This window comes from Streptosporangium sp. NPDC023825 (assembly GCF_040639575.1).
Classification (GTDB): domain Bacteria; phylum Actinomycetota; class Actinomycetes; order Streptosporangiales; family Streptosporangiaceae; genus Streptosporangium.
Genome location: NZ_JBFAAE010000069.1, coordinates 1 through 48,899, shown reverse-complemented (window position 1 = coordinate 48,899; position 48,899 = coordinate 1). Strand labels below are relative to the sequence as shown.

Below are 48,899 nucleotides of genomic sequence, written 5' to 3'. Positions count from 1 at the left end.
GTACCGTGGAGATCTGACCTAAGGGGAAGGTTGGGTCATGGGGGAGACCAGACGTAGTTTCGATCCGGAGTTTCGGGCGGGTGCGGTGCGCATCGAGATGTTCACGGGGCTGAATCGATGAACACCTGTCCCGATAGGGCCTACTTGGCTGGAGGGTCGTTCTCGGCGGTTGCCTCCTGGACCGCGAACGCCTTGTAGGTCCTGGGACAGAGGGGCGGGAACGATCGCGGCCGTACTGGTCTGAGGTAGGAGAAGTCGAAGCCGTCGGGCCACACGGTGGTCTCGTCGAACACCACGTGTTTCAGCGAGGCGCCCGTCAGAACGGCTTCGGTCAGTGTGGCTCCTCGGAGGTCGCCGTAGTCCAGGCGGGCGCCGCGCAGGTTGGCGTTCCGTAGCTCGGCCTTGGTCAGGTCGGTGCCCCGGAGGTCGACGCCCTCGGCGATGGCCCGGGTCAGGACGGCATCGCGCAGGTCGGCCTGGTAGAGGACCGCGTCGACAAGGATCGCCCCCGCGAGTCGGGACTGGGGCGATCAGGGCGTGATGGTGATGGGTGCCATCCGAGGCGCGGCCAGGCGCACGTAGTCGTCGGTGGCCAGGGCGATCGAGCGATCCAGCCGGGCGGCGTTGAAGAACAGCTCCGGCGAGTCCAGCAGTGCCGGATCGGCGATGAGTTCCAGCCGGGGATGGTAGCTGAACGGCAACACGGTGCCGCTCACGCTGCCGGCCAGTTCCTCGGCCTTGTCCCTGCCCGCGAAGGCCACGTAGGTCCCCTCCAGCAGCGTCTTGACCGCCTGCAGGTCCAAACGGGCATCGCCGGGCACCACGGCCAGCACGTGCCGGGTCTGCTTCTTGCCGACCTTGACCATGACGATCAGGCATTTGGCGGCCTGGGCGACGTCGTGCCCGCGTAGGGCGCTGACCAGGTCGGTGCGCCCTTCGGGCGGGTGCTCGATCAACCGGTAGCGCGTCCCGGCGGCTTCCAGGTCCGACATCAGGCGCTCATGGAGGTCCAGGGTCGGCACGGCAGCGCCGACCACATCACCAGTCACTGCTCAACAACCCCTTCGCCTCCGCGATGCGGTCCTCGTCACGCTGGTAGAACACCCACTGCTTGATCTTCTTGCCGCGGACCAGCCCCGCCTGGCTGAGTATCTTCAGATGTTCACCGCAGGTCGGCTGGCTCACCTCGAGCTTTTCGGCGATGAACAGCGAGCAGACCCCGTCACGGACCAGGTCGCCGTCGCGCTGCGGCGGGAAATGCCGCTCGGGATCGCGCAACCACTCCAGGATCAGCAGCCGCTTGTCGTTGGCCATCGCCTTGATCAGATTGACGTCTAACACAAAGGCATTATGGCAATTAGCTATCTCCCTGTCTACGGCGGGATCGTTCTCATGAGGGGCCGAGGAGCGGCGGCACGGCCGCCGCCGTCCAGCCGTCACCCGGCTGGGCCTCAACGCGTTTCCCGCGTTGCACACGCATGAGACCGAGACCTGATGCGGACCGTCTCCCGGCTGTTCGGCTACCGGCGCCGCCGTGCCCGTCCGGCCGAAGCCCGCGCCGATCACCTTCACATCGTGCTCCCCGCGGTGTTCCGGTGGTACGTCCATGCTCGCTCTCCGGAGCCCGGACGGCCTTCCCGCGGTCGTCCCCATGCCGGGCGGGAGCTCTGATGATTCTCTGATCCGCGCTGTCTAGCTTCGTGGTGAGCGACATGCCGGTTATACGACGGCACACCGCTTCAGGCGAGTCCGGAAGCCCGCCGCAGGGACCCGGAAACGCCTCGGAAGAGACCGGGGAAAGACCCCGAAGAGATCCGGAACCGCGAAGACGCCGCGCCGACCCGCGTGAAACCAGAGGAGCCGACCATGAGTGGTCCCGCCGAACCGCCGTTCCCGCACCCCCTTCTCGAGGCGCTGCGGAGCTCGCCCGGCGACCCGGCCTTCGAGCAGGGGGAAAGGATCGTCTCACGGGGCGAGCTGCTGGAGACCATCCGGCGGCTGGCGGGGGCGATGCGCGACGCCGGGCTGGGACCCGGCCGGGCCGTCGCCGTCCGCACGGCCGTCTCCCCCGAGGCGTTCGCCGCCCACATGGCCGCCCACGCGCTGGGCTGCCGGGTCGTGGGCGTCCGGCCCGGCTACCCGGAGGGGCACCTCGCCCACGTGCTCGGCATGGGGATCGACGCCCTCCTCGTCGACCGGTCCACCGTGACGCCGGAACTGCTCCGGGCCGCCGGGCCTGTCACGCTGCTGTCGCTCGGACCGTGTCCCTCGCCGATGCCGGTGCCGGCGATCGACCTGCTCGCCCACACCGGCGAGGGGCGGCCCCTCGTCCTCGCGGCCCGCCCGGACGACGTGGCCGCCCTGACCTTCACCAGCGGCAGCACCGGCCGCCCCAAGGGCTGCGCGATCACCTACCGCGCGCTCGGCGAGCACTGGTCGTGGCAGCCCCGCCTGTGGTCCCCGGTCGCCGACGAGCTCGCCGCGGGCTTCGGGCGCTACATGCTGTTCGGCACCCTGGCCAGCATGGTGGTCATAGAGTTCCTGGGATTGTGCCTGCTGGGCGGCGGCACCGCGGTGATCCCCGAGGACGACGGGCGGCCCCTGTTCCCGTACGCGATCGAACGTCACCGGATCACCGGCTCCATCGTGACCGTGCCGCGGTTGTGTCAGATGCTCGACCTGCTCAGGAACGAGCCGGTCGACGTCGGCTGCCTGCGCGCGCTGATGGTCTCCGGATCGCCGCTCGGCCCCGGGCGTCTGGCGGAGGCGGTGGACCGGCTCGGCCCCGTGGTCTACCAGGGGTACGGGCAGACCGAGGTGGGCCTGATCTCGGTGCTCACTCCCGGGGACATCACCGCGTTCCCGGACAACGCCCTGCCTTCGGTCGGGCGGCCGAACTCGGGTGTCGAGATCAGCGTGCGCGACGAGGAGGGCCGCGAGGTGGCCGAGGGGGACACCGGCGAGATCCACGTGCGCAGCCCGTACCTGATGTCAGGGTACTGGGGGGATCCGGAGGAGACCCGCGACACCCTGCGGGACGGCCGGCTGCGCACCCGGGATCTCGGGTACCTGGACGAGAAGGGGTTCCTGCACCTCGTCGGCCGCACCCGTGACGTGATCATCGTCAACGCGATGGTGGTGTACGCCGGAGCCGTCGAGCGGGTGCTGAGCGGCCATCCCGACGTCGCCGAGGCGTACGTGGCCGGGGCCCCGGACGAGCTGACGGGAGAGGCCGTCCACGCGTTCGTCGTACCGGCCGAGGGAGCGGACCCGGACTGCGAAGCGCTGGCCGCGCTGGTGGGCACCGAACTCGGCGAGGGCAGCGTCCCCTGGACGATCACGGTGCTGCCCTCCGTCCCGGTCGCCGCGAGCGGCAAGCCCGACAAGCGCGCGCTGCTGGACCTGCTCGACCCGCGGCCTCTCTGATCGTTCTCTGAGAATTCCCCGCCAACACTGGGGGCGTCCGTTCGACCAGATCGCTGTGACGGAGGTGTACGTGCCGGAAAACGCCCTGGACTACGTGGTGATCGGTGCCGGCCCCGCGGGCCTGCAGCTGGGGTACTTCCTCGGCAAGGCGGGACGGAACTACCTGATCCTGGAGGCGGGCCCCGCGCCGGGCACCTTCTTCCGGACCTTCCCGCGCCACCGGCAGCTCATCTCGATCAACAAGAGGTACACCGGGTCGGACGACCCGGAGCTCAACCTCCGGATGGACTGGAACTCGCTGCTGTCGGACGATCCCGGCCTGCTGTTCACCCGCTACAGCGACCGCTACTTCCCCGAGGCCGACGACATGGTCCGCTATCTCGCCGACTTCGCCGCGGCCTGCGACCTGCGCGTCGCCTACGACGCCCGCGTCTCCCAGGTCACCCGCGCCCCCGGCACGGGCCACTTCCTGGTGACCGACGAGCGCGGCCGGACCCACGAGGCCAGGCGGCTGGTCGTCGCGACCGGGGTCAGCCGGCCCAACGTCCCGCCGATACCGGGCATCGAGACGGCCGAACCCTACGGCACCTTCGCCACCGACCCGTCCGGATTCGTGAACCAGCGGGTGCTCGTCATCGGCAAGGGCAACTCGGCGTTCGAGACGGCCGACAGCCTGGTCGAGACGGCCGCGGTGATCCACGTCGCCGGGCCGAACTCCGTCCGGCTGGCGTGGCGCACCCACTTCGTCGGTCATCTGCGCGCGGTCAACAACAACTTCCTCGACACCTACCAGCTCAAGTCCCAGAACGCGGTGCTGGACGGCGACGTCAAGCGGATCGAGCGCCAGGCCGACGGCTCGTACCTGGTGACGGTGAGCTTCGTCCGCGCGGACGAGGTCACCAAGGACATTCCCTACGACAGGGTCATCGTCTGCACCGGCTTCCGGATCGACGCCTCGATCTTCTCCGACGAGTGCCGCCCGGAGCTGACGATCCGCGACAGGTTCCCCGCACTCACCCCCGCCTACGAGTCGGTCAACGTGCCCGACCTCTACTTCGCCGGGACCGTGACGCAGTCCCGCGACTTCAAGCGCGGCACCAGCGGGTTCATCCACGGCTTCCGGTACGGCACCCGGGCGCTGCACCGCGTCCTGGAGAACAGGTACCACGGCGCCCGGTGGCCAGGCCGCGAGCTCCCGGCCGATCCGGAGGCGCTCGCGGCGGCGGTGCTCGAACGGGTCAACCGCAGTTCGGCGCTGTGGCAGCAGTTCGGGCTGCTGGGCGACGTCGTCGTCCTCGACGGCCACGGCGGGGCGCGCTATCTGGAGGAGCTGCCGGTCGACCTGGAGGGCCCGCCGATCGGCGACGGCGGCCACTTCACGATCACATTGGAGTACGGGCCGGAGCACGACAAGGTCGATCCCTTCGACGTCGGGGTGGGCCGGATCCGGCAGAACGACGCCGAGCGCGCCGCCGAGGGCCACTACCTGCACCCGGTGGTGCGGCACCACCGGGCCGGCGCGCCACCGGCCGTCCACCACGTCACCGAGAACCTGGAGAACGAGTGGACCTCCCCGGAGACCCACGTCGAACCGCTCCGCGCGTTCTTCGCCCGCCAGGTCGCCTCGGTCCCGGCGTGACGGACGCGAGGACGCCGCGGGTGGCGGGCGAACGCCACCCGCACGTGGCGGGCACGAGGACGCCGCGGGTGGCGGATGAGCGCTCCCCGCACGTAGCGGACGCGAGGACCTCGGTGGCTCCGGTGGCTCCGGCGACCTCGGCGGCTCCGCGGACCCCGCGCGAGTTCGAGGCCGCGGCCCGCGCGCGCCTCGCCCCGGAGTACTACGACTACTTCGCCGGCGGGGCCGGGGACGAGGTCACCGTACGGGCCAACGAGACCGCGTTCGGGAAGCTCTCCCTGCTGCCGCGAGTGCTGCGCGGCGCCGGGAGACCCCGGACCGACGTCGACCTGCCCGGAGGCCGGGCGGCCATGCCCGTGCTGGTGGCGCCGACCGCGTTCCACCGGCTCGCCGACCCCGAGGGCGAGCGGGCCACCGCGCGGGCGGCGGCCGCCGCCGGGACGATCATGATCGTGAGCATGGCCTCCACCGTCGCCGTCGGGGACGTGGCCGAGGCGGCGCCCGGGGCCACCCTGTGGTTCCAGCTCTACGTCCAGCCGGACATGGCCTTCACCGAGACACTCGTGCGGCGCGCCGAGGCGGCCGGCTGCCGGGCGCTGGTCGTCACGGTGGACTCGCCGGCCCGCGGCCTGCGGGACCGGGAGCGCCACCACGGCCTCCGGGACCTGCCCGAGGGGATGGCCTGCGAGAACCTGCGCGACGGCGGGCGGGTACGGCCGATCGTCATGTCGCCGGAGATCTCCTGGGAGCACATCGGCCTGCTCAGGGAGATGACGGCGCTCCCGATCGTCCTCAAGGGCGTCGCGCATCCCGCCGACGCGCTCCTGGCGCTCGGCCACGGCGTCTCGGGATTGCTGGTCTCCAACCACGGCGGCCGCCAGCTCGACACGGTCCCGGCCGCCGTCGACCTGCTGCCGGAGATCGTGGCCGCCGTCGGCGGGGCCGTCCCGGTGCTGATGGACGGAGGCGTCCGGCGCGGCACCGACGTCCTGAAGGCGATGGCGCTGGGAGCCCGCGCGGTCGCGGTCGGCCGCCCGGTGATCTGGGGGCTGGCCGCGGACGGCGAGCGCGGCGTGACCCGCGTGCTCGACCTGCTCCGCTCGGAGGTCGAGCACGCGCTCACCCTGTGCGGCTGCGCGTCGGTCCACGACCTCGATCCGGGCATGGTGCGACGGTCATGCCGGTGACCGCGCCGGTCAGGGCCGTGGCGGTGGCGGTCGCCGCCGCCACCGTGCTGAGCCTGCCCCGATGGCTCCCCGCCAGGGTCGTGGCGCTGCGGACGCGGGTCTTTGCCCGGGTCAACGGGGAGGAGGGGATCACCGTCCCCGGAGACCTGGTCGGCGTCGAGAGGTTCAGGGAGATCTACTCCCACCCGGCGGCCGGCGGCCGGAGCAGGGGAGCCGCGCTGTCGGACCTGTTCTGGTACTGGCTGTCGCCCGGCCCCGAGATGCACCAGGAACACCTTGAGGCGGGAGAGCGGTACGACGCGGTCGCCCGCGCCACGCGCGGCTTCCTCTCCGTGCCGCGCGTGGAGGCCGAGGAGCTCACCCGCCGCTGCGTCGCCCGGACGCTGCGGGACAAGGTGGGAGACAAGGGGGGGCCGGTCCGGCTGCGTGACCTGATGATGCCGGTCTGGGCGGAGTTCTACTACGAACTCGTCTTCGGCGAGCCGTGCCCGCCGGTGGCGCGCGACCTGATCGTGGGCAACGCGGACGACGTCGTCACCGCGCTCAAGTGCTGCGGGCTGCGGCACATGGACCGGCGCGACCGGCTGACCCGGCATCTCGCCGGCCTGCTGCCCAAGGTGCGGGACCGGCTCCCGGCGGGGTTGTCGGCCCGGGAGCAGGCCCTCTATCTGCAGGGAACCTTCTTCAACACCGCGGTCGTCCAGATGTCGGAGGCCATGGCCCACCTGCTGATGGTCCTCGCCCAGCACCCGGACGCCCAGGCCGGGGTGCTCGCGGGCGACGAGCGGGGTGACGAGCAGGGTGACGAGCGCCACCTCGACCGCGTCATCTCCGAGACGCTGCGCCTCTACCCGCTCTTCGGCATCGCCCACCGCGTCACCACCGGCGACATCCCCCTCGACGAGCACACGACGATCCCGGCCGGCTCGGTGCTGTGCTTCGACTACCCCGCCTTCCACCGCGAGGGCTTCCCCGACCCCGGCCGTTTCGACCCCGGCCGTTTCGGCACGGACCGCTCGCACTCGGACTACTCGCATCTGGACCGTTCGGGCCAGGTCCGTCCGGAGCCGGACCTTTCCGGACGGGGCGACGCCGGCAGGGACGGCCTCGCCCCGGATCGCCCGGCCCCCGGCTGTCCCGCCTCAGGCCGTCCCCGACCGGGCCGGCCCGCGGTCCGGGAGCTCAACCACATCCCGTTCGGCGTCGCCGCCAACCGCCCCTGTCCCGCCTGGCGGCTGGCGCCGATCACCATGCGGGTCGCGGCGCGGGAGGTCCTGCGCGCGTACGCCCTCGACTCCTCCGCCTCCCACACCCGGTCGATGCCCAACCGGGGACCGTGCCTGCTCGTTCCGCGGGGTGCCCCCAGGGGGGCGGCCCATCGGGCGACACTGCGGTTCATGCGGTTCCGCGACCGCTGGGAGGACGTCTGGCGCAGCCTCGTACAGCTCGTCCTCGGCACCTACATGGTCTGGGACGCGCGCAGGCAGCGGTTGTGTGAGCGCCACTTCGCGGAGGCCGACCGTACGGCCGCCGCGGAGAGCAGATGATCGTCCGGACCACGAGCGGAGAAACGGTTATGCCCACCCTGGCACAGGTCACCGCCGGTGACCCGAACCTCGCACTGATCCTCAAGGTCCTGCCCGCCCTGGTCGTCATCCTGCTGGCCGCGGCGATATGCGGCCGTCTGGCGATCATGATGATGCAACCGCGCGTCCTCGGCGAGATGGTCGCCGGCGTCCTCCTCGGCCCGACGCTGTTCGGCCAGTTGTTCCCCGAGGCCCAGGCGGCCGTGTTCCCCGCCGAGGTCAGGCCCGTCCTGTACGTGTTGAGCACCATCGGGCTGACGCTGTACATGTTCCTGGTCGGCGCCGGGCTGGACCACGGCGCGTCGCCGCCGGGCGAGGGCCGCCGGGCGGCGACGCTGGCGTTCTCCGGTATCGTCCCCTCTCTGATCCTCGGCTCCTGCGTCGGCCTGCTCCTGTGGGACATGCTCTCGCGCCCCGACGTCAGCCGGTGGGAGTTCGCCCTGTTCGTCGGGGGAGCGCTGTCGCTGACCGCCTTCCCCATGCTGGCCAGGATCCTGTACGAGCGGGGGCTGGAGAACTCCCCCCTCGGGAAGCTGACCCTGGTGGCGGCCGCCATCGACGACGCGCTCGCCTGGTGCATCCTCGCCGTGCTGTCGGCGATGCACCTCGACGCGGGTCCCGGCGACGCGGTGCGCACCATCGCCCTGACGGTGCTGTTCGCGGTGGTGATGCTGAAGGTGGTCGCGCCGCTGCTGCGGCCCCTGGGCGAGGGCGTCGCGCGGACCGGCCGCCTCGGCCCCGGCGCCATGTACGCCGTCGTCCTCGTCCCCCTCACGGCGGGCTGGCTCACCGACTGGATCGGGGTCTACGCGGTCTTCGGCGGTTTCATCGCCGGGCTGGCGATGCCCCGGAACCCGGCGTTCCGCCAGGCGCTGCACGGCCGCATGATGGACGTCGTCTCGACGCTGCTGCTGCCGATCTTCTTCACCTTCTCCGGGCTGAACACCCATCTCGACGGCATCGCCGGCGGTCCCATGCTCCTGGCGTTCGCCGCGATCCTGGCCGCGGGTTTCTGCGGGAAGTACTTCGGCTGCTCGCTGTCGATGCGGGCCCTGGGATTCGGCTGGCGCGAGTCCTACGCGGTGGGGGCGCTCATGAACGCGCGGGGGCTGATGATCCTCATCTTCATCAACATCGGCCTGGCGCAGGGCATGATCACGCAGGAGCTCTTCGCCATCCTCGTGCTCGTGGCCATCATCACCACCGCGGGAGCCCTGCCGCTGTACAAACTGGCGCTGCCGGAGCGTTACGAACGTGCCCACGAATCCGGGCCCGCCGGCCCGGACACACGCTCCCTGGAGGAACAGGCCGAGAAATCCCATTCCTCGTGACCGCTCGAATACGCTGACCGCCCCAATGCAGCGCGGACGCCGTTTTGTGATCATCCGAATACGCTGCGAGCATTGCCGTGTAAATTTCAATTATTCTGGGAAAGCTGGTAATTCGGCGGGAGGAATGCCACGGTTGTTCCGTGGCTGCGACTTCGGGGACATCCGGCCCGCCCGCTCGCCGGCTGCTCCTCGTCGAGGACGACCGCGAGCTCGGGCACATGCTGGTCGGGTTGTTCACCGAGCAGGGATACACGGTCGATCTGGCCCCGGAGGGGCAGCGCGGCCTGCACCTGGGCCTGAGCCGCCCGTACGACGTGATGATCGTCGACCGGGGCCTCCCGGCGGTCGACGGCATCGAGTTGCTGACACGGCTGCGCCGGCGGGCCGTCACCGTGCCGGTGCTCGTGCTGACCGCCTTCGGCACGGTCGCCGACCGGGTCACCGGGCTCGACGCGGGCGCGGAGGACTATCTGGTGAAGCCGTTCGAGATCGACGAGCTGCTGGCCAGGGTGCGGGCGCTGCACCGCAGGAACCTCGACCACGCCAGGCTGCTGCCGCTCGGCGCGGGCTGGCTGGACTCCGATTCCCACATCGTGGGGCTGCCGACCGGTGAGCAGGTGACGCTCTCGGGGCAGGAGTGCCGGCTGCTGAGCGCGCTGGCGACCCGTCCACGGCAGGTGCACACGCGCGCCTCGCTGCGCCAGCGCGTCTTCGACGGCGCCCGGACGGAGTCGATTGTGGACACCTACGTCTACTACCTGCGCAACAAGCTGGGGGCGGACGTCGTACGCACCGTGCGGGGTGTGGGATACCGCCTGGGCGGATTGTGAGGAGGCGCCCACCCCACGAGCCGGAGCGGTACCTGCTGATCCGGGCCCGCCGCCGGGTCACCATGCAGGTGGCGGGCGCGATCTCGGTGATGCTCGCGCTCGTCGGGGTGATGGTGTACTGCGTCATCACCAGCGACCAGGACACCTCGGCGCGGCGCGACCTGGCCGTCGCGGCCCGGCACGCGTACCTCTCGCGGCCCCCGCCCTGCGTCTGGCTGTTCGAACTGCACGGTGGCGCCGTGCTGAGGTCTCCCGGCGCGCCGGCGGTGCTGCCGGTGCGCGCCGCGCTGCACCGGGCCGCCGCCGGACGCGAGCCCTGGGTCGGCCGGATCGAGATCTCCGGGCAGTCCTATCTCGTACACACCCAGTGGCGCAGTGGCGTGGCGGTCCAGGCGGTCATGGACCTGCGCTACCAGGCCGCGGAGCGGCACCGGCTGCTGCGCTCGCTCGCCACCGCGGAGATCGCCGGCCTGATGGCCGCGCTGATGATCGGCCAGCTCGTCGCCCGAGGGGCGATCGCGCCGCTGGGCGAGGCCCTGGCCCGCCAGCGCCGGTTCGCCGCGGACGTGAGCCACGAGCTGCGCACCCCGCTGACCCGCCTGCACATCCGCGCCCAGATCGTCGCCCGCGGGCTGCGGCGGGGGAACGACCCACTTCTCGCCGCGGCCGAGGTCGACCGGCTGGTGAACGGCACCCGGCAGCTGGGCGACGTGGTCGAGGACCTGCTGCTGTCGGCCCAGTTCGGTCAGCTGCGCCGGCCGTTCGGCCCGGTCGACCTGGCCGCGCTGGCCGAGGAGCTCGCCATGGCCGAGGCGGCCCGCGCCGAGGCGCACGGCGTGACGATCGGGGTACGGCGCCAGGCGCCGGGTGCCCACATGGTGCGCGGGGCGCAGTCCGCGCTGCGCAGGGTGATCTCCGCGCTCCTCGACAACGCGCTCGCCCACACCGGCGTGGGCGGCCACATCTGGGTCGTCCTCTCCAGCGGCCCGGAGACGGTCCGGCTCGAGGTCCGCGACGACGGCGTGGGCTTCGACCCCCGCGACGCCGAACGCCTCTTCACCCGGTTCGTCGGCGGGTCCCGCAGCGGGGGCCTGGGCCTCGGTCTCGCCCTCGTCCGGGAGGTGGTGGACGCCCACGGCGGGACCGTCACCGCGGACGGGCGCCCGGGAGCCGGGGCGGTGTTCACCGTCCTGCTCCCCGCGGACCCCGCCGGGGCGGCGCGCCCCCCGTACCTCCCGTACCTTCCGGAGCCCGCGGACCACCCGGCCACGCCGCCGGAGGACCTGGGCGGCGAACCTCACCTGGAGGGCCGAGGCGTGCCCGGCCGGTCGGAAGCCCGCTCCGGCCCCGGGCCGGAGCCGTGACCCCGTACCGGTCCTCGGGCTCGGCTGTTTCCGGGAGGGACGCGGACGGGGACGGTCAGATCCACTTCGAGGTCTCGATCCTTCACTCTCAGGTCACGACCTCCGCCGGGTCCGGACCGGAGCCGGCGAGCGCCCGTACCGGCCGGCTCCCGGAAAAGCGATCGACTTCTTCGCCGCGATCTCCGCATACTCGTGTTCCTGCCCGGAACGTTCGCTCGGTCGCCGTCTGAAGGACGAGAACATGCCGACACCACATCTTCCCGACGGCCTGCTCGCCGAGCTGCTCGACTGGGACGACGACTCCTCCGACGAGCATTTCGACGCGATGGACCGGCTGTTCGAGTCCCTATCCGCACCCGAGAAGATCATGGCCCTGGCCCGGAGCTGGTGGTCCGACGCGGATCCCGAGGTGCGGGCACTCGGATTCGACCTGCTCGCGGTGCGAGCGGAGGACTTCTCCTGGCACGTCCCACCCCTGATCGAGGCGGCGGACGCCCTCGTTCTGGACACGACCCATCTGGACCTGCGGTGGGCCGCCGCCCACGCGCTCCGCGTGACCTGCGACGAGCGCGTGCTGTACCCGCTGCTTCGATTCGCCGACGACCCCCGCGTCGAGGTCCGCTGGCAGGTGGTGCGCGGGATTCCGACCGGGATCGAGGTGCTTCCCGAGGAGGCGGTCCAGGCGCTGCTGAAGCTGATGCGCGACCCGGACGCCCAGACACGGGACTGGGCCACCTTCACCCTGGGTTTTCACGGGAAGAACGACACACCGGAGATCCGGGACGCCTTCGTCGAGCGGCTGGACGATCCGGAGGAGGACACGGCGGGCGAGGCCGCGGTGGCCCTGGCGATCCGGCGCGACCCTCGGATCGTGCCCGTCCTGGAACGCCTGCTCGCCACCCCGGACGTGGGCAACCTCTACGTCCAGGCCGCCGGGGAGCTGACCGACCCGCGGCTCCTGCCGCTGTTGCGGAAGCTCAAGGCCGACGGCTGGCGAGATCACGATGACAGCGACCGTGATCTCGTCAGCGCGTTGAAGTACTACACGTCGCCCCTGCCCCCGTTCACCTGACCTCTCCGCCCCGGAGCGTCCCCTCCGGGGCGGTGCCGCGCGGCGCGGGGGCGTGTGATTGGCTGGGCCCCCGTGGACGTCGCTGAGATGCTGGGACTGCTCGGGGCCGGGACGCTGGCCGGGGTGGTCGGCACGGTGGTGAGCCTGGCGTCGATCGTCTCCTACCCGGCACTGCTCGCGTTCGGCCTGCCCCCGCTGGCCGCGAACGTCACCAACACGGTGGCGCTGACGTTCCACGGGGTGGGCGCGACGCTCGGGTCGCGGCCCGAGCTCACCGGGCAGGGCGGCAGGGTCCTGCGGCTCGGCGTGATGACGCTGATCGGCGGGGCGGTGGGATCGGCGCTGCTGCTGATGACCCCTTCCGACACGTTCGAGGCGATAGCGCCCTGGCTGATCGCCGTCGCCGCGCTGCTGCTGATCCGCCCGCCCAAGGTCGGGGGAGGGTTCGGCGGCGAGGACGGCTGGGCGGCGCGCGCCGCGCTGTTCGGCGTCGCCGTCTACATCGGCTACTTCGGGGCCGCGGGCGGGATCCTCATGTTCGCGGTGCTCTCGGCCGTGCTCGACCAGGCGCCGGTCAGGGTCAACGCGATCAAGTCCGTGGTGTCCTCGCTGGCGAACGCGGCGTCCACGGTCGCCTTCGCCCTCTTCGGCCCGGTGCAGTGGTCGGCGGTGGCGCCGCTCGCGCTGGGATTCTTCCTCGGCGGCCTGCTCGGGCCGCCGATCGCCCGCCGCCTGCCCGGCCGCGCACTCCGGCTCGGCGCCGCCGCCTGCGGGCTGCTCGTCGCGATCAAACTCGGCGCCGACGCCTACATGTGAGCCGCCCGAGGGGACATCCCGTCGTGGAGACCACACCCCGCGTGACCATGGGATAGGCCTCGGTGCCGACTCTTGACATCGGGATTTCCCGGGGTCACGCTGTTGCGTATAGCGCTGTCTGTTCCGCCTTACGAAACTGGGGTTTGTTGCGATGATCCCTGCCTGCCCCCTCGCGGCCCTGCCACCAGGTGAGGCCCGCCGGCTCGACGTCGACCCGCCCATCGCCGTCTTCCACACCGAGGACGGCGAGATCTACGCCGTGGACGACACCTGCACCCATCAGGACGCCTCCCTTTCCGACGGGTGGCTGGAGGGCTGCGAGATCGAGTGCCCGCTGCACGCGTCGAGCTTCGACCTGCGGACGGGACGGCCGAGCTCTCCTCCCGCCAAGCTGCCGCTGCGCACCCACCGGGTGGTGGTCGAGGACGGCACCGTCTACGTCGTCCCCTCCGAGGAGCCCCCGAACCTGCCGCCCGGCGTCCGCACGGGCACCGCGTAGGACGCAGGACGCGAGCACTGCGTGAAGATTCCAGCACCGTGTGAAGAGGAGCGATCATGACCGCGAGAAGCCTGCCCCCCAGCGTGATCGCCACCCTGCCCGGCGGCTACTACACCGACGAGAACGTCTTCGCCCTGGAGCAGGCCCGCGTCTTCGAGACGATGTGGTTCTGCGTCGCCCGCGCGTCCGACCTCGGCAGGCCGGGGGCCTTCAGGACCGTCCAGGTGGGCCGCGAGAGCGTCCTCGTCACCCGGGCCAGGGACAACTCGATCCGCGCCTTTCTCAACGTGTGCCGCCACCGGGGCGCCCGGATCCGCACCGAGGAGTCCGGCGAGGTCAAACGGTCCTTCCAGTGCCCGTACCACGCGTGGACCTACGATCTCGAGGGCAAGCTGATCGCCGCGCCGAACCTCACCAAGATGCCCGACATCGACCGGGTGGAGTACGGGCTGATCAACGTGCACGTGCGCGAGTGGATCGGGTACGTGTGGGTGTGCCTGGCCGACGAGCCGCCGTCGTTCGAGGCGGACGTGGTCGCCGAGGCGACGCACCGGCTGGGCGACGAGAGGTCCATCGAGAACTACGACATCGCCAACCTCCGGGTGGGCCGCAGGATCGTCTACGACGTGAAGGCGAACTGGAAGCTCATCGTCGAGAACTTCATGGAGTGCTACCACTGTGCCACCATCCACCCCGAGCTCACCGAGGTGCTGCCGGAGTTCGCCGACGGGTACGCGGCGCAGTCCTTCGTCGGGCACGGCGCGGAGTTCGGCGAGGAGATCCGGGGGTTCACCGTCGACGGCTCCGAGGGGGTGGACCGCATCCCCGGGGTGGGCGAGGACCAGGACCGCCGCTACTACGCGATCACCATCAAGCCGCAGGTCTTCGTCAACCTGGTGCCCGACCACGTGATCCTGCACCGGATGTTCCCGCTGGCGGCCGACCGGACGATCGTGGAGTGCGACTGGCTCTTCCTCGGCGACGTCGTGGACTCGGGCAGGGACCTCGGCCCGTCCGTCGAGCTCTTCCACCGCGTCAACGTTCAGGACTTCGAGGCCTGCGAGCGCTGCCAGCCCGCGATGAACTCCCGGGCGTACGCTCAAGGGGGGGTCCTGGTGCCCAGCGAGCACCACATCGGGGCCTTCCACGACTGGGTGCTCGACAGGCTGGGGACCGGCCCCGGCTGAGCGCCTGTAGGGTGCGCTTTCAAGGGTGATCGGCCGGAAGGAGGCGCGAGAATGGCCAGGAAGGCCCCGCGCGACGACGTCAACGAGGACGGCCTCGAGGTCGGCCCGCCCAAGGAGTGGGCCGCCGGCATCCCGGGGGTGACCCGGTCGCTGGTGGCCGCGAACGCCCAGATGGGCGTCGGGCGCACCCTGCGCACCCTGGCCGTGGTCAACCAGAAGGAGGGCTTCGACTGCCCCGGCTGCGCCTGGCCCGAGGGCGGGCACCGCAGCCCGGCCGAGTTCTGCGAGAACGGAGCCAAGGCGGTGGCCGAGGAGGCCACCGTCCGCAGGGTCACCCGCGACTTCTTCGCCCGGCACACCGTGGACGACCTCGCCCGGCACACCGACTACTGGCTCGGCCAGCAGGGACGCCTCACCGAGCCGATGCACCGGGCCGAGGGCTCCGACCACTACGTGCCGGTGAGCTGGGACGACGCGTTCGCGATCATCGCCCGTGAGCTGCGCGCCCTCGGCAGCCCCGACGAGGCGCTGTTCTACACCTCGGGCCGCACCTCCAACGAGGCCGCGTTCGCGTACCAGCTCCTGGTGCGCAGGTTCGGCACCAACAATCTGCCCGACTGCTCCAACATGTGCCACGAGTCCAGCGGCTCGGCGCTCAACGAGACGCTCGGCATCGGCAAGGGAACGGTCTCGCTGGAGGACCTTTACCAGGCCGACCTCGTCTTCGTGGTCGGCCAGAACCCCGGCACCAACCACCCCCGCATGCTGTCGGCGCTGGAGCGGGCCAAGCGCGGCGGCGCCCGGATCATCGCGGTCAACCCGCTGCCCGAGGCCGGGCTGCTCCGCTTCAAGAACCCGCAGAAGGCCTCCGGCCTGGTGGGCAAGGGCACCACGCTGGCCGACCGGTTCCTGCAGATCCGCCTCAACGGCGACCTCGCGCTCTTCCAGGCCATGTCGCTGCTCCTGCTCGAAGCCGAGGACGCCGCCCCCGGCACCGTGGTCGACCGCGCCTTCGTCGAGACCCACACCCACGGCTTCGACAAGTGGGCCGAGGACCTGCGCTCCCTGGACTGGGCGGAGGTCGAGGAGGCGACCGGCCTGGACCGCCCGGCCGTCGAGGACGCCGTACGGGAGGTGCTCGGCGCGAAGTCGGTCGTCGTGTGCTGGGCGATGGGGCTCACCCAGCACAAGAACTCCGTCGCCACCATCAGGGAGGTCGTCAACTTCCTGCTGCTGCGCGGCAACGTGGGCCGTCCGGGGGCCGGGGTGTGCCCGGTCCGCGGCCACTCCAACGTCCAGGGCGACCGCACCATGGGCATCAACGAGAGGCCGCCGGCCTGGTTCCTCGACGCGCTGCGCGACGAGTTCGGCTTCGAGCCGCCCCGCGAGCACGGCTTCGACACCGTGGAGGCGATCCGCGCGCTGCGGTCGGAGCGGGCGAAGGTCTTCGTCGCGATGGGCGGCAACTTCGTGGCCGCGACCCCCGACACGGCGGTGACCGAGGAGGCGATGCGCCGGGCCCGGCTGACGGTGCAGGTGTCGACCAAGCTCAACCGCTCCCACGCCGTGTGCGGGCGCGAGGCGCTCATCCTCCCCACGCTGGGACGCACCGAACGCGACGTCGCGCCCGGTGACCGCGCGGGCCGCTTCGTCACGGTCGAGGACTCCATGGGCATGGTCCACGCCTCGCGGGGCAACCTGCCGCCCGCCTCCGGCGACCTGCTCTCCGAGGTGGACATCGTCCGCCGCCTGGCGACGGAGCTGTTCGGCGCCGACCCGCACGTGCCCTGGGAACAGTTCGCCGACTACGACGTGATCCGCCACCGCATCTCCCGGGTGGTCCCCGGGTTCGAGGACTTCAACCTGCGCGCCCGCCTCTCGGGCGGTTTCACGCTGCCCAACGCGCCCCGCGACGAGCGCCGCTTCCCGACCGCGACGGGAAAGGCCAACTTCACCGTCAACCACCTGGAGGTGCTGCGGGTCCCGCCGGGGCGGCTGCTGCTCCAGACGGTCCGCAGCCACGACCAGTACAACACCACGATCTACGGCATGGACGACCGCTACCGGGGCATCCGCAACGGCCGCCGGGTGGTCTTCGTGCACGCCGACGACCTGGCCGAGCGGGGTCTGGCCGACGGCGACATGGTGGACCTGGTCAGCGAGTGGCCGGACGGGGAGCGCAGGGCGGAGTCCTTCCGCGCGGTCGCCTACCCGACCGCGCGCGGCTGCTGCGCCGCGTACTTCCCGGAGACCAACGTGCTGGTGCCGCTGGACTCGGTCGCGGAGACCTCCAACACGCCCACGTCCAAGAGCGTCGTGGTCAGGCTCGTCAAGCGCGCCGCGAAAGCCGACCGGTAGGCCCGGCTCCCTGGCTCAGGCGCGGAGCCGGGCCGTCCGCCTTCCGCTCCACTCGGCCCGCGGCGCCGGTCGGCGGGCAGTTGGCGGGCAGTTGGCGGGCAGGGCCTGGGAACGCCTGCCGTGCCGGATCCGTCAGGACGCCGGGGCGAGCATGGCGCGGGCGGCCCGCTCCGCCTCGGGGGGCGCGGTGGCGATGACCGCCTCCAGTGTGGTGCGCGCGGTCTCCAACTCGTGGATGGCGGCCTGGATGCGGGCGCGTTCGCGGTGGAGGTCGAGCAGGAGTTCGGGGCAGTCGGCGATGAGAGCGTCGCCGTCCTTGCCCATGCAGGGCAACAGGTCGGCGATGGTGGCCGTGGACAGTCCGGCGGCGAGCAGGTTGCGGATGTGACGGACGGTCGCGACGTCCGATCCGGCGTACTCGCGGTAGCCGCTGGGTTTGCGCTCGGGGTGGAGGAGGTCCTGCTCCTCGTAGTAGCGCAGGAGGCGCCGGTTGACCCCGGTGCGGCGTTCGAGCTCCCCGATGCGCATGTTTCCTCCGGCGTACGGCTTGACTATCACATCGATGTGACAGTTTAGCTTGGCCGCATGACATCGACATCTGGACGAGAAGTCACAGGTCGGCGACCTGATGTCGCCGGGGCGCGACAGTGGGCCGGGCTCGCGATGCTGGCCCTGCCCACATCGCTGCTGGCCATGGACGTCACGGTGCTCTACCTCGCGGTGCCACGTCTCGTGGCCGATCTGCGGCCCAGCGGCGAGCAGATTTTGTGGATCACCGACGTCTACGGGTTCATGATCGCCGGATTCCTCGTGACGATGGGGACGCTGGGCGACCGGATCGGGCGACGCAGGCTGCTGATGTGGGGAGCGGGGGCGTTCGGCGTGGCATCGGTGGCCGCCGCGTACGCTCCCAGCGCGGAGGCGCTGATCGCCGCCCGCGCGCTGCTCGGGATCGCGGGGGCGACGCTGATGCCCTCCACACTGGCGCTGATCGGCAACATGTTCCGGGACGCGCGCCAGCGGGGCACCGCCATCGGCGTCTGGGCGGCGAGCATGTCCGGCGGAGTCGCCCTGGGGCCGGTGGTCGGCGGGGCGTTGCTGGAGTCGTTCGGGTGGGGGGCGGCGTTCCTGATCGCCGTACCGGTGATGGGACTGCTGCTGGCGGGCGGGCCGCTGCTGCTCCCGGAGTACCGCGACACCAGCGCGGGGCGGCCCGACCCGGTCAGCGTCGCGCTCTCCCTGGTCGCCATGCTGACGATCGCGTACGGCGTCAAGCTGCTGTCCCACGGAGGCGACCCGGTCCTGAGCGGCGGGGTCGTCCTGGCCGGTCTGGCCGCCGGGACGGTGTTCTGGCGGCGGCAGCGCGGGCTCGCCGCCCCGGTGCTCGACGTGACGCTCTTCCGGAACCGCGCCCTCACCGGCGCCCTGCTCCTGCTGCTCCTGGGCCTGGCCGCCACCGCCGGCACCTACCTGTTCGTCACGCGGTTCCTCCAGGGAGTCGAGGGCCTGTCCCCGCTCGCGGCGGGCCTGTGGCTGGTGCCCTCGTCGGTCGCGATGATTCTCACCTCCCTGGCCGCCCCCGTCCTGGTACGGCGACTGCCCGAGCGGGTCGTGGTCGCCGGGTCCCTGGCGGTGTCGGCGACCGGCTTCCTCCTGCTGTCCCTGCTCGACCAGGCGGCCGGGCTCCCTCTCCTGCTCGCCGGCATCGTCGTCGTCTACGTCGGCCAGGGCCCGATCATGGCGCTGGGCACCGACCTCGTCGTCGGCTCCGCCCCGCCGGAGAAGGCCGGATCCGCCGCGGCCATGTCCGAGACGAGCACAGAACTCGGCCTGGCCCTGGGCGTGGCCGTCCTGGGCAGCGTCGGAGCCGCCGCCTACCGTCAGGTCGTGCCCGCCACGCTTCCCGCCGGCCTCCCGCCGGAGGCGGCGTCCGCCGCCCGCGACTCGATCGAGGCCGCGATAACCGCCGTCGCACATCTTCCGCCCGCCCAGGCGGAAGCCGTACTCGCCCCCGCCCGGGAGGCGTTCACCGCGGGCCTCAACCTCGTCGCCGGGATCGGCGCGGTCGCCACCCTGACCTTGGCCGTACTCGCTTTGGTGACCCTGCGCGGACGACCACCGGTCGCCGACCCCGCCCCCGCCGAGACGGCGGAGGTCTCCGGCCAGGCCTGAGCCCGGCCGCGGCCGGGGAGACGGACCTCACCCACCCCCCCGGCCGAGTCCGCCCTCTGGATGAGCTCGATGGACATGCTCAGCGGCAGCGCTTCGGTCCGGATGGCCTCAAAACGCTCCACCGCCGCCGTGACGTCTTCCTGGTCGCTCGTGATGAGACCGCGCACGGCCGTCTCCGCATACAGTACGTCGCCTCCCCCACCCAGCGTCGCGATTACGAACCCGCCCATCAGGCCAGAATGCATTCCGTGGAGTATCACCTGAACGCTCAGCCGTGGAGTGACCACCGAAATCATTCGCAACCATCCGACTACCAAGGGTAGTGACGTCTCGGCACGCTGAACATACGAAATCCGAGGCGGAGAGAGAAGACATGGAAGAGGCACTCAAGGCGAGCGCGGAGCTGACCGAATATCGCTACACGATGAATCCCGGCCTTTCCCCGCTGGGGGAGAAGTGGATACCGCGCGAACCGAGAAGTGTCGCGTCCGCCCGCCGGTTCGTGCGTGACGTCGCCACCGACTGGAAGGCGACGGGGGATACCCCGGAAATCGCCGAACTCCTGGCCTCGGAACTCGTCACCAACGCGCTGGCGTACGGCTCGCCGGACGTTCCCGCGAGCCCCGTCCGCGTCACGGTCGGCCGGGAGAGGGAGTTGCTGACCGCGGACGTCCACGACGCCTGCATCGCGATCCCGCGCCTGAGGCGGGCCGGCGACCTGGAGATCTCCGGCCGCGGTCTCGCCATCGTCCAGGACCTCTCCCGCAACTGGGGCTGGACCCTCAACCCCTACGGCAAGTCGGTATGGTTCCAGCTGGCGGCATGGCCGTAGGAGGGGAGAGGATCCTCCGGTTCCGCGCACGCCGTCGGGCGGGCTGATGGAGCCCTCGGCTGCCCGAGCCGTGGATCACGGCCGTGAGCCGTCGATCGCCGATCGGCCGGTCCCGGTGTCGATGCCGCCGACGATCAGGTCGGTGAGCGCGGCGGCCGCGTCGGCGACGGTCGCCCGCCCCCGGTTCAGCTCCGCGGCGATCGCCTCGGCCGCGCCCAGCGCGCCGACACAGCGCAGTCGAAGGGCTTCCGGCGTGAGGTCGGAGTACGGCAGCAGTGCCGCGGCCATCAGGTCCGTGAAGCTGTCGAACATCTCCCGCTCGATCACTTCCATTTCCGGATTTCCCTTCAGCGCGGCGGAAACGGCGTTCCACTCCGGCATGTCGGTGGAGCACGCGAAGTACGCGGTGCTCAGGACGCGGGCTGTCTCGCCGAGGGTGGGCTCGGCCTCCCGCAACGCCTGTGCCGACGCGGTCCGGTGCCGTTCGTCGAGTCGCTGGTAGAGCGCGAGCAGCAGGCCGGGGCGGGTGCCGAAGTGGTCGTAGACGATCGGCCTGCTCACCCCGGCGGCCTCCGCGAGGGTGAGCAGGGTGAGGCCGTCGGCGCCCTGGGCGCGCACGATCCCCAGGGCGGTGTCGAGCAACTGCTCCCGCCTGGCCTGTCTGGACAGGCGCGTCGATGCCGTGGCCATTGCGCTCCCTTGCGTTGCCGCCCAGCCTAGGCTACAAAGTGTAGGTTACAAAATGTAAGTTAGTGGGAACGCGAGAGGAGAACGCGATGGAGCACTCGAAATCGGTACTGATCATGGGTGGTTCCGGTCAGGCGGGCGCGGGGACCGCGACCATCCTGCGCCGGTGGTATCCGACGCTGCCGCTCACGATCGCGGGCCGCGATCTGGAGCGCGCACGGCGTGTCGCCGACGAACTCGGCGACGCGACAGCGGTGACCATCGATCTGCGCCGCGACGACCTCGGCCTCCCCGCAGGCCATGAACACTCGGCGGTCGTCGCGGCACTGTGGGACAGCCATCTGAACGGACTGCGCTACGCCCAGGACCGCGGCCTGCCGTACCTCAGCCTCTCCAGCGGCCTGACGGACATCGCCCCCGAGGTCGTCGCGGGCGGGCAGCGGGCCGGCGCCGCCCCGATCCTGCTGGCCAGCCACTGGTACGCCGGTCTCGTCGTCCTCGCGACACTGCACCTCGCCAGGGAGTTCGGCCGGATCGACACCATCCGGGCCGACGCCGTACTGGACGAGCCGGACATCGGCGGGCCCGCGGCTGCGGCGGACATGGAACGCCTGACGGCCTCCACCTCGGCGGGGCTCGTCCGCCGCGACGGCGTCTTCAGCTGGGTCGACGGTCCCGAAGCGCGGGTGGAGGTCTCCGGAGCCGACGGCGCCGTCCTGCCCGGTCAGATCATGGCCACCCTCGACGTTCCGAGTCTCGCCATCGCGACGGGCGCACCGAACGTCCGCTTCGCGTTCGCGGCCGGTGAGTCCGCCGAGAACAGGCGCCGAGGCGAGCCCGCCTCCAGCGTGGTCGGGATCGATCTCGAAGGCGAGGATCACAGGGGCGCACCGCTCAGGAGGAGACGCCACCTTCGCCACCCGGAGGGGCAACGCGACCTGACCGCGCTCGCCGTCGCCCTCGGTGTCGAACGACTGCTCGGCCTGCGCGGCGAAGCCGTGGCGCCGGGCCTCCACACTCCCGAGGCGTTGATCGACCCCGCCTACGCGGTCGAGCGGATGATGGAGATCGGTGCCACGTTCGCCGAAGCCCCGGGTGATCGATGAACAGCCCCGCGTGTCCCGCCTGATCGGGGGCAGGGCAATGAGGGAGCCCCTCCACCGGCACCGGTGGAGGGGCTCCGTGTCAGGGAATCAGCCCGGCGGGAAGTTGCCGTTCTTGGCGACCGGCAGGGCCAGCTGGCTGGCACCGCTGAGGACGGCCGGCTCGATCGGGAGACCGGCGAGGACGGGGTTGATGTGCCGCAGGGTCAGCGACACGGTGGGCAGGGCCGGGGTGACGAGGTCGAACTTCTCCAGGTCGATCCACCGGACGATTTTGAACACCTCGTCCGGGATGACGTCGCCGGCCTTCTGCACCGGGACGCACAGCTGGCGGGCGGTGAGAACCTGCGCGCCGTGCGTGGGGATGATCGGGGTGAGAACGGGGTTGAGCTGGCGCAGGGACAACTGCTGGTTCAGCGACGTGTTGGGGGTGATGGCGTAGCACTTGAGGTCGATATGGCGTACGAGTGACAGCACCTCGGCGGGTGGGAGCACGTTGTTCTTGATGACCGGCACGCACAGCTGCTGCGGGGTGTTGAGGGAGATCTGCGTGCGCGGCAGGCTCTGGAACAGCGGGTTGAGGTGGCTGAGCACGAGGCCCGTGGTCACAGTGGTGCCGGAGATCTTGTAGCAGGCCAGGTCGATGTACCTGATGAAGTTGAGCGCGGATGACGGCGGCGTCTGGTTGTTCTTGGCGACCGGGACGCACAGCTGCTCACGCTGGCCGAGGGTGACGGTCTCGATCGGCAGGGTGCTGAGCACGGGGTTGATATGCCGCAGTTTGAGCGTGGTGGCGGGCGGCTGGTACGGGCTGGTCTTGAAGCATTCGAGGTCGAGGAAGGCGGTCAGATCCTTCGGCGTCGGCAGCGCGAGGGCACTGGCGGGCGGCACGCAGAGGAATGCCACGGCGAGTATCGCGACGACGGCGGATGCGAGGCGCCGCAACATCGTTTTTCTACGCCCGTGAATTCCGGTTACGGCTCGGTCCATTGTGGCTCCAAAATCTGGGGGGCGGGCCTTCTCAACGCCGAGTGTGTGCCGCCGTGACCGTACTTTCAATATTTCTGACACTTTTTGTTGCACATAAAATTCGGGCCGACGGGCCGGGGATTTATCATCGGGTATAAAAGCGTGGTCGGCTCGCCGGTAATCGGAACGCAGCGTCTTTGTCGGGGCTCTGCCAACCTGATGGTGCGGGCCGCGGGAAACCTGTATGGGATGGGTTGACCCGGGAGTGGAATCACGGTAAAGAGGAAGTCCGGCGCCCTGGCCGGAGAGCCTTCTTTCGCCGCGATCCTGCCACCGAACGGCTGAATTCGAGAGGGAGGGGATCAGGAACTCTCCTTCCCGGAATGAAATCCTTCCCGGTGGAAGTTCGCGGGCCGAAGCCGGTCCGAACGTCACCGGTTCTTCCTCGAACGAAACCAAGGTTTACGTCAGGTTCGAAATTTGGAACGGCGCGCCGGAGCCTTTTCAGCCGTGAGACCGGATATGTCAGGGGATCCGCGTTTCGATTCCGGGCTCATATCCATTGCCCGGGACTTCCCGGGGAACGCGAATCTTTCGACCTGGGAAAAAGGGGAACCTCCGGCTCCCGGACGGCTTCGCGCTGCCCAACGGCTCGCCGGACGTTCCCGCAGCGAGCCCCGTCCGCGTCACGGTCGGCCGGGAGGGAGAGCTGCTGACCGTGGACGTCCACGACGCCTGTATCGCGGTCCCGCGCCTGAGGCGGACCGGCGACCTGGAGATCTCCGGCCGTGGTCTCGCCATCGTTCAGGACCTCTCCCGCAACTGGGGCTGGACCCTTACCCCCTGCGGCAAGTCCGTCTGGTTCCAGCCGACGGCCTGGCCGTGAGTTTTCCGAGGCCCGACGCCCGCCAGTACAGTACGTGGGTGGCGAACCTACGAGAGCAGATTCTCGCCGAACTCGGCGTCAAGGCGACCATCGTCCCCAAGGCAGAGATCCGGCAGCGGGTCGACTTCCTCAAGGACTACCTGCGGTCGACCCCGGCCAAGGGCTACGTGCTCGGGATCAGCGGCGGCCAGGACAGCACGCTGACCGGCAGGTTGTGCCAGCTCGCCGCCGAGGAACTGCGCGCCGAGGGCCGTGAGGCCACCTTCGTCGCGATGCGGCTGCCCTACGGCGTGCAGGCCGACGAGCACGACGCGCAGATCTCGCTGGAGTTCGTCCGGCCCGACCGGTCGATCGCGGTGAACGTCAAGCCGGGCGCGGACGCCGTCGCCGCCGAGACGGCTCTCGGCGTGCGGGAGCTGTCAGGGGAAGAGCTGCGGGACTTCGTGCGGGGCAACATCAAGGCCCGCGAGCGCATGGTGGTCCAGTTCGCGATCGCCGGGCAGCTGGGCATGCTCGTCGTGGGCACCGACCACGCGGCCGAGGCGGTGACCGGCTTCTTCACCAAGTACGGCGACGGCGGTGTCGACATCACCCCGCTGACCGGGCTGACCAAGCGCCAGGGCGCCGCCCTGCTCCAGGAGCTCGGCGCACCGCCGAGCACCTGGGAGAAGGTGCCGACCGCCGACCTCGAGGACGACCGGCCCGCGCTGCCCGACGAGGTGGCGCTCGGCCTGACGTACACCCAGATCGACGACTATCTGGAAGGCGTCGACGTCGCGCCGGACGTGGCGGAGAAGGTGGAGTCGCTCTACCTCGCGACCCGGCACAAGCGGGCCGTTCCGGTCAGCCCGCTCGACGACTGGTGGCGGGCCGGGAGCGCGTCCCCCACGGCTGCCGGTCACCCTTCCCCCGCCGACCGCTGATCGAGTGCGTAACCGCCGTCGCCGGAGGGCTCGAAGGTCGTCACCTGCGGCATCCCCGCCGCTCCGGACCGGAGGCGCTGAGGGTGACGACGAGCCCGCCGCCGTGGGAGCGGACGGGGCGGAGCCGGTCATGGCGCGGCGCGTATGTCTTTGACCTGGACCGTGCTCCAGGATCTAGTTTTCTGTCCATGACAACGCCTCAACGCAGAATCGGCTCCGGCTTCGGCGCCCGGAGCACCGCGGACGACGTCCTGCACGGGATCGACCTGTCCGGAAACACCGCTGTCGTCACCGGCGGCTACTCGGGACTCGGTCTGGAGACGACCCGCGCGCTGGCACGTGCCGGAGCGCGCGTCGTCGTCCCCGCCCGGCGGCGGACGGCCGCCCAGGAGGCGGTCGAGGGAATCGACGGTGTGGAGGTCGACGACCTCGACCTGGCCGACCTCGGCAGTGTCCGCGGATTCGCCGAGCGCTTCCTGGCATCGGGCCGGGACATCGACATCGTGATCAACAACGCCGGGATCATGGCCTGCCCCGAGACGCGGGTGGGCCCGGGGTGGGAGGCGCAGTTCGCCGTCAACCACCTCGGCCACTACGCGCTCGTCAACCGGCTCTGGCCGGCGATCGCACGCGGCGGCGGGGCGCGGGTGGTCGCCGTGTCCTCCGGCGCCCACGCGATCACGGGCATCCGCTGGGACGATGTGCAGTTCGAGCATGGATACGACAGGTGGCAGGCTTACGGGCAGGCGAAGACGGCGAACGTGTTGTTCGCGGCTCGGCTCGACGCGCTCGGCCGCGGCGTCGGGGTGAGGGCGTTCTCGGTGCATCCCGGCAGCATCCTCACCCCGCTGCAGCGCCATCTCCCGAAGGAGGAGATGGTCGCCGCGGGGTGGATCGACGAGAACGGCGACCTGGCCGACCCCACCTTCAAGACGCCCGAACAGGGTGCGGCGACGCAGGTGTGGGCGGCGACCTCCCCGCGGCTGGCGGGTGTGGGCGGCGTGTACTGCGAGGACTGCGACATCGCGGAGCCGGCCGGCGACGGCGGCCCGGGCGGCGGGGTGCGCGGCCATGCGACCGACCCCGACCAGGCCGCGCGCCTGTGGGAGCTGTCGGCCGGCCTCACCGGCGTCGACGCGTTCGTGTCCACGACCTAGCCCTGTTCTCCGTACACCGCGGTGGTCGAGGCATCCGGCACGGCTGGCCGGTCGCGGCTGCCCGGCACGACGGTTCGCGGGGCGGGGGAGACAGCGATCGTGACGGGGCGTTCCGAACGTGGAGAAGGCGAGGAACGGAACGCCGAGCCGGATCGGTGTCGGTTCGGACCCGGGGACGAGGAGGTCCTCAGCCGAGGAACGCCGCGGTGGTCGCCACGAACCGGCCGGCGTCGTCGAGCCAGGGGTGGTGGCCCGCCCCCGGCTGCACCACGAGCGTGGCGTCGGGGAACAGCCCGGCGAACTCCGCCGCCGCCGGAGGGGGGCTGTTCAGGTCGAACTCTCCGGCGAGCAGCAGGACGGGGGACTCGAAGGCGACGAGCGCCGCACGGGTGGTCTCCGGGTGGAAGGCGCCCTCGGCCGCGAAGAGCGCGACGGCCTCCCCGTTGCTCGGCCGGCTGGACGCATGGTGCTTCCGTGCCGCGGCGTCCCACCGGCCGTGGAAGAAGGGGGCGACGGCCTCCCGGTCGTCGCCGGTACCGTCGGTGATCGCCTCCAGGGCGGCGAACGCCGCCGGGAACCACGGCTCGTCCTCGCGGAGCCGGGCGAGCTCGCGTCGCGTCTCCCCGGTGATCGTTATGCCGACGGCCCGGGTGCTGGGGGCGATCAGGGCGAGCCTGCCGACACGGTGCGGGTGGCGGGCCGCGTACTGCGTCGCGATGTTCGTGCCGGCGGAGTGGCCGAGCAGGTCCATCCGGGCGAGCCCGAGGTGGTCGCGGAGCGCCTCGACATCGTCGACCAGGCGGTCGCAGCGGTAGGAGGCGGTGTCCTCGGGGATCGCGGACCGGCCGGTGCCGCGCAGGTCCATGACGATCAGCCGGCGGTGCGCGGACAGCCCGCCGAGATCGCCGAGGTAGGCGGAGTCCGTGGGACCCCCGGGGAGGCAGACGACCGGGTCGCCGTCCCCGGTCACGCGGTAGGCGAGCAGCGTTCCGTCAGGTGCGGAGAAGGTGGGCATGACGTGAACCCTGTCATCTATAACCAGGTTATACAACCCGGTTATGATCGCAGGGCGTGGGTGTATAACCGAGCTATGGCAGGTGAAGAGGACTCGCGCCGCAATCCCGTGACGCTGACCGAGGAGCAGGCCAGGCGGATGCTCGCCGACGTGAACGACGTCATCCGCGCGGGCGAGGAGATGCGGGCCCTGCGCGCCGAAATGATCAAAATCTTCGTCGGTTACGGCTGGACCCAGGACAAGATCGCCCGGCTCACCGACATGAGCCAGCCCGCCGTCTCCAAGCAGGTGACGAAGTACGGGGTGGACGACCCGCTCCCCTCGGTGGAGCTCTCCCTCGACCAGCAGGACGCTCCCTGGCTCGAAGGGCGCCTGTGGGGCCTCGCCGAGGAGATCTCCGAGACCTGTCACGACACCGCCCGCTGTACGCGTCACGTCAACGCCATCGCCCGGGGAAGGAAGCGTTTCACCCCCCAGAGCGTCGACGAGTTGCGACGCCTCGTCGAGGAGGACCTGAGACTGCGCCGGGCGGAGCTGCCCGGCGGCTACCGGGAGGCGTACAACGAGATCGGCCGTGGCCTCGACCTCCCCTCGAAGGCCGTCGCCACCACCACCGCACCGGCCTCCGTGCGCCGCGCCCTCGCCTACCGGATCCAGCGCGACCGGCTCAGGGGTGACATCTGAGCCTCCGTGCGTCGCGCCCTCGCCTACCGGATGCAGCGCGACCCGTTCAGGGGTGACATCTGAGCCTCCGCGTTCGGGGCGTCGGCTCGCGAGCTGCGTGTCCTTTGTTCCCCGCGCTGTTACTACCAAGGGCCCCAACTTTCTGGGTCGCCACACCTTCACCCGGGCCGAAGCCGTGGCGTGGGCTTGGTCCTCTCGACCTGGGCGAGCAGCCTTCGTCCATCCAGTGACCGCGCTGGCATTTATCACGTTCGCATGACATGACCCCACACGCACTGAGATCAGATGTTCACTGGAAGCACCGGCGTCGGGGAACAGGCGAGACACGCGCGGGCGGCCAGGAGCGGTGGATCTGTTCGCAGGGGGTAGCGAGGGGCAGGACCGGTTGCGCCGTGTGCCGGCCGTGACAGCCGGAAGGCCGGCCCTGGTCTGGATGGGTGTGGTCTTGGCCGGGTAGCGGGTGAAGGGCGGTCGAAGTGAGCTCTGCGGGTTTGCGGGTGTTGTATCTGACGGCGTCGTCAGCTGGAGACCTTCGAGTAGGTGAGGAGATCCGGCGGGTGCGGGCAGGGGTGCGAGGGGCTTTGCATCGGGACGTGGTGGAGATCGAACACCTGCCGGCGGCGACGCTGGGAGATCTGCTGGATGGGCTGACCCGGGTGGCTCCGCACGTGGTGAGTTTCTCCGGGCACGCCGATGAGGGTTTTCTGGAGTTCGAGACCGGCGCGGACCGGCGCGGTAGCGGGCATCGGCTGGCGGCGAAGGTGTTCGCTCAGGCGATGGGCGCGGTCGACGTTCCGCCGAGGCTGGTGGTGTTGAACGCGTGTAAGTCTCAGGCTCATCTGCAGGAGCTGGTGAAAGCGGTTCCGCTGGCGGTGGGGATGGCCGGCAGCATCGGTGATCCGGCTGCGCTTGCTTTCGCTGCTCGTTTCTATGCTTCACTCACCGACGGGCAGTCGGTGCTGGCCGCCTACCGGTTGGCCAAGGTTCAGATGGCGGGTTCCACCGATTCGATGATGGATGCGGATCTGCCGGTCCTGGTCCATGATCCGGCCCTGGACCCGGCCGCTGTCAGGTTGGTGTCGCCGGACCCTTCGTAGCCGGATCCGACACGGGCGCCATCGGATCCGGGGTCCAGCAGACCACAGGCCGGGACGAGCCGCTGCTGGTAGGGATGGTGCCGCTGGCTGCGGACTGCTTCCAGGAACGCGAGGTCGCCGGCCGGCTTGAAGCCGCTCTGGCCGCCGGCCAGACGGCCGTCCTCACCGGCAGCAGCCGTCGCGGCGGCGGGTCGAGGGTGCTGTCGGGAATGGGAGGAGTCGGCAAGACCCAGCTGGCCGTCGCCTACACCCGCCGCGCCCTGGCCGATGGAACGGCGGTGGTGTGGGTGACCGCCTCCTCACGCAAGGAGATCGTCGCCGCCTACGCTGAGGCCGCGGCGGCCCTGCACCTTCCCGGCTGTGACGGAATCGATCGTGAGGGCGACGCTCGCCGCTTCCTGGCCTGGACCACCGCCACCGACCGCAGCTGGCTGGTGGTCCTCGACGACATCCAGGACCCCGCCGATGTCTCGGGGTGGTGGCCGCCCGCCGACGCGAAAGGCAAGGTGCTGGCCACCACCCGCCGCCGCGATGCCGCCCTGGCCGGTCAGGGGCGGCACCTCGTGTCGATCGACACCTACACCCGGGCCGAAGCCCGTGCCTACCTCACCGAACGGCTCGCCCCCCGCGATCGGGACGAACCGCCCGAGCAACTGAACGGACTGGCTGCCGACCTGGGGTTCCTGCCGCTCGCACTCGCCCAGGCCACCGCCTACCTCATCGACGCCGACATCGCCATCGCCGACTACCGGAGACTGCTCGCCGAGCGGCCCCTCGAGGGCATATCGCCCGACAGCCTTCCCGACGATCACCAGCAGATCGTCACCAAGACCTGGGTACTGTCGATCGACAGGGCTGACGCTGCGCGCCCTGCGGGAATAGCGCGGCCGCTGCTGGAACTACTGTCGGTGCTGGACCCCAACGGCATCCCGGACGCCGTGCTCACCAGCCGGCCCGTCCTCGCTCATCTGGCCACCGGCGACTCCGACCTGGTCCGGGACGGGTTGCGGGTGCTGCACCGGTTCGGCCTCATCACCCACAACCCCGCCGCCACCTATCGTGAGGTCCGCGTCCACCAGCTCATCCAGCGTGCCACCTACGAGGCCCTCACAGCAGACCGGCGGCTCGATGTCGCTCATCGAGCCGCTGACGCGCTCATACAGGCATGGCCGGACATCGAGCGCGACCAGCTCGGCCCGGTACTTCGCGCCAACACCACCGCCCTGCGCGACACCACGGGCACCGCTCTATGGCAGCGGAACGACAAAATCCACCAGGTCCTCGACCAGTCCGCTCACAGCCTCGGCGATGCCTTGCAGCCTGAGGCGGCCTTTGCTGAGTTCACCCAGCTCCACCTGGCCACTGAAGAGATCTTCGGACCCGATCATGTCAGCACTCTCGACATCCGGCTGAAATCGGTGTACTGGCGCGGTAGCGCAGGAGATACGGCGGGAGCGGTGGCGGCTTTCGAGGAACTGCTGGCCGACATGCTTCGAGCGCTGGGACCAGACCACAACGTTACCTTGGTCACCCGCTATGAACTGGCGAATTGTCGGGTGGCCAATGGAGACATAAATCAGGCCGTGGTGGAGCTCAAGGACCTGCTTGCAGACAGCGTGCGGATAAGGGGTGCGAACGATAAGGAAACCCTCACGATTCGTTTTGGGCTGGCGCAGGCACAGCAGTCGGCAGGAGACCGAGCCGGAGCAGAAGCCATGTTCAGGGAATTGCTGGCCGATGATACAAGGATCCTGGGACCGGACCATCCTTTTACCCTGGTCGACCGCTTCAGCCTGGCTCTCCTGCAAGAAACCAACGCGGACGTCGTGACAGCTCTCGAACAGCTCCTGGCCGATGATCTGCGAGTATTCGGCCCCAATCATCCCGAAGTCTTCGTGACCCGACTCACTCTGGCACAGCGACGAGCGATCGCAGGCGACAGCGCGGCAGCGACGGCCGAGCTTGAGGAGTTGCTGGCTGACCAGACACGGATACTGGGCGCCGACCACCCCAGCACCCGCACCACTCGAGTCGAGTTGTGGAGGCAGGCATCCTTGTACGCTCGTGCACTGAGTGAGCAGGCACGCCAACTCACCTCCTCGCACCGCCACGAAGAGGCCGTGGCCGCCTACGAGGAAGCGGTTCGCCTCGACCCCGGCCATGCCGACACACACCGGGGACTGGGAAACGTGCTCCACCGACTCGGCCGACACGAAGAGGCCGTGGCCGCCTACCGCGACGCGGTACATCTCCGTTCCAATGATCCCCGGATCCATCATGAGTTAGGTGACGCGCTCACCGAGCTTGCCCGTCACGAAGAGGCTAGGAGCGCCTACCGTGAGGCCAACCGGCTCAAGAGCTTGGCCAGCAAGGGGCGTGGGGACACCGAGGCCGGCTATGGGAGGTACGAAGAGGCCGTAATCGCCTACCGCGACGCGATCCACCTCGACCCCGGCTACGCCACTGCCCACTACGATCTCGGGTGCGCACTTCTTCATTTGGGGCGGTTCGCGGAGGCCGAGGTCGTTTTTCGCCGGGCGGTCGAGATTGATCCTGACTCCGCCGTGGCCCACCTCGGTCTCGGGTGCGCACTTTTTTATTTGGGGCGGTTCGCGGAGGCCGAGGTCGTTTTTCGCCGGGCGATCGAGATGGCCCCTGACTACGCCGTGGCCCACAACAATCTCGGGTGCGCACTCTTCCATTTGAAGCAGTTCACGGAGGCCGAGGCCGTTTTTCGCCGGGCGATCGAGATTGATCCCGACTACCCTAATCCCCATGGATGGATGGGCATGTTGTTTTTATTCACCGGAGAGTTGGAACGGGCGCAGCCGGCGCTGCAAAAGGCCGGAAGCTGGCCGCGCTCCGAACTGTTGAGGTGGATCGTCACCCGGGTGAGCTCTCAAGACGGCGCCTCAGCCCATACACCGGATTCGGTGCTGGCCGCCATCGCCAAGCCGTGGCCGCACGGAATGTTCCGTCCGTCGGTGTTCGCGACGGCTGAGATCCGCGCGTTGGCCGTGGCCGGCAAAGGTGACGGGCCGGAGGCTGTAGAGATCCTCCGCTCGGCCGTGGACGGTCGTCGGCCATGCGATCGGTTCGCGCGGCCGTTGTATGACCTGCTGGCCCGTCCCGAGCCGGTTGCCGGGTTGGCGGGATTGCTGGAGGTGTGGCGGGAGATCATCGCGGCGGATTCGTCGGCAGCGGGTCCATGGGGCGGCCCAGATCCAGCATGAACATGTAGGTGACAGTCAGCCATTGTCACCTACATGAGCGATCACCGCCGTCCGCCGACCAGGCGCACCGCCCCGCGGCCGCCGGCATCCGCCCCCACACCGGTCGCGCCCACCTCGGCTACGCCCGCGTTCTCCCGAACGGGTACGCCGGGCTCGACCTGCGCCAGCCGTGTCACTCCGCAGCCACTTGCCCGGGCGAAGCAGAAGTCCCCTCCGGTCGATCATGGACAGGGCCCGGCAAGGAAACCCCCGCACCACCATGCGCTACGTCACGCCCGGCAGCGAGGCCATCGCCGCCGCCATGGACTCGATCCCGGTGAAGCTGGAGCCGCCGAACGCCCAGCAGGTCTACGCCGCGCTCGACCCGGTGACGCAGAAGGTCCTCGCCGACCCGGCCGCCGACGCCGGGCAGCTCCTCGCCACCGCGGAGAAGCAGGTCAACCAGAACCGGCCCCGGGACGGTCGCCTTCACCCGCGGCGACGGCTTCGCCTGCGTCGTCAACTTCTCGGACGTCCCGGTCGAGCCGCCCGGCCACCGCGTCGTCCTGCTGGCCGGCGGCCCCGTCGCGGGCGGGCTGCTGCCGCCGGACACCTGCGCCTGGCTCGACGTCGGCGGGGGGCGGTGCGCGCCTGGGCGCGTCACGGTCACGGGTGAGCGCCGGGCGCCTCCCCGGTGAGGCGCGCCCGGCGAGGCGCGCCGGGGAGGGGGCCGCCCGCCCGGTCAGTCGAACGTGAGCTGCTCGGTGCGCCTGGGCATGAGCAGCAGGGCGGCCAGGCCGAGCACGGCCACCACGACGAGGGAGAGGAAGACGATGTGGGTGGCGTCGTAGAGGGCGCCGCGGATGAAGGACGTCACGGCCGGCTGACCGCCCGGGTTCTGGCCGCCGAGCACCAGGCTCGTGGCGTCCACGCTGCCGGGCAGCCGGCCGGCCACCGAGGCCGGCGGGTGGGCGAAGCGGTCGGCCAGAGTGGCGTTCGACAGGGCTCCGAGGACCGCCGCGCCGATCGCGCTGCCGATGGAGCGGCAGAACATGTTGGTCGCGGTGACGACGCCGCGTCGTTCCCAGCCGACGACGGACTGGACGGCGACCATGGTCGGGCTCGACGCGAGCCCCAGCCCGGCGCCGACCACGAAACACGCCGCCGCGACCGCCCATATCTGCGCGTGCCGGGTGAACAGCAGGGTGCACAGGACGGTGCCGGCCACGATCAGGCCGGCGCCGATCAGCGCCGTGTCACGGAAGCCGATGCGCATGTAGAGGCGTCCCGACAGGGTCGCGGCGATGGGCCAGCCGATGGTGAGCGCGGCCAGGGCGAAGCCGGCGACCAGGGCGCCGGTCCCCAGGACGCCCTCGGCGTAGGTCGGCACGTACGAGCTGAGGCCGATCATGAGGGCGCCGATGCCCAGCGAGACGAGGTTGCCGCCGGTGAGCGTGCGGTGCCGGAACACCCACAGCGGCAGGACGGGTTCGGCGGCCCTGCGCTCCACGAGGACGAAGGCGACGATCATGACGGCCCCCGCCGCGAAGATGAGCAGGCTCTGCGCCGATCCCCAGCCCCACGCCACACCGCCCTCCAGCAGGCCGAGGATGACCAGAGAGGAGCCGGCCATGAGCAGCGTCGCCCCGAGGTAGTCGATCCGGTGGGAGCTGCGGGTCACCCGCTCCCTGAAGCGCCGGGCGAGCACCCAGGCGGCTAGGGCGCCGAGCGGCAGGTTGATGAAGAAGATCCACCGCCACGAGACGTACTCCGAGAAGAGGCCGCCGAGGGCGGGCCCGACCACCGAGGAGACGCCCCAGACGCTCGCCACGTACCCCTGCACGCGCGCGCGTTCCTCGACGGAGTACAGGTCGCCGACCATCGTGATGCTCATCGGCTGCACGGCCCCGGCGCCGATGCCCTGCAGCGCGCGGAAGGCGATGAGCGCCGGCATGCTCCAGGCGACGCCGCACAGGACCGAGCCCAGGAGGAACACGGCGATGCCGAAGAACATCACCGGCTTGCGCCCGAAGATGTCGGCGAACTTGCCGTAGAGGGGGACGGTGACCGCCTGGGTGAGCAGGTAGATCGAGAAAAGCCAGGGGAACTGCGAGAAACCCCCGAGGTCGCGGACGATGGACGGCACCGCCGTCGCGATGATCGTGCTGTCGAGGGCCACCAGACCGGTGCAGAGCATGATGGCGGCGAGCACGGGCCCGCGCTCCGACCGGAGACCGACGCCCCCCGAGGCTGCTGTCGTCGTCACGTGAGGGACTTCTCCTTGCGGGTCGAGCGCGGACGTCGGTGCCGGACCCGCCGCGCCGGCGACCTGGCTGTCAGGCGAGACGGTCCAGCGAGTAGGCAACCGCCTCCCGGCTGCCGGCATTCCCGTTCCGGCGGGATCCGCCGCGCGGGCCGGCGCGCGAGGCGTGACCGTCTCCCTGACCCCGGTCGTCAGGGCCGCCCGGGCATACGCCACTGGTACGACGGCGACGTCACGGTCGTCAAGGCGCCCGCCGGTGCCCCGGGCCGGCGGGTGTCACTTCTCGGCCATGCCGGTTTTCCCGCCGACGGACTCCTGGTAGATGTCCGCGTAGGTGCGCGAGTCCTTGATCAGGCCGTCGCAGAAGGCGGCGACGTCGTCGCCGACGAGTTCCAGGACTCCCTTGCCTGCCGCGGCGCCCTCCTCGAAGAAATCGAGGATCCCTGAGAGCAGGGACCCGTCGAGCAGGTCGATCGGCCCGACCTTGAAGAGGTATCTCTGGATCTCCTTGTAGACGATCTGGTAGTCCGGCGGGAGCGCCTTGACCCGCGCCACGTGCGCCCGCCACTGCTTCTTGCCATCGATGATGTCCCGGATGCCCACGTCAGCCTCCCAGCCGGCCCAATTTCCTTGCGACGTTCCTGTTCAGCTGCTCACGCCACCGGTCGCGATGGCTCCGGCCCCCCTCTTCGCCGGCCAGCGCCGCGCAGAAGCCCTTGATGTCGTCACCCAGCACCTCGTGGACGCTCTGCCCGTCGGCCGCCGTCTCTTCGAGCAGCCCCAGAGCGCCGTCGAGAATCGGCATCAGGTTCCGGCCTGTGAAGTCCCCGTAGGGAAAAAGATGACACTTGATCTCTTCCCATGCCGCCCGGTGGTCGGCCGGCAACGCCTCGGCCCGGGCTTCGAACGCCTTGTATTCCCTGGTGAGATCGCTGCCGGTGATGGTCTCCCAGAAGTTCATCTCCCGCCTTCCTTGAGCTTGTCGATCCGTGATGTGACGTACTCCCATTTCGCCCAGAACGTCGCGAGTTCTTCGCGCCCCGCGTCGTTGAGCGCGTAGAACTTGCGCGGCGGGCCCAGCCCGGACGGTCGTTTCGTCACCTGGACGAGCCTGTTCCTCTCCAGTCGCAGCAGGATGGTGTAAACCGTCCCCTCGACGACGTCGGCGAAGCCGAGTTCGTTCAGCCGACGCGTGATGGCGTACCCGTAGGTCTCCTCGTTGCCGATGATTTCGAGCACGCAGCCCTCGAGCGTGCCCTTCAGCATCTCCGTCAGGTCGTCCATCATGGGTCCTCTTCGGTCTCCTGGTACTCGGTGGTACCGAGTACCACTATACAGTAGCACCGAGTAGTGATGCACGCCTGGCACAGACCGTGGAAGCGGTTCGAACCATCAGGCCGTGGTGGTCATCTCGCGGGTCGGCGTGCCCGCCTCACCTCGCGGTCGATCGCCCAGGCGTCCGCCACCGGGCCCACGTGCCCGAGCTTGTCGGGGTTGATCACCGAGCGGATCGTCTGGATCCGCCCGTCGAGCACGTCGAGCACCAGGGTGTGGAGCACCCTGCCGTCCCGATCGCGGAAGATCGCGCCCGGCTCCCCGTTGATCTCGTGCGGCTCGAACGTCACGTCGACCCGGGCCAGCCGGGGGGAGACGGAGGCGAGCAGCCGGGCCACGTTCCCCGCGCCGACGACGGTCCTGGCCAGCTGCGGGGCCTTGCCGCCGCCGTCGCCGACCATCGACACGTCGGCGGCGAGCAGTTCCCGCAGGCCGTCGACGTCGCCTTCGCGGAAGGCGTCGAAGAACCGCGACGCCAGCTCCTCCCGCTCCTTGCGGGCCGCCTCGAAGCGCGGCCGCCCGGCCTCCATGTGGCGCCGCGCCCGCACCAGCAGCTGCCGGCACGCCGCCTCCGACCGTCCCACCGCCGTGGCGACCTCGTCGAATCCGAAGCCGAACACCTCCCGCAGCACGAAGACCGCCCGCTCCAGCGGGCTGAGCCGCTCCAGCAGCAGCAGCGCCGCCATCGACACCGAGTCGGCCAGCTCCGCCGACCGCGCCGGATCCTCATAGGGGTCGGCGAGCAGCGGCTCGGGCAGCCACGGCCCCACATACTCCTCCCGCCGCACCCGCGCCGAGCGCAGCACGTCGATCGAGACCCGCGTCACCGCGGCCGCGAGGAAGGCCTTGGCCGACCTGGGGCGCGCCCGGGAGCCGTCGAAGCGCAGCCACGTCTCCTGCACCGCGTCCTCGGCCTCACCGACGCTGCCCAGGATCCGATAGGCGATCGAGAACAGCAGCGGCCGCAGCTCCTCGAACTCCTCGACCTCGCTCACGTCCGGTCCCCGCCCCTCGACCCTCTCCCGCCCGGCCGTACTCGCCGGCGCGGACATCCTCCGATGATCATCCATGCCGACGGCGGGCCGGGGCAACGCCTCGGGCCCGGAAGGCTCGGAGCCCGCAGCCGGGCCCCGAGCCGGTCGCCGGCGCCGTTCAGCGGACCGGTGCCGTTCAGTGGAACCGCCCGGGCTGGTAGTCGCCGGCCGGCTGCCGGGTGATGATGTTCAGCCGGTTCGCCGTGTTCATGAAGGAGACCAGGATCACCAGGGCGGTGAGCTGCTCCTTGTCGTAGTGCTTGGCGGCGTACGCCCACACCTCGTCGCCGACCCCGCCGGCCGCGTCCGCGACCCGGGTCCCCTCCTCCGCCAGCTCCAGCGCGGCACGCTCGGCCTCGGTGAAGACCGTGGCCTCGCGCCACGCCGCGACCAGGTTCAGCCGCACCGGGGTCTCGCCGGCGGCGACGGCCTCCTTGGTGTGCATGTCGACGCAGACGGCGCAACCGTTGATCTGGCTTACGCGAAGCGCCACCAGCTCCTGCGTGGCGGCCGGCAGCGGCGACTCCTTGAGAGCCTTGCCCGCCGCCATGAAGTGCTTGAGGATCTTGCCGGAGGCCGGGTCGGCGAAGAAGTCCAGTCGTGCGTCCATGGTGTGCCCCTCTGTGGTCGTTGACGGCTACACCCTCTGAGACGAGGCAGCCCGGCTCCCTGTGACACGGACGAAAGTGACCTGCGTCTCCCGGCCGCCGGATTCGTGCCTTCGGACGACGCGCCGACGCACGCCGGGCGTCGTCATCGGCGCGGCTCCCAGCGGAAGATCCGGGAAGCCAGCGCGACGGCGACGACGACCCAGCCCAGCGTAGGCGCCAGGAGAATCAGGGAGTCCGTGACGGGAACGCCGCCGTTCCAGGCGTTGACGGCCAGTTCGGTGGCCGAGCCGCCGGGAAGCAGCCGTTTGAGCAGGGTGAATTCCCCGGTGCCGGTGATGCCCACCCAGCTGGCCACGGCGATGACGCCGAGGCAGACGGGCAGCGTGGTCACCTGGGCGTGCTCGGGGGAGTTCGTCACCCCCGCCGTGGCCAGCCCCAGGCCGAGCATCATGATCACCGTCGAGAGGGCGGCGGCCGCCAGGAGGAGGACGTTGTCCGGCTCGCCGGTGACCACGGCCAGGGCGGTCATGATCGCGGCCACCTGGACCAGCGAGATGACGGTGATCGGGAGAAGCAGCCCGGACAGGATGCCGGTGTCGCTCGCCGCGGTGGAGCGCAGCCGCTTGAGGAAGAGGTTCTGCCGGCGCGAGGCCAGGGTGGTCACCGTGGTGGTGTAGAGCCCGAACGCCCCCACGGTGAACATCGTTATCGCCGCGATGTATCCGAGGCTGCCCAGGGCCGCGAAGCCTTCGTGCTGGTAGATGAAGACCGCGCTGACCGCCGCGGGCATGACGAGACTGGTGACCAGAACCAGCCGGTTCCGGAAGATCTGGACCAGCTCGCTGCGAGCGATCGAGAGCATGGCGAAGCTCCTTTCCTTGGAAAGTTCGGTGGGCTAGTCGGTGCCGATGGCGCGGAAGACGTCGTCGAGCCGGGTCGGCCCGGCCTGGAGTCCCCGCAGCTCCACCGAGTGGTCCTGCGCCCAGCGGAGCAGGGTGTGCAGATCCTTCTGCAGGCCGAAGGTCTCGATGAGGAACGTTCCGTTGCCGTCGCGCGTGGCCTGCAGCGGCGGTGCGGGGGCGGGGTCGGGCAGGGAGAAGCGGATGGCGGCGGGCATGGTCCGCGTCAGTTCGGAGACGGTCCCCTCCCGGTGGAGGGCGCCCTTGTGCATGAGACCGATGCGGTCGGCGTGCTGCTGCGCCTCCTCCAGGTAGTGCGTGGTGAGAACGATGGTGGAGCCGTCTTCGCGCAGCTTGTCCACGGTGTCCCACAGATCGTCCCGGGACTGGATGTCCAGCCCGGTGGTGGGCTCGTCCAGGAAGATCAGCTCAGGCGTTCCGTACACGGCGGTGGCGAAGTCCAGACGGCGCTTCTCGCCGCCGGAGAGCTGGGACACCTTGGTGCCGGCCTTGCGGGTGAGATCCACGATGCCGAGCACGCGTTCGACCGTGTCCGTGCGCCGGGTGAGCTCTCCGATCAGCCGGACCGACTCCCTCACCGTCAGGTCCGGCGAGAACCCGCTCTCCTGCAGCATGACGCCCATCCTGGGCCGCACCGCCCGCCGGTCGCGCGGGCTCTCCCCGAAGACCCGCACGGTGCCCGAGGCGGCCCTGCGATGACCTTCGACGGTCTCCAGGGTCGAGGTCTTCCCCGCCCCGTTCGTGCCGAGCAGCGCGTAGAGCTCCCCGCGCCGTACCTGGAAGGACAGGTCCTTCACGGCGTGGAAGTCGCCGTAGGTGATGTTCAGACGTTCAACGTCGATGACCGGTGTCGAGGACATGCCGTCGATCTCAGCAGCCGCCGCGCTCACCGGGCAGTGCGACCACGTCATGACCTCACCATGACATTCCCGGGGCCGACATATGACGCAGCGTCACTGGTGCCGCCACGGGGCCGGAAGAATACTGGGCGGACTCAGCTGTTCGATCCCGGAGAGCCACCCATGGACACCAGACCCCCGCGCGTACTGCTGACGGGGAAAACGACCGTCTCTCTCCTGGTGTGCGCAGCGTTCTTCCTCCACCACCTCGATGCCGGCCCCTTTCCTGACGGCACCGGGCCGTGGCCGGAGGGCGACCGGTGGCCGATACGGACGGCCACGGTGCTCACCGCGGCGAGCGCTGCGACGGTTCCGACGCCCGGCCCGGCGGCCCGGCGACCCGGTGAGGGCCGGTGAGGCCGGTCCGGGCGGCGGCACACACGACGTCCGAGCACACCGAGGCGTCGCGGGGACGCCTGCGCAGGCTCAATCTCGTCATGTTCCTCCCGCTGCTCGCCGCCGTAGGGGTGCTGCTGGTGGCGAGGGACGCCGAGACCTGGTGGCAGGCCGCCGTCCTGGGCCTGGGCGTGGTCGCGGCCCTGGTGGCCTTCGTGTGGTGGGCGGCGCGCGACATCTCCCGCGTCGCGCTCCCCTGCCTGAGCGTCGCCGCGGTCGTGTGGCTCCTCGGCGTGCTGGTGATGGACGCTCACACGGCGTTCTACGGCCTTTCGGTCGTGGGCCCCCTCGCCGTTCCCCAGCTACCGCGCCACCGAGGCGCGGCGGCCCTGGGACTGGTCGCCTACGTCGCCGTCGTGGGCGCGGCGAGGCTGTTGATCACACAGGAGGACGTCTCCGGCGTTCTGATCGGATACGTCATCGTTCCCGCGGGCGTCACGGCGGTGCTGACCGGCTTCATGTTCCCCAACCAGAGGTTCTACGGCCTCGTCGCGGAGCTGGAGGAGGCACGGGAACGCGAAGCGGAGCTGGCCGTCGTCCGGGAGCGCATGCGTTTCGCCAGCGATCTGCACGACATCCAGGGCCACACGCTCCACGTGGTGAAGCTGAAGATCGCGCTGGCCCGGCGGCTGGTGCACAGCGACCCCGAACGGGTGGAGCAGGAACTGCGCGAGGTGCACGCCCTGGTCAGCGACACCATCACCCAGACCAAGCAGCTCGCCTACGCGCAGCGGCGGCTCAACCTGTCCGCGGAGCTGGAGAACGCGAAGAACCTCTTCGAGGCCGCGGGCATCGACGTGCGCGTCGACCGTGAGGGCGAGGTCGACGCGCACGTGGGCGAGCTGCTCGGCCAGGTCCTGCGGGAGACGACGACCAACATCCTGCGGCACGCGCAGGCCGAGCAGGTGCGCATCACCCTGTCGGAGTCGGGCATCACCATCGTCAACGACGGAGCTTCGAAGGCCCCGCTTCCCGAACTGCGGGGGCTCGCCACGCTCAAGGAACGAGTGGTGGGCAACGGAGGCGAGCTGACGGTGGAGCAGAAGGACGGGCGTTTCCTGACGGCTGCGGCATTCCCGCACGGCCGTTCGGGCGCCGCTCTCTGAACCGGGGAAAGGACGACCGATGACCACCGTGGTGCTCGCCGACGACGAGGCACTCCTTCGCAAGGCGCTGGCGGCGTTGCTCCCGCTCGAGGGCGAGATCACCGTGCTCGCCGAGGCGGAGGAGGGGGAGGGGGCCGTCCAGGCCACGCTGCGACACCGGCCCGACGTGCTCGTCATCGATCTGGAGATGCCCGGTGTGGACGGGCTCGGTGCCGTCGCGGAGATCCGCCGCGCGCGGCCGGAACAGGTGATCCTCATGCTGACCCGCCACGCCAGGCCCGGCGTGCTGCGCAGGGCGCTGAAGCTCGGAGTCCAGGGCTTCGTCAGCAAGTCAGCGGAACCGGCGCACATCGTCTCCGTCATCAAGACCCTGCACGAGGGCAAGCGATGGATCGACCCGGACGTCTCCGCCCGCGCCGTCGTCGACGACTGCCCGCTCACCGACCGCGAGCTCGACGTGCTGCGAGCGACCGGCGAGGGCTACTCGGTCGCCGACATCGCCGCCCGGCTCCACCTGGCGGAAGGCACGGTGCGCAACTACCTCTCGAACGCGATGCAGAAGACCCAGACCCGGACCCGGCACGAAGCGGCGCGGTACGCGCGTGAACACGACTGGCTGTGAGCCAGGCCGAACAGGCCGCCGACCCGGCGACCGGGATCCTCGGATCGGCACCCCGCTCACACCTCGCCGGGCAGACCCCCGACGACGGAGGCGGGCCGTGGCCACGTCCTCCGCGGTGGCCGAGCCGAGCCGGGCCGAACCGAGTGACGAAGCCGAAAAGACGATCACCGCAAATACGATCGCCGCCTCCGCCGGGAAGGCCGTGAGCCGGCACCGCGCCGGCTACCCGGCGCGCCGCCCGCGTCCGGCGGCGTCGCCGGAAAGGACCCAGCCGGCCAGGAGGTCCATGGCCTGCCGCGATGCCGTCCCGGCCTCGGTCGTGTAGACGAAGAGGGTCTGATCGGGATCGCCGGGCATCGTGAACGTCTCGTAGTCGACCGTCAGCTCTCCGACGACCGGGTGCCGGAGGTGTTTGGAGCCGAACGTGCGCCGATACACGCCGTGTTCCTCCCACCACCGCCGGAACTCGGGGCTGCGCGTCACGAGTTCGGCCACGAGATCCTTCGCGGCCTGATCGCCGGGGTCGTTGCCGAGGTCGAGCCGGAGGCTCTCGACGGCCGCGCGCGCCTGCACGTCCCAGTCCAGGAAGAGGTTGCGCGCCTCGTCGGTGAGGAACATCCACCGCGCGTAGTTCCGTTCCCGCGGCCGGAGCGCGTCGAAGTCCGTCAGCAGGGCCCTGACCATGCGGTTGGTGGCCAGCACATCGGTCCTGCGGCCGAGGATCAGCGCCGGATTCCCGCCCAGGGCGTCGACGAACCGGTGGAGCCCCGGGCGGACCCTCTGGACGGTGGGGACGCGGCGGCGCGCCCCGGAGGCGGGTCCGACCAGGTGCCCGAGGTGATCGCGGCCGGCCGCGTCCAGGCCGAGCGCACGGGCGATCGCGTCGAGGACCCCGGCGGACGGGGTGATCGGCCGGCCCTGCTCCAGCCGGGTGTAGTAGTCGGTGGACACCCCGGCCAGCAGCGCGACCTCCTCGCGGCGGAGTCCGGGCACCCGCCGGACCCTGTCGTCGGCCGGCAACCCCGCGCGCGACGGATCGATCCTGCCCCGGGCGCGCCGGAGGAAATCCGCAAGCTCCCTGTTGCTCACCGTCATGCCCGCATTCTCGCAGGAACCGCGCGGATCAACCTGGTCCGCCGCGTCCTAGGTCGTCCGGTCCGAGGACGAGGAGGGCCTTTCGTGGCCCTTCCTGGGGTCATCGCGCCCCGAAGACTGGAGTTCACGCCGCCGAGCAGGACCCGGCGGCGGAACACCGGCCCACCATCGAGGAGACGATCGACATGACCTACCCCACCGGCACTCCGGCGACCTGGTTCGTCACGGGTGCCTCCCGTGGCCTCGGCCTCGAGCTCGTGCGGCAGCTGCTCGAGCGTGGCGACAACGTCGCCGCGACCACCCGCTCGACCGAGCGCCTCGCCGAGGCCCTCGGCGGCGTGAACACCGAGCGGTTGCTGGCCCTCAGCGTCGACCTCGCGGACGAGACCGCGGTCGCCGAGGCCGTTCGCCGCACCACCGGGCGCTTCGGAGGTCTCGACGTCGTCGTCAACAACGCCGGCTACGGCTTTCTGGCCTCGGTCGAGGAGACCACCGACGCCGAGGCCCGGCAGATGTTCGACGTCCAGATCTTCGGGCTGTGGAACGTGCTGCGAGCGGTGCTGCCCATCTTCAGGACACGCGGGAGCGGCCACATCCTGAACATCTCGTCCGTGCTCGGCCTGGTCGCCGTTCCGGGCTGGGGCCTCTACTGCGCGGGCAAGTTCGCGCTGGAGGGCCTGAGCGAGGCGCTCGCCGGCGAGGTCGCGGAGTTCGGCGTCAAGGTCACCGTCGTGGAGCCCGGCTACTTCCGGACCAGCTTCCTGACGAGCGACTCGCTGGCGCTGCCGGCCTCGACGACGGAGGGCTACGAGTCCATCCGCGAGATGACCAGGAACCACCTGGAGCTGCAGGGAAGCCAGCTCGGCGATCCCGTGAAGGGCGCCGCCGCGATCATCTCCCTCGCCGTCTCCGGCGACGGGCCGCTCCGCCGGCTCCTGGGATCCGACGCCTACTCCTACGCCGCCGGCAAGGTCGAAGCCCTCAAGGCCGACATCGAGGCCGGCCGCGAGCTGGCCCACACCACGGACTTCCTCCAGCAGTAGTCCGGGGTCGGGAATCCGGGCCCGGTGGCCGGCACCGACGACGATCACGACTCGGCCTGCCCCCGCGCCCGGATCGGCACCGGCCGGCCACCCGGCGAGCCGGCGGCGGACCCGTCGGCGTACGCGGGGGGCCGCCGCCACGATCATCTAGGCTGAACGGTCGTGGAGTATTTCGTATACGGTCGTGACCGCCCCGGCGCCTTCGAGCTCAAGATGAGCCTGAGCGAGGAGCACTGGTCCTTCATGGACGGGTACGGGGAGACGCTGGTCGCCCGCGGCCCCACGCTGACCGGCGACGGCGACGAGGCCGTGTCGACGGGCAGCCTGCACATCGTCGACCTTCCGGACGCGGACGCCGCCCGCACGTTCGCCTACGCGGAGCCCTACCACCGCGGCGGCGTCTTCGAGTCGGTACTGCTGTGCCGCTTTCGCAACGCCCTGGGCCGCACCATGTGGGACTTCACCGAGGCCGTCGCCGGCTACGGCCGGTTCCTGATGATCACCATGGGCGGGTCCGGCCCCGTGCCGGCCCCGTCGAGGCACATGATCGTGTACGGCGAGCTGCTCGCCCTCGACGGCGGGGCGCGGATCGGCCGGGCGGCCGTGGTGGAGGCGCCGGACCGCGAAGCCGCCGCGGCACTGCTGCCGGCCGGCGGCGGCCGCACGGAGGTCCATCTTTGGCGCTTCGGCGGCAGACCCGCCCAGCGCTCGCCCGGCCGGTGACGGCACGCTGCCGCGACGGCATGGCGGCGGCGCGGCTCACCCGATCCGCGGCTCACCCGATCCGCGGTTCACCCGATCCGCGGCTCACCCGATCCGCGGCGAAGCGGGGCTCGGGGCCGCCGGGGTCCCTGGGGTGGCGCACGGCGACCAGGAAGGACCGGGCGCTCAGATCCGTTCGGTGTGGCCCAGGCGGTGGCTGATGTCCAGGGCTCCGGCGATCATGACCGGTGCCAGCTCGTGCAGCCGCTCCTCGCTGAAGCGGTAGGCGGGGCCGGACGCGCTGACCGCGGCGACGATCTCGCCGTCGTGGGAGCGGACGGGGGCAGCGACGGCGTTCAGGCCGATCTCGTACTCCTCGACGGTGACGGCGTAGCCCCGCTCGCGGGCCTGGAGAAGCTGCGCCTCCAGCGCTTCGGCCGAGGTGATCGTGTTCGGGGTGTACGGCTCCAGGCCGGCCGCCGTGACCAGCCGGGCCCGGTGCAGGTCGTCGAGGTGGGCCAGCAGGACCTTGCCGCTGGAGGTGGCGTGCAGCGGGGTGAGCTCCCCGACCCAGTTGTGCGTGGTGACCGCCGCCGGGCCGCGTACCTGGTCCAGGTTGACCGCGTAGTGGGAGCGCAGCACGGCGATGTTGACCGTCTCGCCGATCTCCTCGGCGAGACGGCGGCAGACGGGGCGGCTCTGCTGGGTGAGGTCGAGCCGGGAGGCCACCCCGCCCGCGAGGCGGATGATCCCGAAACTGAGGCGGTACTTGCCCCGCTCCTCGGCCTGCTCGACCAGGCCGCGTGACTCCAGCGCGCCCAGCAGCCGGAACGCCGTCGACTTGTGCACCGATATCTCCTGGGCGATCTCGCTCACCCCGGCCTCGCGGCGCTCGGCGAGGATCTCCAGGATGGTGATGGCCCGGTCGACGGACTGGACTCCGCCACTGCTGTCGGCGGTACGGCCGCCGAGGGGATCGTTGCCCATAGCGGGACTGTAGGCGCTGAGAGCAACGAATGCCATTGAAGGAACAATCGCCGTTGCGAATGGTGCAGCTTATTGCGCCATTCGCTACAATTTTGGCCATTACCTCCTGCTGAACGAGGCGAGGCAGACATGTACGACTTCGTCATCGTCGGGGGCGGCTCGGCGGGAAGCGCCCTGGCGAACCGGCTGTCCGCCGACCCCGCCAACCGGGTGCTGGTGCTGGAGGCGGGCCGCCCGGACTACCCGTGGGACGTCTTCATCCACATGCCGGCCGCGCTGCCCTTTCCCATCGGCAGCCGCTTCTACGACTGGAAGTACGAGTCCGAGCCCGAGCCGCACATGAACGGCCGCCGGATCTACCACGCCAGGGGCAAGGTGCTGGGCGGCTCCAGCAGCATCAACGGGATGATCTTCCAGCGCGGCAACCCGATGGACTACGAGCGCTGGGGCGCCGACGAAGGCATGGGGACCTGGGACTTCGCCCACTGCCTGCCGTACTTCAAGCGCATGGAGAACTGCCTGGCCGCCGACCCCGCCGACTCCTGGCGGGGGCGGGGCGGGCCCCTGGTGCTGGAGCGCGGGCCGGTGCGCAACCCTCTGTTCGGCGCCTTCTTCGAGGCGGTGCAGCAGGCCGGGTACCCGCTGACCGACGACGTCAACGGCTACCGCCAGGAGGGCTTCGCCCGCTTCGACCGCAACATCAGCCGGGGCCGCCGCCTGTCGGCCGCCCGCGCCTACCTGCACCCGGTCATGAACCGCCCCAACCTGGAGGTCAGGACGCGGGCGCACGTCACCGGCATCCTCTTCGAGGGCAGGCGCGCCGTCGGCGTCGAGTACGACGGCCGGACGGTCCACGCGGGCGAGGTGATCCTGTGCGGCGGCGCGATCAACACCCCGCAGCTGCTGCAGCTGTCCGGGGTGGGCAACGCCGCCGAGCTGGACGCCCTCGGCGTCGACGTCGTGCACGACCTGCCGGGCGTCGGCGAGAACCTCCAGGACCACCTGGAGGTCTACATCCAGTACGGCTGCAAGCGGCCGGTGTCGGTGCAGCCCGCGATGAAGTGGCGCAACCGGCCGCTGATCGGCGCGCGCTGGCTGTTCCTGCGCAGCGGCCCCGGCGCGACCAACCACTTCGAGGCGGGCGGCTTCGCCCGGAGCAACGACGACGTCGACTACCCCAACCTGATGTTCCACTTCCTGCCCATCGCGGTCCGCTACGACGGCTCCGCGCCCGCGGGCGGGCACGGCTACCAGGTGCACATCGGCCCGATGTACTCCGACTCGCGCGGCTCGGTGAAGATCACGAGCACCGACCCCCGGGTCCACCCGGCGCTGCGCTTCAACTACCTGTCCACCGACCAGGACCGGCGCGAGTGGGTGGAGGCCGTCCGGATCGCCCGCGACATCCTGAACCAGCCCGCGATGGACGCGTTCAACGCGGGGGAGCTGTCACCGGGCCCCGGCGTCGAGACCGACGAGGAGATCCTCGACTGGGTGGCCAGGGACGGCGAGACCGCGCTGCACCCCTCGTGCACCGCCAGGATGGGCGTCGACGCCATGTCCGTGGTCGACCCGCTGTCGATGCGGGTCCACGGCCTCGAGGGGCTGCGCGTGGTGGACGCCTCGGTGATGCCGTACGTGACCAACGGCAACATCTACGCGCCGGTCATGATGGTCGCGGAGAAGGCGGCCGACCTCATCCTGGGCAACACCCCGCTCGCCGCCGAGCACGCGGACTTCTACCGGCACCGCGACGGCTCCCCCCGCTGACCGCGCCCGCGACGGCGTCATGGAGGTGCATGACGGCCGACCCTGCCACACGGGACGTTCCGTTTCCCACCCGTTCTCCACTCGGTTTCCCGATGCGCGGCGTACGGCCGTCCGGGGGCGGCGAGCCGGTGACGGTCCGGCCGTGTCGGATCCGCGCGGACCCGGGTCACAGGCGGGCGGGCAGGCCGAACGCCGGGAACATCGACGGTTGTTCGAAGGCGGCGATGTCGGTCAGCCGGCCGTGCTCGATGTGGAGCACGACGAGGACGAACGGGTGGAACGCCTCGTCGCCGGGCCGGCACAGGTAGCCGGCCGCGCCGGGCCGGCCGTTGGCGGTGATCGGCAGCAGCCGCCAGCGGCCGAGGGCGTTCATGCCGGCCCGCAGGGCGCGGGCGGTCTGCTCGCGGCCCGTCCACTGCCCGGCGGGGGAGATGGACAGCCGGACGTCCTCGTGCAGCACCGCGATCAACGCCTCCGGGTCGGCCTGCTCGTGGGCGGCGATGTAGCGCTGGAGCAACCTGCTCTGGTCCGCGTCGGGTTCGGCGGCCGGGGCCCAGTCCAGCCGCCCGCCGGGCCAGCGCCGGTGCAGCGTGGCGTGGGCGCGTTGCAGGGCGCTGTTGACCGCGGGCACGGTCGTCTCGACGAGGGCGGCGACCTCGCCGGCGGGCCAGGCCAGCACGTCGCGCAGGATCAGCACCGCCCGCTGCCGGGGCGGCAGCACCTGGATCGCGGCCAGGAACGCCAGCGACATCGTCTCCCTGCTCACCGCCGCCGCCTCCGGGCCGGGCCGGTCGGCGGCCGGCTCGTCCAGCAGGGCGTCCGGATAGGGCTGCAGCCACGGCATGGTCGCGACGGAGGGTCCGGCGCCCGGCGGCGAGGTCGCCCGGCGGGCGTCGCGGCGCAGCGTGTCCAGGCAGGCGTTGGTCGCGATCCGGTACAGCCAGGTGCGCGCGCCCGACCGGCCCTGAAAGCTCCCGCGCGAGCGCCAGGCCCGCAGGAACACCTCCTGGACGTGATCCTCGGCCTCGTCGAACGAGCCGAGCATCCGGTAGCAGTACACGTGCAGCTCACGCCGGTGGCGGCGGGTGAGATCGTCGAAGTCCGGCTCGTCGCCGCTCACTGTGCTCCTCCGTCCGGGGGGGGGCGGGACCGCGCCCATTCCGACGCGGCCGGGGGTATGCGTACTCGCGTGCCGTGGGCGTGCTGCGAGCATGCCCTGAGAGTGGTGCGAGATGCGGGGGGTGTGCTGCGAGCGTGCTGTGAGGTGCCGTGAGCGGGGCAGGCCGGCGGACGGCCGATGAGTTTCGCCGGCCCGCACGTCTGTATGGGGGAAACGGATGTGTGGGCGAACGGCCTCCGCGAGGGAGAACGCCCTCGCGGAGGACGGCGCGACGACGGAAGGGAGCAGGACGATGACACTTGTGGAGGCGAACATCTCGATGTCGCTGGACGGCTTCGTCACCGGCCCGAACCTCGACCGGTACCCCGGACTGGGCGAGGGCGGCGACGTCCTCCACGCCTGGATCGAGGAGGACCGGAGCATGGACCTCGCCATCGGGGAGGAACGCCAGATCGCCGGGGCGGTCGTCACCAGCCGGAAGGTCTACGACGAGACCGGGGGCTGGGAGGCCGAGGGCGGGTTCTACCGGTTGCCGGTGTTCGTGGTCACCCACCGCCCGCACGAGGTGGTCGTGAAGGGCGAGACCACGTTCACGTTCGTCACCGGGGGCGTCAAGCACGCCGTCGAGCAGGCGATCGCGGTCGCCGGGGACAGGCGGGTACACATCATGGGCGGCGCCGGCATCATCCGGCAGGCGCTGGCGGCCGGGCTGGTCGACGAGTTGTTCCTGCACGTCGCCCCGGTGATCCTGAACGGCGGGACCCGGCTGTTCGAGCACCTCGGCGGTCCGATCATGCTGGAGCGGGCCGAGGTGGTCGAGTCCCGCCACGCCACTCACCTGCGATACCGGGTCCTGAACTAGCGCGCCGGCCGGGCCCGGGTGCCCCGTCGGCGACCGGCCCGGCGCCGACCGGGCCCGGCGGCGGGCGGGGGCGTGCGTGGGGGGGGGGGGCACCGGGGCAGG

General features: G+C 70.7%; 45 protein-coding genes and 3 pseudogenes. 28 read left to right on the top strand and 20 right to left on the bottom strand.

The genetic code is table 11. The annotated features are described in order from the left end of the window. Positions 1-140: 140 nt before the first annotated feature. The 4 genes and pseudogenes from AB0G15_RS37290 to AB0G15_RS37275 form a co-directional block, all read right to left on the bottom strand. Complete coding sequence (locus AB0G15_RS37290; RefSeq protein ID WP_362849510.1) at positions 141-296, bottom strand: hypothetical protein; 156 nt, start codon at positions 294-296, stop codon at positions 141-143. Positions 297-299: 3 nt separating this feature from the next. After that, positions 300-506, bottom strand: a pseudogene (locus tag AB0G15_RS37285) (pentapeptide repeat-containing protein); the annotation flags it as partial. Positions 507-530: 24 nt separating this feature from the next. After that, complete coding sequence (locus tag AB0G15_RS37280) at positions 531-992, bottom strand: YbaK/EbsC family protein (RefSeq protein ID WP_362849507.1); 462 nt, start codon at positions 990-992, stop codon at positions 531-533. A gap of 46 nt (positions 993-1,038) precedes the next feature. Then, a complete protein-coding gene (locus AB0G15_RS37275; RefSeq protein WP_362849504.1) occupies positions 1,039-1,341 on the bottom strand; it encodes a metalloregulator ArsR/SmtB family transcription factor in 303 nt (100 codons plus the stop codon). Positions 1,342-1,866: 525 nt separating this feature from the next. Here AB0G15_RS37275 and AB0G15_RS37270 point away from each other — a divergent pair. The 12 genes from AB0G15_RS37270 to AB0G15_RS37215 all read left to right on the top strand — a co-directional run bounded on the left by AB0G15_RS37270 (position 1,867) and on the right by AB0G15_RS37215 (position 17,295). After that, on the top strand, positions 1,867-3,426 hold the full coding sequence (locus tag AB0G15_RS37270; RefSeq protein ID WP_362849501.1) for an AMP-binding protein: 1,560 nt from the start codon (positions 1,867-1,869) through the stop codon (positions 3,424-3,426). 70 nt (positions 3,427-3,496) lie between these two features. Beyond that, a complete protein-coding gene (locus AB0G15_RS37265; RefSeq protein ID WP_362849499.1) occupies positions 3,497-5,065 on the top strand; it encodes an NAD(P)-binding domain-containing protein in 1,569 nt (522 codons plus the stop codon). 113 nt (positions 5,066-5,178) lie between these two features. Then, positions 5,179-6,252 (top strand): alpha-hydroxy acid oxidase, encoded by a 1,074-nt coding sequence (locus AB0G15_RS37260; RefSeq protein WP_362849496.1) that lies wholly within the window; start codon positions 5,179-5,181, stop codon positions 6,250-6,252. Next, positions 6,243-7,799, top strand: a complete 1,557-nt coding sequence (locus AB0G15_RS37255) for a cytochrome P450 (RefSeq protein WP_362849493.1) — start codon at positions 6,243-6,245, stop codon at positions 7,797-7,799. The genes AB0G15_RS37260 and AB0G15_RS37255 overlap by 10 nt, the downstream gene beginning before the upstream one ends. Before the next feature lie 29 nt (positions 7,800-7,828). Beyond that, positions 7,829-9,169, top strand: a complete 1,341-nt coding sequence (locus AB0G15_RS37250) for a cation:proton antiporter (protein ID WP_362849489.1) — start codon at positions 7,829-7,831, stop codon at positions 9,167-9,169. 140 nt (positions 9,170-9,309) lie between these two features. Beyond that, on the top strand, positions 9,310-9,999 hold the full coding sequence (locus tag AB0G15_RS37245) for a response regulator transcription factor (protein ID WP_362694278.1): 690 nt from the start codon (positions 9,310-9,312) through the stop codon (positions 9,997-9,999). Continuing rightward, positions 9,996-11,363, top strand: coding sequence for a HAMP domain-containing sensor histidine kinase (locus AB0G15_RS37240; RefSeq protein ID WP_362849486.1), 1,368 nt, complete (start codon positions 9,996-9,998; stop codon positions 11,361-11,363). Before AB0G15_RS37245 ends, AB0G15_RS37240 begins: the two co-directional genes overlap by 4 nt. 241 nt (positions 11,364-11,604) lie before the next feature. Continuing rightward, entirely contained in the window at positions 11,605-12,435 is an 831-nt protein-coding gene (locus tag AB0G15_RS37235; protein WP_362849483.1) for a HEAT repeat domain-containing protein, read from the top strand. 72 nt (positions 12,436-12,507) lie between these two features. Continuing rightward, complete coding sequence (locus tag AB0G15_RS37230) at positions 12,508-13,251, top strand: sulfite exporter TauE/SafE family protein (RefSeq protein WP_362849480.1); 744 nt, start codon at positions 12,508-12,510, stop codon at positions 13,249-13,251. A 151-nt stretch (positions 13,252-13,402) separates the two neighbouring features. After that, a complete protein-coding gene (locus AB0G15_RS37225; RefSeq protein WP_362849477.1) occupies positions 13,403-13,750 on the top strand; it encodes a bifunctional 3-phenylpropionate/cinnamic acid dioxygenase ferredoxin subunit in 348 nt (115 codons plus the stop codon). 56 nt (positions 13,751-13,806) lie between these two features. Further along, a complete protein-coding gene (locus AB0G15_RS37220) occupies positions 13,807-14,937 on the top strand; it encodes an aromatic ring-hydroxylating dioxygenase subunit alpha (protein WP_362849474.1) in 1,131 nt (376 codons plus the stop codon). 51 nt (positions 14,938-14,988) lie between these two features. Then, the gene (locus AB0G15_RS37215; RefSeq protein ID WP_362849472.1) at positions 14,989-17,295 is read left to right on the top strand and encodes an FdhF/YdeP family oxidoreductase; all 2,307 of its coding nucleotides are present in this window, start codon (positions 14,989-14,991) and stop codon (positions 17,293-17,295) included. Between the two features lie 132 nt (positions 17,296-17,427). Here AB0G15_RS37215 and AB0G15_RS37210 read toward each other — a convergent pair whose 3' ends face one another. Then, the gene (locus tag AB0G15_RS37210) at positions 17,428-17,823 is read right to left on the bottom strand and encodes a MerR family transcriptional regulator (protein WP_362849470.1); all 396 of its coding nucleotides are present in this window, start codon (positions 17,821-17,823) and stop codon (positions 17,428-17,430) included. A gap of 57 nt (positions 17,824-17,880) precedes the next feature. Here AB0G15_RS37210 and AB0G15_RS37205 point away from each other — a divergent pair, with 57 nt between their 5' ends. After that, positions 17,881-19,467, top strand: a complete 1,587-nt coding sequence (locus tag AB0G15_RS37205; protein ID WP_362849467.1) for an MFS transporter — start codon at positions 17,881-17,883, stop codon at positions 19,465-19,467. A 65-nt stretch (positions 19,468-19,532) separates the two neighbouring features. On the opposite strand, the pseudogene AB0G15_RS37200 reads toward AB0G15_RS37205, so the two are convergent. Further along, positions 19,533-19,763, bottom strand: a pseudogene (locus AB0G15_RS37200) (Scr1 family TA system antitoxin-like transcriptional regulator); the annotation flags it as partial. 77 nt (positions 19,764-19,840) lie between these two features. On the opposite strand from AB0G15_RS37200, the gene AB0G15_RS37195 reads away from it, so the two are divergent. Beyond that, complete coding sequence (locus AB0G15_RS37195; protein ID WP_362849464.1) at positions 19,841-20,299, top strand: ATP-binding protein; 459 nt, start codon at positions 19,841-19,843, stop codon at positions 20,297-20,299. A gap of 75 nt (positions 20,300-20,374) precedes the next feature. On the opposite strand, the gene AB0G15_RS37190 is transcribed toward AB0G15_RS37195, so the two are convergent. Continuing rightward, positions 20,375-20,989 (bottom strand): TetR/AcrR family transcriptional regulator, encoded by a 615-nt coding sequence (locus AB0G15_RS37190; RefSeq protein ID WP_362849462.1) that lies wholly within the window; start codon positions 20,987-20,989, stop codon positions 20,375-20,377. Positions 20,990-21,075: 86 nt separating this feature from the next. On the opposite strand from AB0G15_RS37190, the gene AB0G15_RS37185 reads away from it, so the two are divergent. Then, positions 21,076-22,092: a hypothetical protein gene (locus tag AB0G15_RS37185; protein WP_362849459.1), complete on the top strand. Its 1,017-nt coding sequence runs from the start codon at positions 21,076-21,078 to the stop codon at positions 22,090-22,092. Positions 22,093-22,179: 87 nt separating this feature from the next. Here AB0G15_RS37185 and AB0G15_RS37180 read toward each other — a convergent pair whose 3' ends face one another. Then, a complete protein-coding gene (locus tag AB0G15_RS37180; protein ID WP_362849457.1) occupies positions 22,180-23,037 on the bottom strand; it encodes a hypothetical protein in 858 nt (285 codons plus the stop codon). A gap of 739 nt (positions 23,038-23,776) precedes the next feature. Between AB0G15_RS37180 and AB0G15_RS37175 the strand changes: the two genes are divergently transcribed. The 3 genes from AB0G15_RS37175 to AB0G15_RS37165 all read left to right on the top strand — a co-directional run bounded on the left by AB0G15_RS37175 (position 23,777) and on the right by AB0G15_RS37165 (position 26,024). Further along, positions 23,777-23,944 carry an ATP-binding protein gene (locus AB0G15_RS37175; RefSeq protein ID WP_362849455.1) on the top strand — a complete coding sequence of 56 codons (168 nt, stop codon included), beginning with the start codon at positions 23,777-23,779 and terminating at the stop codon, positions 23,942-23,944. Positions 23,945-23,982: 38 nt separating this feature from the next. Continuing rightward, positions 23,983-24,867 carry an ammonia-dependent NAD(+) synthetase gene (gene nadE / locus AB0G15_RS37170; RefSeq protein WP_362849453.1) on the top strand — a complete coding sequence of 295 codons (885 nt, stop codon included), beginning with the start codon at positions 23,983-23,985 and terminating at the stop codon, positions 24,865-24,867. A 188-nt stretch (positions 24,868-25,055) separates the two neighbouring features. Then, positions 25,056-26,024, top strand: coding sequence for an SDR family NAD(P)-dependent oxidoreductase (locus tag AB0G15_RS37165; protein WP_362849450.1), 969 nt, complete (start codon positions 25,056-25,058; stop codon positions 26,022-26,024). Between the two features lie 187 nt (positions 26,025-26,211). On the opposite strand, the gene AB0G15_RS37160 is transcribed toward AB0G15_RS37165, so the two are convergent. Beyond that, on the bottom strand, positions 26,212-27,039 hold the full coding sequence (locus AB0G15_RS37160; protein WP_362849448.1) for an alpha/beta hydrolase: 828 nt from the start codon (positions 27,037-27,039) through the stop codon (positions 26,212-26,214). Between the two features lie 75 nt (positions 27,040-27,114). Here AB0G15_RS37160 and AB0G15_RS37155 point away from each other — a divergent pair, with 75 nt between their 5' ends. The 4 genes and pseudogenes from AB0G15_RS37155 to AB0G15_RS37140 all read left to right on the top strand — a co-directional run. Beyond that, complete coding sequence (locus tag AB0G15_RS37155; RefSeq protein WP_362849445.1) at positions 27,115-27,723, top strand: hypothetical protein; 609 nt, start codon at positions 27,115-27,117, stop codon at positions 27,721-27,723. A 476-nt stretch (positions 27,724-28,199) separates the two neighbouring features. Beyond that, positions 28,200-28,820 carry a CHAT domain-containing protein gene (locus AB0G15_RS37150; protein WP_362849442.1) on the top strand — a complete coding sequence of 207 codons (621 nt, stop codon included), beginning with the start codon at positions 28,200-28,202 and terminating at the stop codon, positions 28,818-28,820. 74 nt (positions 28,821-28,894) lie between these two features. Beyond that, positions 28,895-32,053 carry a tetratricopeptide repeat protein gene (locus AB0G15_RS37145; RefSeq protein WP_362849440.1) on the top strand — a complete coding sequence of 1,053 codons (3,159 nt, stop codon included), beginning with the start codon at positions 28,895-28,897 and terminating at the stop codon, positions 32,051-32,053. Positions 32,054-32,538: 485 nt separating this feature from the next. After that, positions 32,539-32,730 (top strand): annotated as a pseudogene (locus tag AB0G15_RS37140) (hypothetical protein); the annotation flags it as partial. 44 nt (positions 32,731-32,774) lie between these two features. Here AB0G15_RS37140 and AB0G15_RS37135 read toward each other — a convergent pair. From AB0G15_RS37135 to AB0G15_RS37100, 8 genes are all read right to left on the bottom strand, one after another. Then, positions 32,775-34,298: an MDR family MFS transporter gene (locus tag AB0G15_RS37135; RefSeq protein ID WP_362849437.1), complete on the bottom strand. Its 1,524-nt coding sequence runs from the start codon at positions 34,296-34,298 to the stop codon at positions 32,775-32,777. A gap of 273 nt (positions 34,299-34,571) precedes the next feature. Further along, on the bottom strand, positions 34,572-34,898 hold the full coding sequence (locus tag AB0G15_RS37130) for a DUF1048 domain-containing protein (RefSeq protein WP_362849435.1): 327 nt from the start codon (positions 34,896-34,898) through the stop codon (positions 34,572-34,574). Position 34,899: 1 nt separating this feature from the next. After that, on the bottom strand, positions 34,900-35,256 hold the full coding sequence (locus AB0G15_RS37125) for a DUF1048 domain-containing protein (protein ID WP_362849432.1): 357 nt from the start codon (positions 35,254-35,256) through the stop codon (positions 34,900-34,902). Next, the gene (locus AB0G15_RS37120; protein ID WP_362849522.1) at positions 35,253-35,579 is read right to left on the bottom strand and encodes a PadR family transcriptional regulator; all 327 of its coding nucleotides are present in this window, start codon (positions 35,577-35,579) and stop codon (positions 35,253-35,255) included. The genes AB0G15_RS37125 and AB0G15_RS37120 overlap by 4 nt, the downstream gene beginning before the upstream one ends. A 122-nt stretch (positions 35,580-35,701) precedes the next feature. Continuing rightward, positions 35,702-36,625, bottom strand: a complete 924-nt coding sequence (locus AB0G15_RS37115; RefSeq protein WP_362849519.1) for an RNA polymerase sigma-70 factor — start codon at positions 36,623-36,625, stop codon at positions 35,702-35,704. A gap of 175 nt (positions 36,626-36,800) precedes the next feature. Continuing rightward, positions 36,801-37,274: a carboxymuconolactone decarboxylase family protein gene (locus AB0G15_RS37110; protein ID WP_362849429.1), complete on the bottom strand. Its 474-nt coding sequence runs from the start codon at positions 37,272-37,274 to the stop codon at positions 36,801-36,803. A 143-nt stretch (positions 37,275-37,417) separates the two neighbouring features. Beyond that, a complete protein-coding gene (locus AB0G15_RS37105; RefSeq protein ID WP_362849427.1) occupies positions 37,418-38,137 on the bottom strand; it encodes an ABC transporter permease in 720 nt (239 codons plus the stop codon). 33 nt (positions 38,138-38,170) lie between these two features. Further along, entirely contained in the window at positions 38,171-39,055 is an 885-nt protein-coding gene (locus AB0G15_RS37100) for an ABC transporter ATP-binding protein (RefSeq protein WP_362849516.1), read from the bottom strand. A 476-nt stretch (positions 39,056-39,531) separates the two neighbouring features. Here AB0G15_RS37100 and AB0G15_RS37095 point away from each other — a divergent pair, with 476 nt between their 5' ends. Next, a complete protein-coding gene (locus AB0G15_RS37095) occupies positions 39,532-40,596 on the top strand; it encodes a histidine kinase (protein WP_362849513.1) in 1,065 nt (354 codons plus the stop codon). Between the two features lie 19 nt (positions 40,597-40,615). Next, a complete protein-coding gene (locus AB0G15_RS37090) occupies positions 40,616-41,218 on the top strand; it encodes a response regulator transcription factor (protein WP_362849425.1) in 603 nt (200 codons plus the stop codon). Between the two features lie 222 nt (positions 41,219-41,440). Here the strand turns inward: AB0G15_RS37090 and AB0G15_RS37085 are convergent, their stop codons facing one another. Further along, positions 41,441-42,313, bottom strand: coding sequence for a helix-turn-helix transcriptional regulator (locus tag AB0G15_RS37085; protein WP_362849423.1), 873 nt, complete (start codon positions 42,311-42,313; stop codon positions 41,441-41,443). A gap of 185 nt (positions 42,314-42,498) precedes the next feature. On the opposite strand from AB0G15_RS37085, the gene AB0G15_RS37080 reads away from it, so the two are divergent. Beyond that, entirely contained in the window at positions 42,499-43,356 is an 858-nt protein-coding gene (locus AB0G15_RS37080) for an SDR family NAD(P)-dependent oxidoreductase (RefSeq protein ID WP_362849420.1), read from the top strand. Positions 43,357-43,518: 162 nt separating this feature from the next. Beyond that, on the top strand, positions 43,519-44,079 hold the full coding sequence (locus AB0G15_RS37075) for a YciI family protein (protein ID WP_362849418.1): 561 nt from the start codon (positions 43,519-43,521) through the stop codon (positions 44,077-44,079). Between the two features lie 165 nt (positions 44,080-44,244). Here the strand turns inward: AB0G15_RS37075 and AB0G15_RS37070 are convergent, their stop codons facing one another. Then, the gene (locus AB0G15_RS37070; RefSeq protein WP_362849414.1) at positions 44,245-45,045 is read right to left on the bottom strand and encodes an IclR family transcriptional regulator; all 801 of its coding nucleotides are present in this window, start codon (positions 45,043-45,045) and stop codon (positions 44,245-44,247) included. A 129-nt stretch (positions 45,046-45,174) separates the two neighbouring features. Here AB0G15_RS37070 and betA point away from each other — a divergent pair, with 129 nt between their 5' ends. After that, positions 45,175-46,815 carry a choline dehydrogenase gene (betA, locus tag AB0G15_RS37065; protein WP_362849411.1) on the top strand — a complete coding sequence of 547 codons (1,641 nt, stop codon included), beginning with the start codon at positions 45,175-45,177 and terminating at the stop codon, positions 46,813-46,815. 166 nt (positions 46,816-46,981) lie between these two features. On the opposite strand, the gene AB0G15_RS37060 is transcribed toward betA, so the two are convergent. Continuing rightward, entirely contained in the window at positions 46,982-47,935 is a 954-nt protein-coding gene (locus AB0G15_RS37060; protein WP_362849408.1) for an RNA polymerase subunit sigma-70, read from the bottom strand. A 292-nt stretch (positions 47,936-48,227) separates the two neighbouring features. Between AB0G15_RS37060 and AB0G15_RS37055 the strand changes: the two genes are divergently transcribed. Beyond that, positions 48,228-48,797, top strand: coding sequence for a dihydrofolate reductase family protein (locus AB0G15_RS37055; protein ID WP_362849406.1), 570 nt, complete (start codon positions 48,228-48,230; stop codon positions 48,795-48,797). The last annotated feature ends 102 nt before the right edge of the window (positions 48,798-48,899 follow it).

What these genes read in the sequence shown, in the direction of transcription:
- AB0G15_RS37280 (WP_362849507.1), bottom strand. Translation starts at nt 992, where the DNA reads ATGTCGGACCTGGAAGCCGCCGGGACGCGCTACCGGTTGATCGAGCAC.
- AB0G15_RS37270 (WP_362849501.1), top strand. Translation starts at nt 1,867, where the DNA reads ATGAGTGGTCCCGCCGAACCGCCGTTCCCGCACCCCCTTCTCGAGGCG.
- AB0G15_RS37255 (WP_362849493.1), top strand. Translation starts at nt 6,243, where the DNA reads ATGCCGGTGACCGCGCCGGTCAGGGCCGTGGCGGTGGCGGTCGCCGCC.
- AB0G15_RS37250 (WP_362849489.1), top strand. Translation starts at nt 7,829, where the DNA reads ATGCCCACCCTGGCACAGGTCACCGCCGGTGACCCGAACCTCGCACTG.
- AB0G15_RS37235 (WP_362849483.1), top strand. Translation starts at nt 11,605, where the DNA reads ATGCCGACACCACATCTTCCCGACGGCCTGCTCGCCGAGCTGCTCGAC.
- AB0G15_RS37225 (WP_362849477.1), top strand. Translation starts at nt 13,403, where the DNA reads ATGATCCCTGCCTGCCCCCTCGCGGCCCTGCCACCAGGTGAGGCCCGC.
- AB0G15_RS37220 (WP_362849474.1), top strand. Translation starts at nt 13,807, where the DNA reads ATGACCGCGAGAAGCCTGCCCCCCAGCGTGATCGCCACCCTGCCCGGC.
- AB0G15_RS37215 (WP_362849472.1), top strand. Translation starts at nt 14,989, where the DNA reads ATGGCCAGGAAGGCCCCGCGCGACGACGTCAACGAGGACGGCCTCGAG.
- AB0G15_RS37210 (WP_362849470.1), bottom strand. Translation starts at nt 17,823, where the DNA reads ATGCGCATCGGGGAGCTCGAACGCCGCACCGGGGTCAACCGGCGCCTC.
- AB0G15_RS37205 (WP_362849467.1), top strand. Translation starts at nt 17,881, where the DNA reads ATGACATCGACATCTGGACGAGAAGTCACAGGTCGGCGACCTGATGTC.
- AB0G15_RS37195 (WP_362849464.1), top strand. Translation starts at nt 19,841, where the DNA reads ATGGAAGAGGCACTCAAGGCGAGCGCGGAGCTGACCGAATATCGCTAC.
- AB0G15_RS37190 (WP_362849462.1), bottom strand. Translation starts at nt 20,989, where the DNA reads ATGGCCACGGCATCGACGCGCCTGTCCAGACAGGCCAGGCGGGAGCAG.
- AB0G15_RS37185 (WP_362849459.1), top strand. Translation starts at nt 21,076, where the DNA reads ATGGAGCACTCGAAATCGGTACTGATCATGGGTGGTTCCGGTCAGGCG.
- AB0G15_RS37180 (WP_362849457.1), bottom strand. Translation starts at nt 23,037, where the DNA reads ATGTTGCGGCGCCTCGCATCCGCCGTCGTCGCGATACTCGCCGTGGCA.
- AB0G15_RS37165 (WP_362849450.1), top strand. Translation starts at nt 25,056, where the DNA reads ATGACAACGCCTCAACGCAGAATCGGCTCCGGCTTCGGCGCCCGGAGC.
- AB0G15_RS37160 (WP_362849448.1), bottom strand. Translation starts at nt 27,039, where the DNA reads ATGCCCACCTTCTCCGCACCTGACGGAACGCTGCTCGCCTACCGCGTG.
- AB0G15_RS37155 (WP_362849445.1), top strand. Translation starts at nt 27,115, where the DNA reads ATGGCAGGTGAAGAGGACTCGCGCCGCAATCCCGTGACGCTGACCGAG.
- AB0G15_RS37145 (WP_362849440.1), top strand. Translation starts at nt 28,895, where the DNA reads ATGGTGCCGCTGGCTGCGGACTGCTTCCAGGAACGCGAGGTCGCCGGC.
- AB0G15_RS37125 (WP_362849432.1), bottom strand. Translation starts at nt 35,256, where the DNA reads ATGAACTTCTGGGAGACCATCACCGGCAGCGATCTCACCAGGGAATAC.
- AB0G15_RS37120 (WP_362849522.1), bottom strand. Translation starts at nt 35,579, where the DNA reads ATGGACGACCTGACGGAGATGCTGAAGGGCACGCTCGAGGGCTGCGTG.
- AB0G15_RS37110 (WP_362849429.1), bottom strand. Translation starts at nt 37,274, where the DNA reads ATGGACGCACGACTGGACTTCTTCGCCGACCCGGCCTCCGGCAAGATC.
- AB0G15_RS37105 (WP_362849427.1), bottom strand. Translation starts at nt 38,137, where the DNA reads ATGCTCTCGATCGCTCGCAGCGAGCTGGTCCAGATCTTCCGGAACCGG.
- AB0G15_RS37100 (WP_362849516.1), bottom strand. Translation starts at nt 39,055, where the DNA reads ATGTCCTCGACACCGGTCATCGACGTTGAACGTCTGAACATCACCTAC.
- AB0G15_RS37095 (WP_362849513.1), top strand. Translation starts at nt 39,532, where the DNA reads ATGTTCCTCCCGCTGCTCGCCGCCGTAGGGGTGCTGCTGGTGGCGAGG.
- AB0G15_RS37090 (WP_362849425.1), top strand. Translation starts at nt 40,616, where the DNA reads ATGACCACCGTGGTGCTCGCCGACGACGAGGCACTCCTTCGCAAGGCG.
- AB0G15_RS37085 (WP_362849423.1), bottom strand. Translation starts at nt 42,313, where the DNA reads ATGACGGTGAGCAACAGGGAGCTTGCGGATTTCCTCCGGCGCGCCCGG.
- AB0G15_RS37080 (WP_362849420.1), top strand. Translation starts at nt 42,499, where the DNA reads ATGACCTACCCCACCGGCACTCCGGCGACCTGGTTCGTCACGGGTGCC.
- AB0G15_RS37070 (WP_362849414.1), bottom strand. Translation starts at nt 45,045, where the DNA reads ATGGGCAACGATCCCCTCGGCGGCCGTACCGCCGACAGCAGTGGCGGA.
- betA (WP_362849411.1), top strand. Translation starts at nt 45,175, where the DNA reads ATGTACGACTTCGTCATCGTCGGGGGCGGCTCGGCGGGAAGCGCCCTG.
- AB0G15_RS37055 (WP_362849406.1), top strand. Translation starts at nt 48,228, where the DNA reads ATGACACTTGTGGAGGCGAACATCTCGATGTCGCTGGACGGCTTCGTC.